The following is a 54,761-nucleotide window of genomic DNA, read 5'->3' as shown; positions in this document are numbered from 1 at the left end:
CCGCGGGCACACCGCACTTTCGCGACGTGCCAGCAACCCGCGTGGCGGTGAACGGCAGCGTGTTCGACATCCGTGTGCGTGGAGAACTGGCCGAGGCAGTGCGGATGAACTCTCAATACGCCCCAAGGCTCGGGCCAGTTCGCGACCGGGCGGTATTGGCGATGGCTCAGGTGTCGGGCTGTCCGATACTGGATGTGCTGGGCGACGCGGCGGTGACCATTGGGGTGTTGGGGTGTGATCGTAAGGCAGGTGAACGGTTATTGCTGACGGCCGTGTCGATACCAAATTACGAATGTATCGACTTTGGCATTTACGAAGGCGACGGCAAGAATGACGGGTACCAGGTGTTCGAATGCGCACCTTACTGAAATGCGTAATCCTGCTCAGACAGCCAAGATGTTGTGGATAACTCGGCTCAATAGCCCATATCCTGCGCATCTCCGTTGACTCGCCCCAATCCCTTGCGCAGACTTCTTTGACGTAGGAATCATGGGACCCGCCACCTTTGCGTTTTAGCAAACTCAAACTGACCGGCTTCAAAAGCTTTGTTGATCCGACCGATCTGATTATCGCGGACGGGTTGACCGGTGTTGTGGGGCCAAATGGTTGCGGCAAGTCCAATCTTCTGGAAGCTCTGCGCTGGGTGATGGGCGAAAACCGCCCCAAATCCATGCGTGGTGGCGCAATGGAAGATGTGATCTTTGCCGGTGCCGCCACGCGTCCTGCCCGTAACTTTGCTGAGGTTGTCCTGACCATGGACAACTCGGAACGATTGGCTCCCTCAGGCTTTAACGATAGTGACCAGCTTGAGATTGTGCGTCGCATCACCCGCGATGTGGGCAGCGCCTACAAGACCAATGGCAAAGACGTCCGAGCCCGCGACGTTCAGATGCTGTTTGCCGACGCCTCAACTGGCGCGCACTCGCCCGCATTGGTGGGGCAGAACCGCATTGCCGAGTTGATCAATGCCAAACCCCGCTCTCGTCGTCGTATCCTTGAAGAAGCCGCAGGAATTTCAGGTCTGTATCAGCGACGCCACGAGGCGGAACTGAAACTGAAGGGAACGGAATCCAATCTGACCCGCGTGGATGACGTGTTGGAACAGTTGGGGACGCAGCTGGCACAGCTCGCCCGCCAGGCGCGTCAGGCCGCCCGCTACCGTGAGATCGGTGAGCAACTGCGTCAGGCCGAGGGTATGTTGCTATACCGTCGCTGGAAAGAGGCCGACATGGCCCGCCAGCAGGCCGAGGACAAGCTGCGCGAACGGATCACCGAAGCCTCGCGGGCCGAGGCCGAGGCACGCGCCGCCGGTGCCAAACGGGTTGAGATCGAAGAAACCCTGCCGCCCCTGCGCGAAGAAGAGGCTATCGCCGCCGCCGTGCTGCAACGCCAGCAGGTGCAGCGTGACGCATTGACCGATCAGGAAACCCGGGCGCGCCAGACGATTGAGACCCTGACCAACCGTATTCAGCAGCTGGGTAATGATATCGAGCGCGAAACCGGTTTGAACCGGGATGCGGGCCAGATGATCGAACGACTGGAATGGGAATCGCGCGAATTGGCCAAAGCGGCCGACGGGCACGAGGAAAAAGTGACCGAGGCTGCAGAAATCGCCCGCGAGGCCGCATCGGTTTTGCAGGATTGTGAAGACCACCTGTCACAACAAACCGAAGACATGGCCCGCCTTGTCGCCCGCCACCAGTCGGCACAGCGTTTGGTCGAAGACAGCCGCAAGACGTTGTCCCGATCCGAAGGTGAAGAGGAAAAGGCCCGCGTTGCGGTGGATGAGGCCAAGACATCCCTGACCCGCGCCAGCGCCGCCTTCGAGGCCGCGCAGGAGGGTGAAGAAGAAGCCCGCGAAGCCGCCGAAGCTGCTGATGAAGCGCTTGCCGCTGCCGATGAATTGCGCAACGAGACCCAGGCCCGCGAGGCCGAAGCCCGCGCGCAACGGTCTGAGGCCGAAGGCGAGTTGGGCGCGATCCGGGCCGAGACCACGGCGCTGGCGAAATTGGTGGAACGCGATACCGCTGAGGGCGGGCAGGTGCTTGATATGCTGCGTGTTGCACCCGGCTATGAAAAGGCGCTGGGTGCAGCACTGGCCGATGATCTGCGCGCGCCGTTGGTCGAAGGAGACGGCCCATCCGGTTGGGTTCAGATGGCAGGTTATGACGCCGACCAATCACTGCCAGACGGGGCGGAGCCACTGGCCTTGCATGTCTCGGGGCCTGATCGCCTCAGCCGCCGGATCGCGCAGATCGGGCTGGTTGACGCGGATCAGGGCGCGCGGCTGCAGGCCGCGTTGAAACCCGGTCAGCGTCTGGTGTCGCGTTCGGGCGATCTATGGCGCTGGGACGGATTCCGCGCCTGGGCCGAGGATGCGCCAAGCGCCGCCGCATTGCGATTAGAACAGCTCAACAAGCTGGAAGCCCTGAAGCAGGAGCTGACTAGGACAGAGGCGCAGGCTGATGGGGCCCGTGCCGCACATGAGGCGCTCTCGCAGCAGCTGGCCGACGTGACCGAAGCTGACCGTCGTGCGCGCGAAGCCCGCCGCGCCGCCGATCAACGCGTGGCGGAAACTGCCCGTGCGCTAAGCCGGGCCGAGGCGGATCGCAATCTTGCGCAGGGCAAGCTGGAAACGCTGGCGCTCGCCGTAGACCGCCACAAAGAAGACGCCATGGCCGCCCGCGCACAACTGCGCGAGGCTGAGGGGTCTCTGACGGGTCTGGGCGATCTCGACAGCGCCCGCGCTCAGGTTGAAGACATCAAACAAACGGTCGAGGCGGCGCGGATCACCATGCTGACCCATCGTTCGTCCCATGACGAACTGCGTCGAGAGGGCGAGGCCCGGACCCGCCGTACCCAGGAAGTCACCAAAGATCTCAGCGGTTGGAAACATCGTCTCGAAACTGCCGAAAAGCGCATCTCGGAACTGGCTGAACGCAAGGAAGGTTCCGAAGAGGAACTGGCTGAGGCCACGGCAACTCCTGGCGAAATCGCCGAGGCGCGCGAAGAACTGAACGAATTGATCGAAGACGCGGAAGCCCGCCGCGCCGAGGCTGCTGACAAGCTTTCTTTGGCCGAAACACAACAGCGCGAAGTTGTGCTGGCCGAGCGTGAGGCTGAACGCCTAGCCTCGGAAGCGCGCGAAGCGCGCGCTGCGGCTGAAGCACGCTGTGACGCTGCCAAGGAAGGCGTCGTGGCCGCTGCAGAGCGCATTGCCGAAGATCAGCAACTGACGCCGAACCAGTTGCTGAACCAGCTCGACGTGAATCCCGATCAGATGCCTGCCGCCGATGCGCTGGAATCCGAGGTGAATCGCCACAAGCGCCAACGCGACGCGATGGGTGCGGTGAACCTGCGCGCTGAAGAAGACGCCAAAGAAGTTCAGGAAGAATTCGACACGCTGAATGGCGAAAAGGCCGATCTGGAAGAGGCGATCAAGGCCCTGCGCAGCGGCATCGCAAGCCTCAACCGCGAGGGACGCGAGCGTCTGCTAACCGCGTTTGAACAGGTGAATTCGAACTTCGCCATGCTGTTCAAGCACCTGTTCGGTGGGGGTGAGGCCAATCTGGTCATGGTCGAAAGCGACGATCCGCTAGATGCGGGGCTTGAGATCATGTGCCAGCCACCGGGCAAGAAGCTTTCGACCCTCAGCCTGCTTTCGGGTGGAGAACAGACACTGACAGCGACGGCGCTGATCTTCGGCGTCTTCCTCGCCAACCCGGCACCGATCTGTGTGCTGGACGAGGTCGACGCGCCGCTGGATGACGCCAACGTCACCCGCTTTTGTGACCTGCTGGATGAGATGTGCCGCCAGACTGACACGCGCTTTCTGATCATCACCCACCATGCGGTGACAATGGCGCGGATGGATCGTTTGTTCGGGGTGACAATGCAGGAACAGGGCGTCAGCCAGTTGGTCTCGGTCGACCTGAAGAAAGCGGAACAGATGGTCGCCTGATTGATCACTGCAACGTTATGCCCGTTTTGCCGTTGACCGGGTTAGGGTAGCGGTATGATCCGATTGCTCATCCTCGCTATGTTTGCTGCAACGCCGCTTTGGGCGGCCGAGTGGCTGACCAAACCCGGCGATGTGCCGTTGAACCCACAAGAGTTGGACGGATTGGCAGGCCGTACGCTGACGTTCTACGACGATGGTCAATCCAAGTTTTCGGCCGGTGGGGCCTATTCCTACACCTATGCCAGTGGGGAATCGGCATTTGGAACCTATAGCATTGCCGAGGATGGCAGCGTCTGCATCCAATACCGCAATGGCTTCGGCCGTTGTGACCTCTTTGTACGCAGCAGCGACCGTTTGATCCTTATCAACGCAAAGGGTGAACGGTATCCGGTGCGACCCGAGTAATCGGACGAAGAAGTGACCAATCGCTCTATCAAGCGATAGAATTCTGCGAATTTTCTGACAAAAATTGGTGACTATTTCGCCCGTTTGCCTGGCATATTGCTGAAAACCTGAAACAACATGTGAGGTAAGGCTGATGTGCCGATTTCTGGCTTGGGTTGGCGCAAAACGCTATCTGGACGAACTTGTACTGAACCAGGAGCAATCGCTTGTCATTCAAAGCCGGAATGCCCTGATCGGAAAAACTCCGATCAACGCGGATGGGTTCGGCCTTGCCTGGTATTCCGACCGCAAGACGCCGTGTTTCTATAAAGACACAAACCCGGCCTGGTCAGATGCTAATCTCAAACAGCTGACCCATCACACTCAATCGCATCTGTTTCTGGCGCATGTCCGGGCATCAACGGGTACGGCCACGTCGCGCAACAACTGCCATCCCTTTGGCGTCGGAAAATGGAGTTTCATGCATAATGGGCAAGCTGGTGGCCATGACCGTATCCGGCAGGAACTGGACGGGATGATCCCGGCCGATCTGTACGGGCATCGGCTTGGGGCAACCGAAAGCGAAGCGATTTTCCTGATTGCCCACGGTGAAGGGCTGGATGCAGAACCGATCGCAGCGATGGAACGCGCAGTCGAACGTGTGGAAGCGTTGGCCAGACGACGGGGCACGCTTCCCTATCTTCGGTTTGCGGCTTGCTGGTCAGATGGGGGTCGGCTGTTTGCAGCCCGATACGCCTCGGACCGTTTCGCGCCGAGCCTGCATTACAAAACTTGCGATGACGGCATCATCATTTCGTCCGAACCGCTGGATGCAAACAGCGGCGAATGGACTGAGGTTCCGGCCAATACGGCGATTGAAACGCGCGGCAATTCCCTGAACACGCACGCGTTTGAACCAAACGTGCAATACCGCCGCGCGGACGTCGCCTAGCCGCTACAGCTGGTTCAACAAATCAGCGGTTGGCCACGCATCAGCGGGCAGGCCCAGCCGGGCTTGCTCGGCCTGTACCGCCGCTCGCGTGCCCGCGCCTAGAATACCGTCGATCTTGCCCACATCATACCCACGCGCCTGCAGCTTGGACTGCAACTGCTTCATCTGCGCCCCGGACAATCCCTGTGCCGGGTTGCCCGCATCATAGACCTGCGCACCTGCCAGCCGGGTCCCGAAGTACGCCGCGGTCAAAACATAGACAAAGCTCTGGTTCCATTCGAAATAGACATTGAAATTCGGGTAGGCCAGAAAGGCCGGTCCCTTGTGCCCCTGCGGCAGGATCAGCGAAGCTGGCAGATCGGGCAGAGATCCGCTGCGCGCCGAAACACCCAGTGCCTGCCAGTCGGATACCGAACGCGGTTTGCCGGGGCCGGACAAGGACCAATCCATCTTGGCGGGTACCGTCACTTCCTGCAGCCAAGGCTGACCGGGTTGCCACCCCAGATGTGACAGCATCTTGGCCCCCGACATCAGCGCATCCGGAGCTGAGGTTTTCAACGACACCTTGCCGTCACCATCGCCATCGACGCCATTTTCCAGAATGTCGCGCGGCAGCATCTGCACCATGCCGATCTCTCCGGCCCAGGCGCCGGTTGTGCGATTGGGATCAAAATCGCCCTGCTCAAACAGCTGTACGGCGGCAAAGATCTGCGGGCGGAACAACTCGGGGCGGCGGCAATCATGCGCCAAGGTCACCAGCGCATTGCGCGTGTTGAAATCGCCCTGAAACGCGCCGTAATCCGTTTCAAACGCCCAAAAAGCCAGCAGAACGCCGCGCGAAATTCCATATTGCGATTCGATCTGATCAAAAACCGCGTCGTATTTGCGGGACATGGACTGCCCCCGGTCGATCCGGTTTTGTGAGATCAGTCGACGCGAGAAATCGATAAAGGGTTTCTGGAAAACTCCTTGCGCCCGATCTGCCTGCAACACTTTGCCATCCTGCTGAACCCCTTTAAAAAAGGCATTCACGCTGGATTTGTCGAACCCCTGTTGCACCGCCTCAGATTTCAGTCCTTTGACAAACTGATTAAAGCCACCGCCGCATTGGGACAGAGCAGGTGAGGCAAACAGGGCGGCGGCAATAAAGCCAGAGACAAGGCGCATGGGCGGCGGGTCCTTCAGAAAACCAGGTTGATCACAACCCACACCGACAAGAGCGCAAGTGCAAGCCCCCAGACCTTCCATAGCATGTCACATGCGCGAAAAACCTCGTATGCGCCGATGTTGCGCGGGGCGTCACCATTAACCCAGGCGAGATCGCGCATTTGCCCGTCATAGCTGCGGGGGCCAGCCAAGGCTACGTTCAGGGCGCGGGCCATCGCCGCCTCGGGCCATCCCGCATTGGGCGAGATATGCCTGCGCGCGTCGCCCAGAATTTCCGGCCAGCGTCCCCACTGACCGGACAGGGCCACGATCATCACGCAGGTCAGTCGCGCCGGTATCAGGTTCAGCAGATCGTCTACCCTAGCCGAGGCCCAGCCGAATTCCTGATATCGCTTAGTACGATAGCCGATCATGCTGTCGGCGGTGTTCACTGCCTTGTACACCAGCAACCCTGGCAGCCCGGCAATCAGAAACCAGAAGGCAGGCGCAACAACACCGTCGCTTAGGTTTTCGGCGGCGCTTTCGATGGCCGACCGGGCGACCTGCGCCTCGGACATATCGGTTGTGTCGCGGGACACGATGCGGGCAACCATAACGCGCCCTTCAGGCAGCGAGGTACGCAGCCCGTCGCCCACATCCCGAACATGTGTGACCAGTGATTTCTGCGCCAGCAGAATTGCACAGACAATGATCTCGACCAGCAATCCGAAAAACGTCAGAAACTGGCCAAGCGTGTACGCCGTCAGAACCAGCAAGATCAGGACGGCAACACCTTTGGTCCGTCGATGCCCTGATTGATTAAGAAGCTTTTCCAGCCACCCGATCCCTTGGCCGATCAGAACAGCGGGGTGACGTAAGCGTGACCAGAGCCAATCAGGCTCTCCTAAAGCGGCGTCCAGACACATGGCGCAGACCAGCAGCAGAGCCACACTCAAAGCGCGGCCTCCAGCCGCTGCCACCCGTCAGTCGGAGGCAGACCAAGGCGCAGGTAGGTTGCAGAGTAGGGGAAAACCCGGCTCCAAATATGGGCGTGGGCCAGCCGAGCCTGCCAATCTGCGGCGCTGTCGACCTGATACAGACGGAAAAGCGATGTGCCGCCAACCACGGCCGCGCCTTTGCGCGTCAGCAAGGCGTCCAGCCGTTCCGCTTCGTGTGCCAACTGCGTTCGGGTTTTCTCAGCCCAACTCGTGTCCAGCAGGGCTTCGGTTCCGATCCGCAAAGCTGGCCCCGAAACGCCCCAGGGCCCGGTCAAATCGTTAAGCCGCGCAATCAACTTGGGCCGGCCAATAGCAAACCCCAGCCGCATCCCGGCAAGGCCCCAGAACTTGCCAAAGCTTTTCAGCACAACCACACCCGGGTTCTCGGTCAGGGCAATCAATGATGCTTCGGGTGTGACGTCGCAGAAGCTTTCATCAATGATCGTCAAAGGTGCGTTTGCATCGGTCTGCTGCCAGAGCCGGCCATCGGGGTTGTTGGGATGCACAACGACACGCGCCTCGGCAGGGCCAGTATCCTGAACAACCCAGCCTTGGGCGGCAAAAGCGGCAGCATGTTCGTTATAGGTCGGCGTATTGATTTGGACGCTACCTGCCCTGGCAAGGGCTGGAACGCGCGCGATGAGTGCTGACGCGCCGGGCGCGGGTAAAATCGCAGCGTCCGCCGGGACTGACCAGAAACGACGCGCAGCGTCGGTCAGCCGTTCAAAGGCACCGTGATCAGGCAATTCCATCCAATCAGAGGCTTGCAGCCGCGCGACATCATAGGGGTGGGGATTGATCCCGGTGGACAGATCGATCCAATCCACCCGTGTTCCGCCAAAATGTTTGATTGCCCTGTCCAGGCCGCCGCCATGATCGCGCCGTGTGCGGGGGTTCAAGTCGTCATTATTCATTTGCACAATCTGACCAAAACGCTGGTTTTGGACTGCTTCAAGCGGAATTCTGCCGTTTTGACAAGCAAATCTACGTGATCGGGGGGGTCTGCGACCATCGTTAACACTTTGTTAAGGAAATCACGGGATCACGGTTCACAGGGGTCGGCACCATTCACCATATCAAGTGCCGAGGTTGTTGCAAATGAAAGTTCTGATTGTTGAGAGTAACCCCGACCTAGGTCAGGTCTGGAAAAGACATCTGGAAAGGCAAGGTGCCGACGTCGAATTGGTGCCGGGCCAAGAAGCTGCGATCCTTGCACTCTATGGCACAGCCTTTGACATCATCGTGCTGGATCTGGTTCTGGAAACCGGCAGCGCTTTGGCTGTTGCCGATTTTGCCAGCTATCGGCGCCCCGAGGCGCGGGTGATCTTTGTCACCAACACCACGTTCTTCTCGGACGGCTCGATCTTTGCCCACAGCCCCAATGCGTGTGCCTATGTGCAAAGTGGTACGCCGCCAGAGGATCTGGCGGCGATGGTTGAACATTATGCGGCAGGCCTCTGACCGCGCCCGTGTGGCTCCAAATAATCCAGTACCGGATTGACCGGGATGATCCGGTTCGGATTGATGCTGTCATGGCTGTAGTGATAATGTCGCACGATATGATTTAGATTTAACGTCTCTGCGACGCCCGGCCATTGATACAGCTCTCGTGTATAGGCCCAGAGGTTTGGATAATCGATCAAACGCCGCAGGTTGCATTTGAAATGCAGATGATAGACCGGGTCAAAACGGATCAGAGTGGTGAACAGCCGCCAATCGGCCTCGGTGAGGCGATCTCCCATCAGATAGCGGTTTGCGCTCAGGCGATCTTCCAACCAGTCCAGAGTGTCGAACAATGGATGCACGGCCGCGTCGTATGCCTCTTGCGAGGTGGCAAAGCCGGATTTGTAGACCCCATTGTTGACGTCGGAATAGATGCGGGCATTAACCTCTTCAATCTCCTCGCGCATCGTTTCGGGCCAGTAGTCATCAGTATTGCCTGTGATACCGTTAAAGGCCGAATTGAACATGCGGATGATTTCCGAGCTTTCGTTCGACACGACGGTGCCCTGATCTTTGTCCCAAAGGATCGGTACGGTGACGCGGCCCGAATAGGTCGGATCGGCCTTGGTATAGACCTGGTGCGCAAAGTCCAGACCGTACAACGTATCACCTGTGGCGCCATGGGCGTCTGTCTCGAACGTCCATCCTTTGTCTAGCATATCGGGATGCACGACCGAGACCGAGATCAGGCCGCTGAGGCCCTTCAACTCGCGAAAGATCAAAGTGCGATGCGCCCAAGGGCAGGCATGGCTTACGTAGAGATGATAACGCCCAGGTTCCGCCTTGAACCCGCCCTTGCCCGAGGGGCCGGAGCTGCCATCGGCGGTCAGCCAGTTGCGAAACTGCGCAGCGCTGCGTTTGAACGCCCCGCCAGTGGATTTGGTGTCATACCAGGTGTCGTGCCATTTTCCGTCGACCAGCAGGCCCATATCAATTCCTCCGCTCAGCGATTTCGGCCAAGATAGGCGTTTGCGTGAAGGCTTCCTATGCCAGCGCCCGCGCATCACGCCTGCATACGCGCACATTCACGCCCGGGATTTCTGTGCAACAAACCGCCAGTGGCGCGGAAGTTTGTGAAACAGTTCACTGGATTTTTACATCTTAAACCCCACAATAGAGAGGATTAGGGGGAATTGTTTTATGAGTACTTATGTTTCCAAGGAAATACGCGCGGAACTGGATGCTGCGCGAATCGCCACACTGAAGAAATCCAGCCGTTTGCGGGTGGAGATGGGCGACAATACCTTCAAGATCCTGAAATTGTGGAAAGACGGTTTCACAGTCGAGTCTGAGACCACGCCGCGCCTGCGCGGGCTTGTCGATGTGTATGACGGGGCAAATCATCTGTACCAGTGTCTGATCATCGCGGATGAGGAAGAGGGCGGCGAGATGCGCTATGAATTCAAGCGCAGTACGGCCGCCCACGACAAAGCTCCGCTGGATTTCTACCGCGCCCCCGACGCGCCCATCGCCTTGCTGGGCCACGAGGACTAAGGGCGAATCTCAACCGTCGTACCAGTGGCCGTAAGCCTCCAAAGCTGGGCCATCTCGGTATTTGAAATGGCGATGCAGCCTGCTGTCCAATCCCCGGGTAGGGTCAGGCCGACGACACCGTTGGGCTGGCCATGGATGAAGATGTCACCGCCGGGATCTATCCCTTGTTGCTGCGCACGTGTCACATCATCTGGTTGAGGGTAGTCGAGCCCCAGCGACAGGTGATACGCGCTTTGGGGATTGCGACGGTCCACTTTGAACACCCCCACCGGCGTTTTGCCATCGCCTTCTACCTGCTTGTCGCCTTCTGGCGCGAAGCCCAACGCGATATCGACCTGCATTACAACCGCTCCGTCTAGCGACGCGGTCAGACGTCGCGCGGACTTTTCGATCAGTATATGATCAACGCGCGCCGCCTCTGGGGCCATCACAGGTGCCGAAGGGCGCGGACCATAGCGGTGCCAGCCGAACCAAGCGGCACCGGCCGCCACCGCAATCAAAGTTATCAGACCCAGCCAGCGCATGACCTACTGAAGGTCAGAAAACGCACTTTTGAGGCGGGTGCAGGCCTCTTCGACCCGGGCGCGTTGCGTGGCGAGGTTGAAGCGTTCGAAGGTCTCGCCACCTGCGCCAAAGCCCGGTCCAGGTGAGGTTGCAATCCGGGCGTCTTCGCGCAGGCGGTGCCTGAACTCAGTATGGTCCATTCCGGTGCCAGAGAAATCGACCCAAGCCAGATAGGTCGCCTGCAGCGGCATCGACCACAGGCCGGGAATTTCGGCGATAGTGGCGTCAAAGAGTTTCCTATTGGCGTCCAGGTGTGCGATCTGCGCATCGACCCATTGGGCACCTTCGGGCGAATAGGCCGCGGTGATCATTGCCACACCCAATGCGCTGGGATCATAGTCCAGTGTTTGTATGCGATGTCGCATTTCGGCACGCAGTTTGGCGTCCGGTATGATCATGTTCCCGGTGCGTTGACCGGCAATGTTAAATGTCTTCGACGCCGCCGTCAGTGTGACGGTCCATGGGCGCGCATCTGGCGCGGCCGCATCCATCGGCACGAAGGTGTGGCCGGGGTAAACCAGATCATGGTGAATCTCATCCGAGACAAGGATCAACCCGTTGCGTTCGGCAAACGCTGCCACCTCGCGCAGTTCCTCTGGCGTCCAGACCCGGCCTGACGGGTTCTGTGGCGAACACCACAGCAACAGCTTTTCCGACCCGTCCAATCGCGATTGAGCATCGTCCAGATCAAGGCTATAGCTCTCGCCGTCGCGCACCAGTGGGCATTCCACCACGCGGCGGCCCGCCTTGTTCACCTTGTGGGCAAACTCGTGGTAGACCGGGGCGAAGATGACCACGCCGTCGCCAGGGTTGCTCCATACATCCAGACAGAGAGCAATTGCGTTGCCCAATCCTTGCGATGTCAGGACCCAATCGGTGTCGATCTTCCAGTTGTGGCGGTGTCCCATCCACCATTGAACTGATGCCAGATAGTCGGGATGTATCCATGAATATCCGAAAACTCCGTGTTCGGCCGCTTTGCGGACGGCATCGATGACACAGGGCGCTGTTTGATAGTCGGAATCCGCCGTCCACATCGCCAGCCCGTCTTTGGGTGACACGCCATATAGGCTTTCCAACTTATCCCATTTGGAACTGTTGGTTCCCCGGCGATCGATCAGGTCGTTGAATGTCATGTCTGCTCCATTTTCTCGGACGAAAGCTAACTGTAAATCGGTCAGGTGCAAGGGGGGCGTTGCGGCTAGGCGCGGGTTGTCCTAAATCAGCCTCATGAAACGCAATATCTTGATCCACCCCGACCCCCGCCTGAAAAAGGTCTGCGCACCTGTGGCTGACCTGTCGGACGAGCTGCGCACGCTGGCTGATGACATGCTGGAGACGATGTACGACGCACCGGGTATCGGGCTGGCCGCACCTCAGATCGGTGTATTGGAGCGGCTGATTGTTCTGGACTGCATCAAGGAAGAGGGCGAAACGCCCCGACCACTGATCATGTTCAACCCCGAAGTCATTGCCTCCTCGGACGAAACCAATGTCTACGAGGAGGGTTGCCTGTCGATTCCGGATCAATATGCGGAAGTGACCCGCCCCAAGGTCGTTGACGTGACGTGGATTGACCGCGACGGAAAACTGCAGCAGGAAACTTTTGATGGCCTCTGGTCGACCTGTGTGCAGCACGAGATTGATCACCTGGATGGCAAACTGTTCATCGATTATCTCAAGCCGCTGAAACGCCAGACGATCACGCGTAAGATGCAAAAGCTCAAACGTGAGCAGGCCCGTTCATGACCGTCCGAACCTGCCTGCCGTGGCCGGATAAGCGTTTGCGCAGCAAGGCTGAGGATGTGGCCGAAGTCACCGATGACATCAGGGCCATCTGGAACGATATGATCGATACAATGGAGGCGATGCCCGGTGTCGGTCTCGCTGCACCTCAGATAGGGGTGATGCTGCGTCTGGCGGTTGTTGATGGCTCGACCGAACGTGGCCGCGCCTTGCGTCTGGCAAACCCCGAAATCCTGCACAGCTCGATCGAACTGCGCGAACATGACGAGGCCAGCCCCAACTTGCCCGGTGTTTCGGCCAAGGTGAAACGTCCCCGCGCGGTGACAGTTAAATTCCTCAATGAACAAGGCGTTGTCGATCGCCGGGACTTTGTCGGTATCGAGGCCACAAGTGTGCAACACCAGATTGATCACCTGAATGGTCAGATGTATTTCGACCGGCTCAGCAAGGTGAAACGCGACATGCTGCTGCGCAAAGCCAAAAAGATGGGATAAACCCCCATCCTACGGAGAGATAGATGCGAGTAATTTTCATGGGAACGCCGGATTTCTCGGTGCCGGTGCTGGATGCGCTGGTCGAGGCCGGACACGAAATCGCGGCCGTCTATTGCCAGCCACCACGCCCCGCAGGGCGCGGCAAGAAAGACCGCCCGACCCCGGTCCATGCACGTGCCGATGCGCTCGGACTGACTGTCCGCCATCCCATCTCTCTCAAATCTGCTGAAGAACAGGCAAACTTTGCGGATCTCAAAGCGGATGTGGCCGTTGTGGTGGCCTATGGTCTGATCCTGCCCCAAGTTATTCTCGATGCGCCCGTAAAGGGATGTCTGAACATCCATGCCAGCCTGTTGCCGCGCTGGCGCGGGGCTGCACCGATCCATCGGGCAATCATGTCAGGGGACGCAGAAACCGGGATCTGCATCATGCAGATGGAGGCCGGATTGGACACCGGTCCGGTGCTGTTGCGCAAATCCACCAGCATCAGACCCGAAGAAACCACCGCCGAACTGCATGATCGCCTGTCAATTTTTGGCGCTGATCTGATCACCGAGGCGCTGACCCACCTGCCAGACCTGACACCGCAGCCGCAATCCGAAGATGGCGTGACCTACGCCGCCAAAATCGACAAAGCCGAGGCGCGGATCGATTGGACGAAGTCGGCTGTCCTGATCGACAGGCAAATTCGCGGTCTCTCACCTTTCCCCGGCGCATGGACCGAGGTTGAAGGCGAGCGGATCAAACTGCTCGCGTCGCGCCTTGCTGAGGGGCAGGGGGCACCGGGCGAAGTTCTGGATGACCAGCTTCGCGTTGCCTGCGGATCCGGTGCTCTGGACCTGCTGCGCTTGCAAAGGGCGGGCAAAGGCGCGCAGGATAAGGAAACCTTCCTGCGGGGCTGGCCAATTCCGGCGGGCACTCGCCTGTTTTCGGAGTAGAGCCGCATGTTCATGATCCTGATGGGCACCGTAGTGATCGCGGGGATCGTCGGGTACGTGTCCGAGAAAACGGGCTTTACCCACAATGGCTACCTTCAATCCATCATCATCTGTGTTGGTGGTGCGTTTCTGTTCTATTTCGTGCGGATCATGTTTGGCATCAGCTTTGGCCCGCCCGGTCTGGATGCAGTACTTTCATCTATCGGTGCGCTGATCATCGTGCCAACCCATTGGAGGAGGTAAGATGCCCGTTGTTGCCCTGATCATCATCGGCGCTGCCGCCGGATTTCTGGCCACCCGCCTGATGCGGATCGAAGCGGACATTCCAACCACCATGCTGATCGGTATCGTGGGTGCCTTGGTCGGTGGCTTCCTGTTGCGCACGCTGCTGGCGGTTATGGGCTGGCTGTCGGGATTTGTCGGCGCCATTCTGGGTGCGTTGCTGGTGATCTGGATCTGGCAGACCTACATCAAACGCTGATGACCCGTCTCTAGCGCGCGTCACAGTCTGGCGCAGCGCCCAACCGGGGCGATCCGTTGGTGGTCATACCAAATCTGTTCGCTTCCGAGGCGTTCATCCAGTAAATTCTATCTGCGGGCGCGGCGTCCAACGTGAACCAGTAGAAGTCGTCGTCAAAGCCGATATCCTCGAAATAGCTGATGTACCGGTCATGTTCGGGATCATCCTGCGGAAGCTCGGTCGCTACGATCCCAGAACCAGCCCAACTGTGGACGCCGACACATGCGCCAGGCTGCAAAATACGCCGGTTCCCGGCCAGAAACAAATCCGTTCCACCCGAGGCAATCAACCCATCGGACGGTACAACAGTGTCAAATCCCGCATCGTGTACCACGCGGCTGAAGACAACATTAGCATCATCGTCCAGCGACCCCTCTATATGCTGCAAGACCAGGGTTCGTATCTTTGGATTGTCTGACGTCACCTCCTGAAACGCCGTCAGCGTGGTGTCGTCGATTGTGCCGGTTGCAATAATCTCATCGCCCTGTGCGACGAAGCTGACTGGCGCATACTGTTCTGCGCAAGACACCAGCATTGCCAGACAGACTGCAATCTGTGGAAACCTGGACTTCATCTGAGACCTCGCACCTTGGTTTTTGGCGGTTCTGTCGCAATGCCCGCCGGCCTATTGCCGCGGAGGGCGACTTTTGTAGACCGGCAATTGCCATCCAAACAGCAGCGAGCCCGCCCTAAGGGCCCAGCATATCAATGCACAAACGCCCAGTGCGGGTAACGTTTCCAACCCCAGCTTTGTTGCGATGACCGCCGCCAAAGCCCCTGCCAACGCGCACGAGACATAAAGCTGACCTTGTTTCAGAACCAAAGGCACTTCGTTGCAGACAACGTCCCGCATCAACCCACCGAGACATCCTGTGGTGATCCCCATCAGAACCACGATGACGCCGGACTGACCCAGCGACATTGCCGCACCGGTGCCCGCGGCGACCGCAATCGACAAGGCGAAACTGTCCAGCCAGACCAGCCAGTTGTACCGGCTTTCCATCAGATGCGCAGTAAAGAACACCAGAACTGCAGCGCCTGCGGCAATCAGGATATAGTCGGGCTGGCCGACCCAGAACACCGGATGCCTATCCAACAGAACATCCCGAACCGTGCCTCCACCAACGGCCGTCAGACAGGCGACAAAGGCGAATCCAACCAAGTCCAGTTGTGCTCGGCTGGCCACCAACGCGCCAGTCAGCGCAAACACCAGAACCGATGCATAGTCCAGCAGTGCAAGACCGTTCACGCCTGCGCCTTCTTTGGCTTGAAGGGCGCCATGCCTGCACGGGCCAGTTCGTCGGCCTTTTCGTTCTCGGGGTGGCCCGCATGGCCCTTGACCCACTCCCAGATGACGTCATGGCGCGATTGCGCCTCGTCCAGTCTTTGCCACAGATCAACATTCTTGACCGGCTTTTTGTTCGATGTTTTCCAGCCGTTCCGCTTCCATCCGAAAATCCAGCCGGTGACGCCGTTTTTGACATAGGCGCTGTCCGTGACAATGGTGATCTTCGAGGCGCGCTCCAGTGCCTCCAACGCGCTGATTGCAGCCAGCAACTCCATCCGGTTGTTGGTGGTCTCCGCTTCGCCGCCGTTCAGTTCACGCTCTTTCAGGACGGTCTCACCGTCCTTCGCCTGCAGCAACACACCCCAGCCCCCAGGCCCGGGATTGCCGGAACAGGCCCCATCCGTATAGGCAAAAAGCTCAGGCATGGGCCGCCAGTCTGATCCACTCCGACTCTGATCCGTCCAACCCTGTTCCGCTGCCATGCCATTGGTTGGTTACCGTGAAACCGGCGTCTTGCAGATGCGTCTTCAATGCGTCCTCGCTGTAGTAGCTATAATATCGACCCAGCCGGTCGGGGCCTTCGCCTTCACCCAGTTTCAAGGCTATGAAGAACACGCCGCCGGGTTTGAGCGAGGTGTGAATAGCGGCCAGATGGTTCGGGAATTCACTGCGCGGCGCGTGCAACAGGCTAAAATTAGCCCACACGCCATCATATGCGTTGTCTGCATCCAGATCAGCAAAGGTAGCCTGCCGGGCCGAAACACCTTTATGAGCCGAGGCCAGCTTGACCATTTCTGCCGAGGCATCCGTCGCGTCGACCTGAAGCCCCGCTTCAGCCATGACCAAAGCCGAGGCGCCGGGACCGCAGCCAAGATCCAATACTGTTCCCCCAGACGGTATCGCTGCGATGAAGTCATCCATGCCCCGGTCAGATTTGTTCGAGTCATCTGTCAGTTCCGCGTACCGCGCGGCTTGCGCGTCATAGACGGAAATTGTGTCACGATCGCTCATAGATAAACTCCTACAGCAAGGCAAAGAACGACGATTGCAGTCAGCAGTATACGCAGTTTCATCCACCAGCGCGGCGCCAGACCCCAATACCAGAACATCGCATCCAGCAGCAGCAGCCCGGCAAACCCGACAATTAGGTTGAGGCCCGCAGTGACCGGCCCGCCGCTCGTCATGAAAAAGGCCCACAGTGCAGGCAGAACCGACAGCGCATAGCAGGTCGCCGCCTTGCTGCCAGATGTTTTGGTCGCAAAGCCCCATAGAACGCCGGACATAAAGCTGAGGATCACAGAGCCATAGAAAAGCTGGACGTAGGGCCCGACAAATCGGGACCCAAATGTACTTGAACCCCAGGCCTGCAAGTCCCCGTTCAAATAGGTCAGCGCACCCCAGATAAACGGGATCAGACCCGCCAGCCCCAGATACAGTGGCGCCTTTGGAACCCCGTTCACGCGGGTTGCCTCAAAACACGGGGGACTTTGAACTCGACATTTTCAACGGCGGTTTCGACCAGCTCTACCGTGACGTCGTAGTGATCGCTGAAAGCCTCGATGACTTCATTTACCAAAATTTCGGGGGCGGATGCGCCAGCTGTGATAGCAATGCTCGAAATCCCTTCCAGCGCGCGCCAGTCAATCTCTTTCGCACGTTGAACCAGTTGCGCGTAGGTGCACCCGGCGCGCGATGCGACCTCGACCAGTCGGCGCGAGTTGGATGAATTTGGGGCCCCGACCACGAGCAAAGCATCGGATTTTGGAGCGACCTCTTTGACAGCCTCCTGCCGGTTGGTCGTTGCATAGCAGATGTCTTCTTTGTGCGGTCCGACAATGGCCGGGAACCGCGCCTCAAGCGCGGCGATGATGTCCTTGGTGTCATCGATCGATAGCGTTGTCTGTGTAACAAAGGCGAGCTTCGCGGGGTTTCGAACCTGAACATGGGCCACGTCGTCCACAGTCTCGACCAGCAGCACTTCGCCATCCGGCAGCTGGCCCATCGTGCCAACCGTTTCCGGATGGCCTTTGTGACCGATCATGATCATCTGTAACCCGGCATCCGCGTGACGCTGTGCTTCGACATGGACTTTCGAGACCAATGGGCAGGTCGCATCCACGTAAATCATCTCGCGCTGAGTGGCTTCTGCGGGAACCGATTTAGGCACCCCGTGGGCGGAGAAGATCACCGGTCGGTCATTGGGGCATTCGTCCAGCTCTTCGACAAATACGGCGCCTTTGGCGCGCAACCCGTCAACGACGAATTTGTTGTGCACGATCTCATGGCGCACATAGACCGGCGCGCCCCATTTTTGCAGGGCCATCTCGACGATTTTGATGGCACGGTCCACACCTGCGCAGAACCCGCGCGGTGCGGCCAAGTAAAGTCTCAGTGGCGGCTTGCTCATGTCGCTGTCTCCTTAGGCCACAGGTAAGTCTTTTCCCAGCCTTGGTCCAGACAGGACCGCGTCATTGATCTGACATGAATCGATGGTAGCCCGACGATGTTTGAGCACCTGTTTATAGTTAAAGAAGCGCGGTCAGGATCAATTGTCCTGACCGCGCGAATTTCGTCCCCATCCCGTTTTGATCGTCAGATCAGCTGCCGCTGGCCACTGCGACGCTGCGCGGTTCAGCCGGCATCTCGCGCGGCGGGCGTCCTACGACGTCACGCAGGTCTTCCAGCTCGATGAAGTTGTCGGCTTGGCGGCGCAGCTCGTCCGAAATCATCGGCGGCTGGCTGCGGATGGTTGAAACGACCGATACACGCACGCCCTGACGCTGCAGGCTCGCAATCAACGGGCGGAAATCCCCATCACCCGAAAACAGCACGATATGATCGACGCGCGGCGCCAGTTCCATGGCATCGACAGTCAGTTCGATATCCATGTTTCCTTTGACCTTCCGACGCCCCATGCTGTCGGTGTATTCTTTGGCCGGTTTCGTCACCATGGTGAAGCCGTTGTAATGCAGCCAGTCAACCAGGGGGCGGATCGGAGAATACTCGTCGTTTTCCAGTAGCGCAGTATAGTAGAAGGCTCGCAGTAACTTGCCGCGGCGCATGAATTCCTGCCGCAGAAGTTTGTAGTCTATATCAAAACCGAGTGCTTTTGCCGCAGCGTAAAGATTCGAGCCATCAATGAACAGCGCTAGCCGTTCGTCCTTATAAAACATAAATAGTCCCTTCCGGTATAATCCAACGCGTCGCGACTTTGGTGAGTGAGTGAAATTCCGGACGCACTGGTAAGCCTATAATTAGGGCATTTGTTGTGTATCGCAAGTGTCCAATTTGGTTAACAAAGGAGGTTTAATGAGCGATTCGTTGCCCGAAGCCGTGCTCGCGCTGGGCGCAAATCTCAATCTGAGTGGAAACGGACCCAAAGTGACACTTCAGAGGGCTCTGGACGCTTTGTCTGCCAAGGGTGTGCTGATTCGTGCGGTCAGCCGGTTTTTTGCGACCCCGTGCTTTCCGGCTGGTGCCGGTCCGGACTATGTAAATGCGGCCGCCCTGCTCAGTTCGGACAAAGCACCCGCTGACCTGCTGCAGATTCTGCACGAGATCGAGCTCCAATTTGGGCGCGAGCGGATACAGCGATGGGGCATGCGCACGCTTGATTTGGACTTGGTCGCTTGGGGTGACACGGTGTTGCCCGATCGTAACGAATTTGACCATTGGCTGACCCTTTCACAGCAGGATCAGCGGCAGCAAGCGCCAGATCAGTTGATCTTGCCGCATCCGCGTCTTCAGGACCGGGCGTTTGTGCTGGTTCCGATGTCGGATGTGGCACCCGATTGGCGACATCCTGTGCTAGGTCGCACAGTGACCGAGATGATCGCTAACCTGCCTGCCGAAGATGTTGTTTCAGTCACGCCTCTGTGATCCGCGCATTTGCAGCATTTCTTGCTTGTCAAGGCGTGCAATCGGCCTTAGATAAACCTCTTCCTGACATGGATTCAGTAACGGAGAGCGCCCGATGGCCCGCGTAACGGTTGAAGATTGCGTAGACAAGGTTCCAAACCGGTTCGAACTGGTGATGCTTGCCGCCCATCGTGCGCGCGAGATTTCCGCCGGTGGTCCGATCACCGTTGACCGTGACAACGATAAAAATCCCGTCGTGTCGCTGCGTGAGATCGCCGACGAGACGCAAAGCGCGGATGATCTGCGCGAACGCTTGATTGAGGCCAACCAGACCCAGATCGAGGTTGACGAGCCTGAAGAAGATCAGATGGCGCTGCTTATGGGTGCGGAATCGGACAAGCCCGCCGATGACGACATGTCCGAAGAAAAGCTCCTGCGCGCACTGATGGAGGCTCAGGGCCAGGGGTAAGCCCCAAGACGAAGGTGCGGACCGGATGATTTCTGCTGAAGATCTGATTGCGCTGGTCCGCAACTACAACCCCAAGACCAATGCTGATCGTATCGCAAAGGCCTATGAGTTTGGCCGGCAGATGCATGACGGGCAGTTCCGCCACTCAGGCGAGCCCTATTTTACCCATCCCGTTGCCGTTGCCGCCATCCTGACCGAACAGCGTCTGGATGATGCTACGATTATTACCGCGCTGCTTCACGACACAATCGAAGACACCAAAGCCAATTATGGCAAAGTGTCAGAACTGTTCGGCGAAGAGGTCGCCAAACTGGTCGATGGCGTTACCAAACTGACCAACCTGCAGCTGTCCAGTCGCGAGACCAAGCAGGCCGAGAACTTCCGCAAATTGTTCATGGCCATGTCCAAGGATTTGCGGGTCATCCTGGTCAAGCTGGCCGACCGTTTGCACAACATGCGCACCATCAAGGCCATGCGACCGGAAAAGCAGGTGATCAAAGCGCGTGAAACCATGGATATCTATGCGCCGCTTGCTGGCCGTATGGGTATGCAATGGATGCGGGAAGAGCTTGAAGACCTCGCGTTCCGCGTTCTCAACCCAGAAGGGCGCCAGTCGATCATCCGCCGTTTCATCACGCTGCAACGAGAAACCGGCGATGTGATCCATCGCATCACCGGCGACATGCGGCATGAACTTGAAAAGGTCGGGATCGAAGCCGAGGTATTTGGGCGTGCTAAAAAGCCATATTCAATCTGGCGCAAGATGCAGGAAAAAGATCAGGGCTTCTCGCGCCTGTCTGACATCTACGGGTTCCGCATCATCACCCAGACCGAGGAAGACTGTTATCGTACCCTCGGCGCAATCCATCAGCGCTGGCGCGCCGTGCCCGGGCGGTTCAAGGACTATATAAGCCAGCCGAAATCGAACGGCTATCGCTCGATTCACACCACAGTGTCGGGGCGTGACGGCAAACGGGTTGAAGTTCAGATCCGCACCCGTCAGATGCATGACGTGGCCGAAACAGGGGTCGCGGCGCATTGGTCGTACCGCGATGGTGTACGCTCAGAAAACCCGTTTGCCGTGGATCCGGCAAAGTGGATTTCCAACCTGACTGAGCAGTTTGACAACGAAGAAGACCACGAAGATTTCCTCGAAGCCGTCAAGCTTGAGATGTATTCGGATCAGGTGTTTTGCTTCACTCCGAAAGGGGATGTGGTCAAGCAACCGCGTGGTGCCACACCCATTGACTTTGCATATGCCATTCACACACGCATCGGCCATGCCTGTGTTGGCGCCAAAGTGGATGGCATCCGCGTGCCCTTGTGGACACGGCTCAAGAACGGTCAGTCGGTCGATATCATTACCGCAGACGGGCAAACGCCTCAGGTCAGCTGGCTTGAGATCGCCGTGACCGGCAAGGCCCGCACTGCCATTCGCCGTGCCCTGCGCGAAGTTGATCGGGAACGTTTTATCAAACTGGGCAAGGAACTGGCCCGCGCTGGGTTCGAGAACGTTGGGCGCAAAGCAACCGACAAGGCGCTGGATACTGCAGCAAAACATCTGCGACTTACGGACCGTCAGGAACTGCTGGCCCGGTTGGGCAGTGCCGAACTGACCGCCCATGAGGTGGTCGAGGCGGTGTATCCAGAGCTCGCCAAGGATGAAGGCGATGCCATCCCGTTGCGCCGCGCCGTGATTGGTCTGGAACCAGGGCAGAGCTTTGATCGCGCGCCTTGTTGTCAACCGGTGCCGGGTGAACGCATAGTGGGGATTACCTACCGTGGCAAAGGTGTGGTTGTGCACGCCATCGATTGCGACCGCCTGTCTGAATTCGAGAACGAGCCCGAGCGGTGGGTCGATCTGCACTGGCACTCTGGAACGCACCCGGCAGTCTACGGCGCCACGCTGGACCTGACCATTGGCAACGATGCCGGTGTATTGGGGCGAATTTGTACATTGATAGGCGAGAAAAAGGCCAATATCTCCAACCTCGAATTCGTGGATCGGAAACCGGATTTTTACCGACTGATGATCAACGTCGAACTGCGCGATCTGGAACAGCTTCATTCTCTGATGCTGATGCTAGAGGCTGAAAGCGACGTTGCCGCGGTCGAAAGGTATCGGGACCGCGCAAAAACCGCAGTTGCGGCTGGCTGAGAAGGGGTGATCAGGAGTGGTTTTCAAGCGCCGAGATCGACGCTCACCCGTCCAGGTCGCATCTGAATTCGTCTATCCGCGCGGTGGTTGGACCCGCGCCTTTCACTATGTCAAACACCGCGTTCGCCGGCTGCCGGATTCACCTGACCGGATCGCACGTGGAATCGGGGCAGGGGTCTTTGCTGCGTTTACCCCGTTTTACGGGCTTCATTTCGTGGTCGCCGCCGTGTTGGCTCGTCTGTTGAACGGCAATATTCTGGCGGCGCTCAGCGGTACGTTCTTCGGCAATCCGCTGACCTATGTCCCGATCGGCGTCGTCAGCCTGCAGACCGGACATTTCCTTTTGGGCACCCGGTTCCGCAAGGGCGACACGCATGGGCTGATGGGCAAGTTTGCCGATGCGATGGGCGATCTCAAAGACAATTGCATCGCCGTGTTCACAGGGCGCGAAGCGGATTGGCATGGTCTCAGCCGGTTTTACGACGATGTATTTTTCCCCTATCTGGTGGGCGGGGTCATTCCGGGGATCGTAGCAGGTTTGATCTGCGGCTATCTCAGCCTGCCGTTGATCCGCACCTATCAGAATCGCCGCCGCGCCAAGATCAAGGCAAAGTTCGAACAAATCAAACGTTTGGCCGAAGCTAAGGCTGCCGTTCCCGACTCAAACGCTCTAGGTTCGGAACAAAATCGGAAAAAGGAATCGGGTGATGTCTGACAACCATCTGCGTCTGGGTGTGAACATCGATCATGTGGCGACGGTGCGCAATGCGCGTGGCGGGGCATACCCCGATCCGTTGCGCGCGGCGAAACTGGCCGAAGAAGCGGGGGCAGACGGGATCACAGCGCATCTGCGCGAAGACCGCCGCCATATCTCGGACGCCGATATCGACGGGCTGATGGAGGTTCTGTCGGTGCCTTTGAATTTTGAAATGGCCGCAACTGAAGAAATGCAGAAGATCGCCCTGCGCCACAAGCCGCACGCTGTCTGCATCGTTCCCGAAAAGCGAGAGGAACGCACGACCGAGGGCGGGCTGGAGGTCGCGCGCGAGGAAAACAAGCTAGCACATTTCATCGCGCCCCTGCGAGAGGTTGGTTGCCGCGTCTCAATCTTCATCGCCGCCGACAAGCGTCAGATCGAAGCCGCCCATCGCATCGGGGCCGAAGTGATTGAACTGCATACCGGCGCCTATTGCGACGCTCATGCCGAGGGCCGCATGGAAGATGCCGCGCGCGAGCTGGAGTCGCTGCGCGAGATGTCGACATTTGGTCATTCGCTGGGTCTTGAGGTGCACGCGGGCCATGGCCTGACCTATGATACGGTCAAGCCCGTTGCGGCCTTTCCCGAAGTGCGCGAGTTGAATATCGGCCACTTCCTGATTGGGGAGGCGATCTTTCTGGGCCTCACCCCGGCCATGGCCGAAATGCGTCGCCTGATGGATGAGGCGCGGGCATGATCACCTCTGGGTTTGTCGCGATCTGGATCGCCTGGCTCTTGGCTGGCGGCTCGCCGGGCCCTGCAACTATGGGCATCGCCGGAACAGCCATGAATGAAGGCCGCACCGCTGGTTTGGCCTTCGCGCTGGGCATCTGTGCCGGGTCCGCCGCGTGGGGCATTGCCGCCGCGCTGGGCCTGTCGGCGATCATGCTGGCCAATGTCTGGGTATTCGAAGTGATCCGCTACATCGGCGTTGCCTATCTGAGTTGGTTGGCCCTCAAGGCGCTGCTCCGCGCTCTGACCTCGGATGAGGTGGCATTGGGCAACCCGATCACCGGGTCGCTGCCAACCATCTTTGCCAAAGGGGCGGCCATCCACCTGACTAACCCCAAGGCAATCCTCAGCTGGGGCTCGATCTACGCCATCGTCGCCCCGAACGACGCTAGCCTAGCGATGTTGCTGGGCTATTTTGGCTTACTCTACGCAGGATCGTTGCTGATCTTCATCGGCTACGCTTTTCTGTTTTCGTCCGCGCGCATGGTCCAAACCTACCGCCGCACCCGCCGCTGGTTCGATTTCGCCTTTGCCGGGTTCTTTGGGTTGGCAAGTTACAAGATTCTGACGGTGCGGTTGTCTTAAGCGATCCTAACTGAGGGATTTTGGGTGAAGTATTTGTTTTCACAAGACAAGCAAGTTGGATTGCATCGCCCTCTGTTTCTGAGCATCGTTCTAATGACCTATGTCTTTCTGAACATGGCGAGAGCATTTCTGTGGTTTGAATGGCCCACGAGGTTATCCTCGCTGATCTTTTCGATTGCGGTGGCTGCTTTGGTGTATGGATTTGATATCGGTCGTAGGGGTTTCCAATGCGGCCCGCCAGAGAAGAGTTGGATTCTCGCGCGTAAGATGGTTTTGACCACTTTTTTTGCAGTAGTTGCCTGTGCTTTGTTCTATAATCTGACAGTCTCACGCCAACGTTGGCACTTGTCAGAACAAGTCGTTCTATGGTGCTTTGAGTTCTTGATCAGTTTGGGTATTTCCTTGTTTTTGTGTCGCTACGCTTTTGTCTTCGGTGTTGGTCGAGGATACAGCATGCACTTACGCAAAGTAGAGCAGGGAACATGATCCTCGGCATCGGCACGGACCTCGCAAATATTGAGCGCATCCAAGGCACGCTTGACCGCTTCGGCGATCGGTTTCGCAACCGTGTCTTCACCGATATTGAACAGAGCAAGGCCGAACGTCGTGCCGACACGGCCGGCACCTACGCCAAGCGCTGGGCCGCGAAAGAGGCGTGTTCCAAGGCGCTGGGCACAGGCCTTGCCATGGGGATCGCGTGGAAAGACATGTCTGTCACCAACCTCCGCACCGGCCAGCCGATCATGCATGTGACTGGCTGGGCTGCCGAGCGTTTGAAGGAAATGACCCCGGACGGGTACGAGGCGATCATCCATGTCACTCTGACCGATGATCACCCCTGGGCGCAGGCCTTTGTCGTGATCGAGGCGCGACCACTGCAAGATGGGGCCGCACGGCCTTGACTTGCCCCCACCCGACCCGCATGTAGCACCCCAACCAAGCAAAGACTGGAGAGAGCAGTATGGCCGAGGAAGCCAAATCCGGAAATGCCGTCTGGGAGACGATCAAGACCATCGTCTACGCCCTGCTGATCGCGGGAGTTTTCCGCACGCTGTTCTTCCAGCCATTCTGGATTCCCTCCGGATCGATGAAGCAAACGCTGTTGATCGGGGATTTCCTGTTCGTCAACAAAATGGCCTATGGCTACTCCTACGCATCTTGCCCCAGCATGGTCATGCCCAGCATCGGCCTGAACATTGATGCCGAAGGTATCTGCGGCTGGCTGCCGGGCGAGGACAACGGCCGGATATGGGGCGGCGATCCCGAACGTGGCGATGTGATCGTGTTCCGCCACCCGGTCACCGGGCGGGACTATATCAAACGGCTGATCGGCTTGCCAGGGGATCGCATTCAGGTGCGCGAGGGGCAGATCATTCTGAACGGAACACCGGTTCCACAGCAGCCCGATGGCGTCTTTACCGAGGTCGCCGCTCCGCAAGGTCCTCAGGGTCTGCGACCACGATGCGAAAACGGCCCGGTGGGGAACGGTGGCATCTGTGAGAAATCCCGCATGATCGAAACGCTGCCCAATGGCGTTTCATACGATGTTCTGAACATCCACAATCAGGGATCGGACAACACCGGCATCTATACCGTGCCGGAAGGCAACTACTTCTTCATGGGTGACAACCGTGATAACTCTGCCGACAGCCGCCTGCCGCAATCCGCCGGAGGGGTTGGCTATGTGCCATATGAAAACCTGATCGGTCGCGCCGATCGGATCATGTTCTCATCCGCCGGCCGTTCGATGCTGTTTTTCTGGACCTGGCGCGGAGATCGCTTCTTCAAGGCAGTCAATTGAAGCTATCGGCCGAGATAAAAGCGTTCCAGCAGCGGCTTGGGTATGAGTTCGCCAACCCCGAGTTGCTTCTGCGGGCATTGACCCACGGCTCAGTCTCTTCGTCCACCCGGCCCGACAATCAGCGGTTGGAGTTTCTGGGCGATCGAGTGTTGGGACTTGTGATGGCGACCGCCCTGCTTGAGGCGGACAAAAAGGCGTCCGAAGGCCAACTCGCCCCGCGCTTCAATGCGTTGGTCCGCAAGGAAGCCTGCGCCGATGTGGCTTTGCAGATTGATCTGGGGGCGGTGCTGAAACTGGGCCGGTCCGAGATGCTCTCGGGAGGACGCCGCAAACAGGCGCTGTTGGGCGATGCGATGGAGGCGGTGATTGCCGCCGTCTACCGCGACGCTGATTTCGAAGCCGCGCGCGACGTGATCCTCGCCCTTTGGGGCGACCGGGTCCACAGTGTCGAGGCCGACGCCCGCGACGCCAAAACCTCGTTGCAGGAATGGGCGCAGGCCCGCGGCCAGAAGCCACCCAGCTATGTTGAAGTCAAACGCAGCGGTCCCGACCACGCGCCTGTCTTCACCATCGCGGCCCGCCTGCAAGACGGCACCGAGGCACAGGCCACTGCCGGATCGAAACGGCAGGCAGAACAGGCGGCGGCGAAGGCTTTGCTAGAACGTCTTAGTTGACGCGCGATCGGCACTGCATTGTAAAACATGTAACACTTCATTGATAATTCTGGCAAAATCTGGCTGTCTTTTTATGTACTGCAGACTTGCTTTGACCCGGCCGCACTAAGCCCGATCAGAGTTTACGAATTGGGGTTATTGAGAGTGGTTCAATGGAAAAAAGCAGACTGAGTGTAACCTATATCGGACTTTTGTTTATCGCCGGGTTTTTCGCCACAATGGCATTTGATTTCTGGGGCCAGGTCCTCAGCCCTTCTATCGGCTGGGCAAATCTGTCGCCCGAAGGTCTGGCACAGAGTCTGCTGTCCAGCCTCGGGCTGCCAAGCAGTGCCTTTCTCGGGTTCTTTGTCCATTTCTACATCGTGGGTCTGATTGCCTACCCGATGGGATGGGCCTATGTCTTCAAACCTATCTGGACGCTCGTACTGGGTCCGGTGCATTGGTTCCTGGCCTCGGCGCTTTACGGGGCCGGATTATGGGTATTCGCAATCGGCGGCGTTACAGCCTTCTCGGGCCTGCCGCCGTTTTTGAACTTCACAGGGATTACTTGGGTCGCGCTGATTGGCCATGTGCTTTACGGCATCGTACTGGTTGCAATCCTGCGCCTGATCACCCGCCGGGAAACCTGACACTTGATGAGTTTGAGGGGCGCAATCCGCCCTTCAAACAACCCGAATAAACCCGGTCAGGCCGGTTTTCTGATGCTCGATCACATGGCAATGAAACGCCCAATCGCCCGGATTGTCGGCAACCAGGGCAATCTCGACCACCTCGTCTTTTAGCAGCAACATCGTATCCGTCATCAGGGGCGGCAATTGGCGTTGATTAGACTTCAGGGGCACAAAGGCCAGCCCGTGCAGGTGGATCGGATGCAAGTTTGGCGATTCATTCCGCAACCTCAGAACATAGGTTTTGCCCAGCTCCAGCGTCGCCAAAGGGCCCACGCCCTGTGCTGCATCCCCCGGCCACGGTTTGCGATTGATTGACCAGAAATTGTAACCGAGCGAGCCACAGAAGCCGTTGTTCGGAACGCCACCTTCGGGCGTCCAGCCAAAGACGAACTCATGCAGGTCCGCATTCGCGAGATCGGGTTTTGCAACCGGGTTGGCGGCTAGGGGCTTCAAGTCACGCAGATTTCGCGCAACGGTCGCGCCAACTGCGCGCAACCGCGCCATGGCGCGGGGCGGTTGACCCGGCAGTTTCGCCATCAGTGCGACGGTCTGACCTTCGCCTTCAGGCATCGCCACCGCAAAATCCACCCGTTGACCGGAGCCAACCAGCAGCGGTGTGTCAGCGCTGGGCAGGGGAATTTCTACGTCGGCCGGGTGCCCATCCCAGGCGATGATCCGGGCCTCCGCCCCCTCAAGATGCAGTTTGTAAATCCGGCTCGTGTCGGTGTTGACCACACGCAGCCGGACCAGTCCACCGGCAGCGTGGTCATAGACCGGCTTTTGCAACCAGTTGGCGGTGTGGACATTGCCAAATGTTCCCGCGCGGGCCGTACCCCGTTGCGTAAAGGCGGGCAGAAACGCGCCATCCTCATCCAGCCGGAAATCGCGCAGATTGATCACCTGTTCACTGTCAAAGCCGGGGTCTTCGGGTTCAGCAATCACCATCACGCCAGTCAACCCGTGGGCCATCTGCTCCATCGTCATGCAATGGGGGTGATACCAGTAGGTGCCTGCATCGGGTGGCGTGAATTCGTACTGAAAAACCTCGTTTTGACCCATCGGCACCTGGGTTAGATAAGGCACGCCGTCCATCTCATTGGCGATCCGCAGCCCGTGCCAATGCATCGCCGTATAATCGGTCAGCGTATTGCGCACAGACAACCGCATCACCTCACCCTGACGTCCATACAGAACCGGAGGAGGCGCGCCTGACGACAGGCTGACCATGCCATCCGTGACCTGATCCGTCAGCTCAAAACTGGCTGGCTGAATTACCAGTTCTTGCGTCCCGGCCGCCAGACCGAACCGGCTCAGACCCAGCGTTCCCGCAGCGGCACCGCTGCCCAAAAGAAACTCTCGACGTTTCATATCTCGCCTCACGGATTGGATGGTCGCCTGACTGGTTTTGGCGTGGCGCTTCGCTGTCCTGCCACCTTGTATGCATGGCCGCAATGCGACAAATCCCTCTGGCCCGCAGCCCCTTTCTGCTATAGGGGTGCGCACTTGCAAACAGGATCGCAACACCTATGACCACACGTGCCGGATTTATCGCCCTGATCGGAGAGCCCAACGCAGGCAAATCCACCCTTTTGAACCGCATGGTCGGGGCCAAGGTCTCGATCGTGACGCATAAGGTGCAAACCACTCGTACTCGCATCCGTGGTGTTGCGATGGAGGGCGACGCGCAGCTGGTCTTCGTCGATACACCCGGCCTGTTCAAACCCCGACGCCGTCTGGACCGTGCCATGGTCGCCGCCGCGTGGGGCGGGGCCGCCGATGCCGATGTCGTCGTGCTGATGGTCGAGGCCCATCGTGGCATCACTGAAGGGGTCGAGCGCATCCTCGAAGGTCTGGAAGAGATCGGGCAGGGCCGTAAAATCGCGCTGGCGATCAACAAGATCGACAAGGTTCAATCCGAAGTGTTGTTGGCCCTGACCAGCGACCTGAATACACGCTATCCCTTTGCTGAAACTTTCATGATCTCAGCCGAAAAGGGCCATGGCGTTGATGACCTGCGCAAATGGCTGGCCTTGGAACTGCCCCAAGGCCCATGGCTGTACCCCGAGGATCAGATCGCCGACCTGCCCTTGCGCATGATCGCCGCTGAGATGACGCGCGAGAAACTGACCCTGCGCCTGCATCAGGAACTGCCCTACCAGCTGACGGTCGAAACCGAGAGCTGGGAAGAGCGCAAGGACGGTTCCGCCAAAATCGACCAGATCATATATGTCATGCGCGACGGCCACAAAGGCATCGTGCTGGGCAAAAAGGGCGAGACGATCAAGGCGGTCAGCCAAGCGGCGCGGGCGGAACTGGAAGAGTTCCTCGACCGTAAAATCCACCTGTTCCTGCAGGTCAAAGTCCGGCCCAACTGGCTGGAGGAATCCGAGCGCTATTCGGAAATGGGTCTGGACTTCAAAGACGGTAACGCATGACGCGGCTGACAGCTGATTTCTGGGTCCACGCCTATTTGGCGCGCCTGCGATTTCAGGAAATCCCGGCCTTTGTCGTGACCCATGGCGACGACACAGCGGGCGCGGTGCTGGTCAAGCTTAACACGCTGGACGGTCAGGCGATGGCGTTCCAACGCAGTTTCGACCTGATGAGCGGTGACCGCAAATGGGTCGAACTGTCCAGCGGCCCAGAGGCGGATGTAGACGCGGCCATCCAACGGCAGCGCAGCTTTGACCCCGATCTGTGGGTTGTCGAGGTCGAGGATCGGCAGGGCCGACATCTGCTCGGCGAAGAGGGGTTGCAATAGCAGTTCCTTGAATGACTGCTTCGAGCCCCATTGTGACATTTTTAAATATGACTAAGCTGCCAAAATCTTGGGGAGAAACACCAATGCACTTGGCTGTGCGACAGTCTCAAATAGAAGTTTGCAAGGCAGTTGGTGCGGAAGTCTGCGAATGCCACCTTGGCGAAAAGGTTGGGGTTTCTCAATCTGCATTGGATGGTGAAATTCCACTTAATGGCCTGCGGCACCGAGAAGAAAACGGCACAACGGGTTGGTATATTTGGGGAAGCCAGCAATTTTCAGAGGACGAAGGTTTTTTCAAACCCCTTCACACGGCGCATTTAGAAACAAAATGCACTCTTGCGTTAAAGTTCCTGTCATTGCCTCCGGGCTGGCGTTTCTTGACCGATGGCATTTATGAGGATGTTTGGTTCGATGCTGAGTTGCTTGCGAGAGATCAATAGTAGTAAATTGTCCACTTAGATGTCTTTGTTCCGAACCATTGCGCTTGCCCGGAGGCACAACTCTTGTCGCTCACGATGCTTAACCATTGCAGAATGCGGTTCGTCACGATCTTCTGCTAGAGTACTGACCCAACCACCCACAGGATCCCAACTTGGACTGGCGCGATCACGGCATCCTTCTGACCTCTCGCCGCCACGGCGAAACAGCTGCGATTATTGAGGTCTTTACCGAAGGCCACGGTCGCCATGCCGGTGTTGTGCGCGGGGGGACCAGTCGCAAGATTGCACCGATCCTGCAGCCCGGTGCGCAGTTGGATGTGCTTTGGCGCGCGCGGCTTGAGGAACATATTGGCACGTTTCAGGTGGAGCCGCTCAGGTCTCGCGCTGCGGCGGCGTTTTCGGGACGGTTGGCGCTGGCGGGGCTGAATGCAGTGGTGGCGCTGTTGGCGTTTTGCCTACCCGAACGTGAACCGCACCCTGCGATCTACAAAAAGACCGAACAGCTGATGGACCTTCTGGGTCAGGATGAGATCTGGCCACTGGCCTACTTGCGTTGGGAGCTGGCGCTGCTGGAAGAGCTGGGGTTTGGTCTGGATCTGCAGACATGCGCAGTGACCGGAGTGACCGACGGGTTGATCTATGTCTCACCCAAATCCGGTCGCGCCGTTAGTATGCAGGGGGCCGGGGAATGGGCGGACAAGCTGCTTGCGCTGCCGCCGTGTCTGCGCGGCGAAGGCGACGCCCCGGATGCCGAGATTATCGAAGCGTTACAGACGACCGGCTATTTCCTGACACATCGCGTCGCAACCTCGCTGGGCAATAACCCATTGCCCGAGGCGCGCGCCCGCTTTGTGGATCAGCTTACTCGACGGCTCTGAACACCATTTCGTGCCCATCCTCATTGCGCAGGATCATCACGTCGCCTGACACTTCGGACTGGGTCATCGCCATCAACGCAGCAAAATAGAACCCTTCAGCCTCAAGCCCGGCACAGGCGGCGCGAGTGGCGGTTAGATCCTGCAGTTCGAACCAGGGATAAGGTGCGTTCAACGTCGCGCTGTACGTGTTGCATGGCGCGTTCCCTTTGATCCGGCCCTCTTCTGGAAACCGTATCAGCGCGGTTGCGTCATAAGGCACGCCATCGATTTCCTGCAGCGCCCATGTTTGATCTGCGGCCCCATACGCAGCGACGCTTTCATCCCGGTCGCATTGCGCGAATCCCAGAAAAGGCAGCAAAAAGGCAAAGCGCAGCATCGTGATAAACCTTGCGGATCAGACATAATGGGTGATTGCGTTTAGGCCTGCTTATCGCGCCAGGTCAAGGCATAGGTCGAAACAACGAACCGTGACGCGGCCCATAGTTGACGTAAGGTCGCAAATCGACATAGTGAACCGGCATTACAACCGGCTTTTTCTCTGAGTTGATTTACCCCAATTGGGGTAGCTTATATTTAGTATCTACGCAGAAATGCGTTTTTTATGAGTGGAGATTGTTTTGTCCCTAACGCAGAGTGATGACGTGAGCAAAACTGGCCAGACCCGACCTATCGTCAAGGCCCTCATGATCCTGATCTACGTGGTCTTTTTGGCCCTGCTGATCGAACTGTTGTCTTATGTCGCTGTTGTCCATGTCTTTGACAACGCGCTGGGCGGCCGGGCAGAACGGCATCTCTATTCCTCGATCCGGGGGCATGAACTGAACCCCGATTATCGCCGCGACTTTGACACGGGTGGAGAACGGATTCACTCGGATCAGGGGTTTCGACGGGATACTTCCGTCGCGCTGCCCAAGCCGCAGGACACTTACCGCATTTTCCTTATGGGCGGGTCGACCGCTTATGCGATTGGATCGCAGGGCAGCGTGTACCCTGAGCATCCAACCCTAACAAATCAGGAAACGGTTTCGCATTTCCTGGAACAGGATCTGCGCGCGCAGCTGCAAGATGAGATGCCCGGCGTAAACATCGAAGTGATCAACGCCGGCGTGGCGGCTTATCACAGTTTTCAACACGTTTTGTATTTCTATGAAACGCTGTACGAATACGAGCCGGACATGATCGTGTTTCTGGACGGGCACAATGACTTCTACAATGTCGGGGTTAAGAACCCAATCCAGAGCTATGGGTATTCATCGGCCCGCATGGTTGATGCCCTGAACGAACGAAAGCCGTTCTTTGCGACATATGCGTTCTTACGGGCACCAGCCGAGTACTCCTATACGTTCAAACTGGTCTCGAAACTGACGCAGGGCCTTTATGATCGTTACGAAGCGCCGCGCTATAACGTCTCAGGAGACGCTGCTGCTTTGGAACGGGATTTTCCGGCTGAAGTGGCCGAGGCCGCCCAGATCGGCTTTTTACGTAACTACAAGTTGATGGACGCCTTCAGCGACTACCATGGATTCTGTTACCACGTGTTTCTTCAGCCCGAAGTCGTGTTCGAAAATACCGATCACCTGAGCCCGGCGGATCGCGAGATTGCCCAGATTACGCGGGACAAATACGTGCCGGGCCGGGAAGAGATCATGATACGCTCCCGCCCGGAATTTCCGGCCCTGTTCGAACAAGCAGGTATCCCGTTCACAGATGTTGCGCAAATCGCGGGTCCCGCACATCAGGACAAGTCGCTATACGTAGACTACACCCATCTGACGCCCGAGGGGTCAAAACTGGTGGCCGATAGGATGCTGCCGGTGGTGGTCGAGGCGATCGCCGAATGTGGTAATGCGGTCGAGATCGGTCAGTAAGACACCGGAGTTTACCCGCGATTGTTGCGTTTACGGGCGGGTCGTTCACAGGCGGGTAGCGTCTTGTTTAGCCCTTCGCCTTTGAACGCCCACGTTTTGCATGCGCAGCATAACCTGAGTTGCGCAGCAGGCATTTCGGAACCGACCCGAAAAAAAGTTTTACAACACGAAAGATGCACAGTTCGGCGCATGTACAATTCAAGAAAAAGACCCGGCACGTGGCCGGGTCCAGTCGGGGAAACAAGGATACCGTTTCAGATCAGCTCAGCAAACGTCGTGCGATGACCTGAGCCTGAATTTCGGCAGCGCCTTCGAAAATGTTCAGGATGCGCGCGTCACATAAAACGCGGCTGATTTTGTATTCCAGTGCAAATCCATTGCCACCGTGAATCTGCAACCCATTGTCCGCTGCGGCCCATGCGACGCGTGCCCCCAGAAGTTTGGCCATCCCGGCCTCAAGGTCACAGCGGTGCCCGTTATCTTTTTCCCAGGCCGAGAAATAGGTCAACTGTCGTGCGATCATGATTTCCACCGCCATCATCGCCAGCTTGCCCGACACACGCGGGAAGTTGATCAGCGACTTACCAAACTGCTTGCGGTCTTCTGCGTATTGCATGGCGATATCCAACGCGCTTTGCGCCACGCCAATGGCGCGGGCGGCCGTTTGGATGCGGGCGGATTCAAAGGTTTCCATCAATTGCTTGAAACCTTTGCCCTCTTCGCCGCCCAGCAGGTTCTCGCCTTTGACTTTGAAGCCATCAAAACCCAGCTCGTATTCCTTCATGCCGCGATAGCCTAGTACTTCGATTTCACCGCCGGTCATGCCGGGGGTCGGGAAGGGGTCTTCGTTGCTTCCGGGTGTCTTTTCGGCAAGAAACATCGATAGTCCACGATGGTCCGCGCTGTCCGGATTGGTCCGCGCCAGCAGCGTCATTACATGGGTGCGGGCGGCATGGGTGATCCAGGTCTTGTTGCCGGTGATCTGGTAATCGCCATTCTCGTCCTTGACGGCGCGGGTGCGCAAGCTGCCAAGGTCAGATCCCGTATTGGGTTCGGTAAACACTGCTGTGGGCAGGATTTCCGCGCTGGCCAGTTTCGGAAGCCAGCTTTCCTTTTGTTCGTCTGTGCCGCCCGCAATGATCAGTTCCGCTGCGATCTCGGACCGGGTGCCCAGCGAACCTACGCCGATGTAGCCGCGCGACAATTCTTCGGACACAACACACATCGAGGCTTTGGACAGGCCAAAGCCGCCGAATTCTTCAGGGATGGTCAGACCGAACACACCCATCTCGGCCAGTTCTTCGATGACTTCAATTGGGATCAACTCGTCCTTCAGGTGCCAATCATGTGCATAGGGTTCAACCTTTTCAACGGCATAGCGTCGGAACTGATCCCGGATCATCTCAAGTTCTTCATCCAAACCGGACGCGCCGAACATGGTGGCACCGGATTGGTCCTGCATCAGTTCGACCAAACGGGTGCGTGCAGCCTGAGAGTTGGCCTGCGCCATCAAGCTCTGTACCTCGGTACACTGGAAGCCCGACAGGGCGTCCCAGCCAAGCCCCAGATCCTGTAGACGGACAACTTCGCCCTGGTTCATCGGAATGCCGCCGGCAACTTGGTGCAAATACTCACCAAACGCTATCTGATGAAGCAATTGCTCAGTCTCGCCGAACTTGCCGTCGGCTTCCAAAGCCTCGGCCCAGCGTTGCATCTGAGTTAGCGATTGAGCGTAGGTGGCCAGCCAGGCAAGCCCATGCGCGGCTGTCTGGTTGGCCTCAATCAACGCGCCAGACACACGGCCATCAGCGGTGACCATGTCACGCACAGAATTGCGAGCCTGTTCAAACACGGCTTCGACCGCAGGCGCGGCGGCCCGTGTCAAATCCAGCAGATTAGGCAAAATCGCTGCTGTCGTCATCTGGGTCATATCCTGTCCGTCATGGGCCATGAATCACGTCCTTTTCTGGGTCGTCTGGTCATATCATGCTGCACGTGCAGCGCAACAAAAATACGAATTACGCCGCGAAAAAGTTCAAAAGTTGCTTGGTCGTTTTTGCGCTGCAGAAATTCACCGGAATGCTATCTAGGGGCCATGACATTGTTTTCCATACTCTCTCCGCTGGACCTGGCGCTGTCTTTGGTGGTCGCTTTTGCCGCGGGTTGGATCAAAGGCATAGTAGGGTTCGCCATGCCAATGGTCATGATATCCGGGCTCAGCATGTTTCTGCCTCCGGAACTGGCTCTGGCAGGATTGATCCTACCAACACTGATCACCAACGGTTTTCAGGCGCTGCGCGAAGGCACGAAAGCTGCCTACGTGTCTATCCGGCGGTTCCGCGTCTTTCTGATCGTTGGACTGATTTTCCTACTGGGCGGAGCGCAACTGGTTGCACTGGTACCTGCGTCCACATTTCTGCTGATGATTGGCGTCCCGGTTTCGATCTTTGCGATGATTCAAGTCCTTGGCCTTAAGCTGACGCTGCGCGCAACTTCAGCAAGGATCGAAGCGATCATCGGCGCCGTGGCAGGTTTTGTCGGAGGCATGTCTGGCGTTTGGGGGCCTCCAACCGTTGCTTACCTGACGGCCCTGGGTACCCCCAAACTGGAACAAATGCGTACGCAGGGCGTTATCTATGGGTTGGGTTCTATCGCTTTGGCGATCGCGCATCTGGGATCTGGGGTGTTGCGTGTAGAAACAGCACCCTTCTCTGCCGTACTTGTTGCACCGGCATTGGTAGGTATGTGGGTGGGTCTGCGGCTGCAGGATCGGATCGATCAGGCCGTTTTTCGGAAGGCCACCTTGATTGTTTTGCTTGTCGCAGGCCTAAACCTATTGCGGCGGGGCCTGATGGGATAGCGCGCTAGGCGCGACGATCTGCAAAGCGGAATGCGAAATACACACCCAGCATCAGGAAGAACAGCCCCGAGATATCTCCGATCAGAAAGGCGACGTATTCGGCGGTCGCACTGCCAAACGCCAGATTGGTCAGTCCTGACATAAGTATCGACGTTATGACCCCGACACCCATAATGCAGGACCAACAAGGCTGCCGGTCCGAGCGTGGAAACAAGTCCCATCCGATCCATTTCAGCAGATAAAAGATGGTCGGAGCTGTTGTGACAGCAATAGCAATTGCCATCAGGCGACTTGGTAGAAAGACATCTGATCCGCCCAGATACGCAAACACCAAGAATACCCCGGGCAATAGCGCGAAGATTGCTCGCCATCCCAATAACCATGCCGTCAGAACCCTGACGCCGTGAGGCAGAAACAGCAGGCTGGCGCGACTTGGATACTCGGGAAAGAAGACGTTCTGAAGCGGCATCAGAACCTCGAACGTGAGGATCGACACGACAACATACGCCAACGACGCGAAAAAGGTTTCAGAGGCCCACTTGCGCACGGGGATCAGCCGCCGTTGCGCCGGGGCACAACATCACTGGGGGGCATTTACGACGTAGCGCCCCCGGTTCGCGCTGCCGCTTTGAGACAGATACCCCTGTTCGACCAGCGATTTCAAAGCGCGAAAGAAAGTCGGCCGTGAGACGCTTTGTACCAGCGTGTGTTCGATCAGACCAAACGTGCGCACTTCCTGGTCAGCTTTCGACAGTTCTTCCGCTGCGTAGTAAATATCACGCTCAACCGGAGAGAGTTTTTCCAGACCGAGCGTACGCTCCATGCTCTGCATCAGTTTACGTAGTTCTGTGAGTTTCGAGATTTCTGACATATACATAACCGTTGTTTTAGTGTCTTGAATCGCACCCCATGCGACCATGTGAAACGTGCTGAACCGGCAAATGCTCAGCTAATCTCATATTGACACTTATCCCCATCCTATTAGACTAGTCTTCTGATTAGGTTGCTCAAACCGCCGTTGTGAGTGAATGCGCATGAGCTGCCCAAAGGTATTTTCAGTTTTGGCCCGGTGCAATTGCGCCGGGCTTTTTAGTTGCAATGACTAAAAGAAATACCTGAAGGGATCGTTCACGACAACGAATTTGTACACGCAAATGCGATTAAACAACTTTAAGGAGATCGCATAAGCTCGGCGCGCGCAGCAGCGAAAAAGGGGCGTCAGCGCCCCTTTTTTTATTCTAACCGATTGCGACGGCTTTGATGTCCTCGTCAATAAACGGGACATATTGTTCGAAATTCTCCGCAAACATCTGAACCAGCTTCTCGGCTTGTTTGTCGAACGCGGCCTGATCATCCCAGGTGCGACGTGGGTCTAGCAGAACTTCGGGGACACCGGGAACCGAAACAGGAACGTCAAATCCAAAATTCGCATCCTTACGGAATTCGGCATCGCGTAGCGATCCCTCCAGCGCGGCAGTCAGCAAAGCGCGGGTCGCTTTGATGGGCATCCGGCTGCCAACACCATAGGCACCACCGGTCCAACCGGTATTGACCAGCCAACAGGTCGCGCCGTGCTGAGCGATTTTGTCGCGCAGCAGGTTACCGTAGGCCTCGGGGCGGCGCGGCATGAAGGGCGCGCCAAAGCAGGTTGAGAAGGTTGGCTGCGGTTCTGTCACACCACGCTCGGTGCCCGCGACCTTCGAGGTAAAGCCTGACAGGAAGTGATACATCGCCTGCGCCGGGGTCAGCCGCGCAATCGGAGGCAATACGCCAAAAGCGTCGCAGGTTAGCATGATGATGTTCTTGGGATGACCACCCAATGCACTGCTGGAGGCGTTCGAGATGTACTCCAGCGGATACGCACAGCGCATGTTCGCAGTCAGCGAGTCGTCATCGAAATCCAATTCCTTGGTTTCGGGATCGAACACCATGTTTTCGATTACCGTACCGAATTTGGATGTGGTCGCGTAGATCTCAGGCTCTGCCTCGGCATTCAGGTTGATGGTCTTGGCATAGCAGCCACCTTCAAAGTTGAACGTACCGCGATCCGACCAGCCATGTTCGTCATCCCCAATCAAAGTGCGTGCCGGGTCGGCAGACAGTGTGGTCTTGCCTGTGCCGGACAGGCCAAAGAACACGGCCGTATCGACCGGGTTGCCAACCGCGTGATTGGCTGAGCAATGCATCGGCATCACGCCCTTTTCGGGCAGCATGTAGTTCAGCAGGGTGAATACGGATTTCTTGTTCTCGCCCGCATATTCGGTTCCGCCAATCAGGATCAACTTGCGATCGAAGTTCATCGCAATCACCGTTTCGCTGCGGCAACCATGCTTTTTTGGGTCGGCCTGAAAGCTTGGGCAGTTGATGACGGTGAAATCTGCTGTGAAATCGTCCAGATCTTCGCGATCCGGGCGGCGTAGCAGGTGACGAATAAACAGATTGTGCCAGGCCAGTTCTGTGACCATCCGCACGTTTATTGAATAAGCCGGATCGGCCCCGCCAACGAGATCCTGCACAAAATAGTCACGACCCTTCATATGCTCGACCATGTCGGCATAGAGCGCGTCGAACCCTTCCGGGGTCATCGCGGCGTTGTTTTCCCACCAGATGCTGTCTGCAACGCTGTCGGTTTTGACCACATGCTTGTCTTTGGGGGATCGACCAGTGAATTTGCCGGTCGAAACCAGAAAAGCTCCGCCATTGCCGAGCGACCCCTCGCCGCGCTTCAGAGCTTGTTCGATTAGCGCCGGTTCCATGAAGTTGTAATAGACATTGCCCAGACCCTCGATGCCCTGATCCTCGAGGCGGAATTGCGGGTTAACCCGTCCAGATGTCATGCGTTTCTTCTCCTGTGGCGGCGCGGCGGCGATTTGGGCCGACCGCGCTCTTGGGGCAGTTTGCCGGGGAAAACCGGCGGATAGGCGCGTCTTATCACGGTCTTTTGGGGCATGAACAGGACGGTTTGGCGCAGTTAGCGCAACCAAGTACAGGTTTAGCGCCATCAAGAATTTCCTGCCGGAGAACCGGGCGTATTTTTGCGGGAAGCAAGGCAATTTTGCCGCATCCCTGCCGCAACAAAGGCACGATTCGCAGTTACGGATTGATTCGCTGGCGCAAAATCGCCAACAATACCTTACAAATAGTCGAATTATTGCGTGAGTGAGCAGGAATAGGGGCGAACCCGATGTCAAAGATTGCACTGGTGGACGACGATAGAAACATTCTGACGTCCGTTTCCATGACGCTTGAAGCCGAAGGTTTCGAGGTCGAAACGTATAATGACGGACAAGCGGCGTTGGATGCGTTCAACAAGAAGCTGCCGGACATGGCCGTTCTCGATATCAAAATGCCGCGCATGGATGGTATGGACCTGTTGCAGCGTCTGCGTCAGAAAACGCAGATGCCAGTGATCTTTCTGACCTCGAAAGATGATGAGATCGACGAGGTTCTGGGTCTGCGCATGGGCGCGGATGACTATGTCAAAAAGCCGTTCTCACAACGTCTGTTGGTCGAGCGCATTCGCGCCCTTCTGCGTCGGCAGGAAGCCACAAGCGGAGATGCCGCGGTGGCCACGACCGGCGATACCAAGGTGATGGAGCGCGGCGAACTGCGGATGGACCCACTGCGTCATGCGGTCAGTTGGAAAGGCGCAGATGTGTCTTTGACCGTCACCGAGTTCCTTTTGCTGCAAGCGCTTGCGCAGCGTCCGGGCTTTGTCAAAAGCCGTGACCAATTGATGGATGTCGCGTATGATGATCAGGTCTATGTGGATGACCGTACTATCGACAGCCACATCAAACGCCTGCGCAAGAAGATGCGCGCTGCTGACTCAGAGTTTTCGGCGATCGAAACTCTGTACGGCATCGGGTACAGATACAACGAAGAATAGGCGCGGCCGCCTGCAAGAGGTATTGGGGTCCCGTGCGCGACACCGAACAAGCCAGAGAACCACGCGACGGTGACGTCGTTCTGGGGGATGACTGGGTTATCCCGCAAGACCCCGAGTCGGCAGAGCTTCGTGAGAAACGATCTCGCAGGAACTTGTTTTCCCTGCGCGGCTCTCCCTTGGCTCGCAAAATTATCACCTTTAACCTGATTGCTCTCGTAATCCTGGTGACGGGGTTGCTGTATCTGGACGATTCCCGAAAGGAACAAGTCCAGCAAACGGCGCGCAACTTGATCGGTGATGCGCAGCTGGTCAGCAACGTTTTTGAAACTCAGATGCGCCAGGGCGCGCTTCAAAGTCAACAAAATGCCGGAGATTTGGATGTCAAAGACACCCTTGCTGGCCTGAGCTTGCCTGAAGGTGGCGAAGTCTTCGTCTATGATGCCGATGGTACCCTGATTGGCTGGACGCGTGGCGCGCCGCCGGCATCAGAAATGCCGGTTCTGCTGCGCTCAGATTCTGACGTGCAAACTGGTAGTACCGTAATCAGCGATGGGTTGAACGCTGTCTGGACTGGGATATCACAGATTTTCAACTGGTCTTCGACCGGAGAGGCACCAACCCTGGCACAACGTGTTCAGACCATAGTCCCTCAGGCATTGTTGGGCCAAAATCAGGTGCAGGCTGTGCAGGACGATGCGGGCGATACGGTGATCGTTGCCGCTGCCCCCATCCTGTACGAAGGTATTCCTGCGGGCGCCGTCGCCATTTCCGGCCCTGCTGGAGAGATCGATGCACTGGCCCGGCGGGAACAAGAACGCATTCTGCAGATGTTTGTTGTCGCCTTGCTTGTGTCCGTAGGCCTCAGCCTGGTTCTTGCCTCGACGATCGCCAACCCTTTGGCAGATCTGGCCTCTGCTGCCGAGATGGGCAAAGACCGGGGTACCGGTGTTAATCCGGGCCGTATCCGGATCCCGGATCTTAGTGGTAGGCCCGATGAAATTGGCCGCCTCAGCCGCGCTCTGCGTGGCATGGTGACCGCGCTTTACAATCGCATTGATGCAAATGAGCAGTTTGCAGCTGATGTGGCGCATGAAATCAAGAACCCGCTTGCGAGCTTGCAATCTGCCGTCGGCACGATGCGTATGGTCAAGCGCGACGATCAGCGTGAAAAGCTGCTGGGCGTGATTGAACATGATGTACGCCGGCTGGATCGACTGGTGAGTGATATCTCTAACGCGTCACGTCTGGATGCCGAGTTGGTCAAGGAAGAAGAACAACCCTTTGACCTACTCAAACTGCTTGGCAACATCGGTCAGTATCTGGGAGAGGATGCCCGGTCCCAGGGAATTGACTATATCACTGACCTGCCGTCCGAGCCGATTGTTGTTCAAGGGCTTGAAGCGCGTTTGGCTCAGGTCTTTGTCAATCTGATCACCAATGCGATTTCCTTCTGCGAGGAAAGCGATGCCATCCGGGTTTGGGTGCGCCAGCGCGACAACCGTGTTCTGGTCGTGGTTGAAGATACCGGCCCTGGTATCCCCGAACAGGCTTTGACCAAAGTGTTCAAGCGGTTCTACTCGGAACGGCCGGAAGAGCATTTCGGAAACAACTCGGGGCTGGGACTGGCGATTTCGAAACAGATTGTCGAGGCGCATGGAGGTGTGATCTGGGCCGAAAACATCCGACCGACCGAGGCTGATATCACTTCGGATCCGCTGGGTGCTCGCTTTGTGGTGGGGTTGCCAGTCTAAGCTCATGAAAACCAGTAGCTTGTCAGACGCGATGAACCAGGACAGTGCCCGCGTTCATGCAAGCTGTGTCGCTGTTGCAGGTCGGGGGCTTCTTATTGTCGGGGTCCCGGGGACAGGAAAATCCGCTTTGACGCTGCAAATGATGGCCTTTGGGGCAGAGTTTATTGCAGACGACCGGGTTGATCTGCGTTTGGAGCGGGGAAAGGTCACAGCAATGACCGTGCAGAACATCAGCGGTTTGGTTGAAGCGCGCGGAATCGGGCTTTTACACGCTAGCTCCGCCGGATCAGCTACGGTTCATTATGTCGTCGATCTGGATCAAACCGAAGATGCGCGCCTGCCAGAGCCGATCACCATCCAGTTACTGGGGCAAACTGTGCCATTGCTTCGCGGCGCTGGTGTCCCCAATTTGCCCGCAGCTCTGATCCAATTGTTGAAAATGGGACGCGTTGACCCGGAATGGCCGAGTAAATGATATCGCAAAGTCAGATCGTGTTGGTGACCGGCCCATCCGGAGCAGGCCGTTCAACTGCAATTCACGTGTTGGAAGACCTTGGGTTCGAGGCAATTGACAACCTGCCCATGGGCTTGTTGTCCCGCTTGTTGGATGGAGCAGAAAGCGACCGTCCCATGGCGCTGGGGATCGATGCGCGCAATCGTGATTTCTCGACAGTGGGGTTCATAGAACTCGCGGAAAAGCTGGGTCGCATGAAGCAATACGACCTGACGGTGCTGTATCTGGATTGCAGTGACGACGTCCTGCTGCGTCGCTTCTCGGAAACCCGCAGGCGGCACCCTGTGTCCAAAGACGCGGGTCCGGAAACCGGCGTGCGAACCGAAAAGGAGCTGCTGACGCCTATTCGCGAAATTGCGGATACGTTGATCGACACCACAGCCTTGAATGTCCACCAATTGCGGGACGAGGTCGAGCGATGGTTCGCCCCAAAGGGTGGCCGTCATTTGGCGATATCCGTTGAATCCTTTTCGTATAAACGCGGCCTTCCACGCAGTCTTGATATGGTTTTCGACTGCCGGTTCTTGGCAAATCCTTATTGGCGTCCCGAATTACGTGCGGCGGACGGTCGAAACCCGGATGTGGCGCACTATGTGCAGTCCGATACAAACTATGAACCGTTTTTTGACCGTGTCGTAGATTTGGTGACGCTCTTGTTGCCTGCCTTTCGTGCGGAAGGTAAGGCGCATCTGTCAGTGGCGTTCGGTTGTACTGGCGGTCAACACCGATCTGTTGCTATGGCCGAAGCGGTTGCGAAAGCTCTTGCAGAAGGGGGGCAGCAGGTGGCAGTTAGACACCGCGAGATGGAACGTCGATCGTTGAATGTGAGGCCGGGTTGATCGGGATTGTGATCGTAGCGCATGGGGGGCTGGCTCAGGAGTATTTGGCCGCCATGCAACATGTGGTCGGGCCTCAGCCAGGCCTTTTGGCAATTGCGATCGAAGCAGATCACGACCGCGATGAAAAACAGGCTGAAATCAGCCGCGCGGCCGATCAGGTGGATATAGGCGACGGTGTCGTCATCGTAACCGATCTTTTTGGTGGCAGCCCGTCGAACCTCAGCTTGCGGGCCTGTGCCCCACAGGATCGTCGGATCCTTTACGGTGCAAACCTGCCAATGTTGATCAAATTGGCCAAAAGCCGCCACCTTCCTGTCGCCGAAGCCGTTCGGCAGGCGATGGAGGCTGGACGGAAATACATCAATGCGCAAAATGTGACATTGGACTAGTACCGGATTCACTGAAATGACCAACCGAAGCTTGAAAATTGTAAACGAAAAAGGCCTGCACGCGCGTGCCTCGGCCAAGTTGGTCGAAGTGGTCGAGGGTTTTGACGCGCATGCTGAGGTGTCGAAAGGTGGACTTTCTGCATCCGGCGACAGCATCATGGGCCTTTTGATGTTGGCAGCATCGCGCGGAACCACTATTGACGTCGAGACGTCCGGACCGGATGCTGAGGCATTGGCGGAAGCTCTGGAGACCCTCGTGAGCGACAAGTTCGGAGAGGGGTTCTAAGCCGCCCCGTTGGGACAGGAAGAACGGGAAGACCAGGAATTGGCGGAAACAACGCACGAGACCAAGACAAGCCCGGTGGTGGATGGGACCGCAGATCAGGGTGAGATCTACGATCGTAGGACTCTGACCTATGCGAACTCGTTCGACGATGTCTGGACTTCAACAGCCATTCGGGCCATCGAGTGGTGCACCGGCAAGCTGACCATTCTGCGAATGGTCAATAAGTTCGAGAAGAAGAACGAATACTATCGGGGCCAAAGGTTCTGGGGCGGTGCGCTTAAGATCATGGGCATCGACCTGACCACGCCGCAGGAACAAATTGCCCGCATCCCGAAGGCAGGACCTGTTGTTGTTGTAGCCAATCACCCGCATGGGATGGTCGACGGAATGATCCTGGCGGAACTGATCGGACAGGTTCGCAACGATTACCGAATTTTGACCCGTTCGGTTCTGACCGGGCTGGACGAAGCCGCAACGTCATTCATGATCCCGGTCCCGTTTCCACATGACCCTGAAGCGCAGGCAAAGATGCTGGAAATGCGCAGCAAGGCGATGGAACACCTGAAACAGGGGGGCGTTGTGGCGCTGTTCCCGTCTGGGGTGGTGATGTCTTCGGAAGACTGGTTTGGCCCGGCGATCGAGCAGGAATGGAATGTCTTTACGGCCAAGATGATACGACGATCCGGCGCGCAGGTGGTTCCGATTTTCTTCCCCGGCAGAAACTCGCGCTGGTATCAGATCGCAAACCGCGTGTCCCCCATCCTGAGACAGGGCCTGTTGCTGCACGAAATCGTGCGCTCGTGCAACAAGCCGCAATCACCCGTCATCGGAGAGCCTGTTTCGGACAGCGACATGGAGTTGCTGGAGCGCGATCCTCGCGGCTTTATGACATGGCTCAGGCAGCACACTTTGTCTCTGGGCAAATCGCTTAAGCCCTAACCCCCACCTCAGTCTTGATGCAAATGCCGCGCTGACGGTGTTTCCTTTATGCTAGCGCGTCGGAACAGGATGCTCGCCGCGATAGTCGTAGAACCCTCGTTCGGTCTTGCGTCCAAGCCACCCTGCTTCGACATACTTGGTCAAAAGCGGGCACGGTCGATATTTGGTATCCGCCAGACCTTCGTGCAGGACGTTCATGATCGCCAGACAGGTGTCCAGGCCAATGAAGTCAGCCAGCTCCAGTGGCCCCATAGGATGATTTGCGCCGAGTTTCATCGACTGATCGATCGACTGCACGTTTCCGACGCCTTCATAAAGCGTGTAGACCGCTTCGTTGATCATCGGCATCAAGATACGGTTTACGATGAAGGCGGGAAAGTCTTCGGCACTTGCGGCCGTTTTGCCAAGTCGATCCACAACGGTTTTGCAGGCTTTAAACGTCTCTTCATCTGTCGCAATACCGCGGATCAGCTCGACCAGTTGCATGACGGGGACGGGGTTCATGAAATGAAATCCCATGAAACGCTCGGGTCGGTCTGTGCGGCTGGCAAGGCGTGTGATTGAAATAGACGAGGTATTCGACGTCAAAATCGTATGTGGCAGGAGATGCGGCTGGATATCTTCGAATATCGCCTGCTTGATTGCCTCACGTTCGGTGGCCGCCTCGATCACCAGATCGGTTTGACCCAGTTGTGGCAGCTCTAGCGTTGTGTTGATCCGCTTTAGGGCCGCTTGCATGGCGTCGTCAGAGATCTTGCCGCGCGACGCCTGACGCGCCAGATTGCCCTCGATCGTGGCAATGGCGCTGTCCAGCGCGTCCTGGCTGACATCGTTCAGCAGAACGTCGTATTCCGCCAGCGCCAAGACATGGGCGATCCCGTTGCCCATTTGGCCTGCGCCAATCACTCCGACCGATTTCACTTCCATGTTCAGCTGCCTTTGCCCTGCGCGTTACGGCGACACTATCGGCAGATCGGGGCAGGCGGCAAGGGCATCAGGCCTGCGGAATTTGCTTCAAATGCGCACATTAGGAATTTCTCAATACCTGAGACAGCAATATGGCAACCGGGTGAATATTTGGGTGAGCGATATGAGCTATCATCAGGCGGGTCCTTGCGGGCACGAAGATGCAGTGTGTCAATACGCTGGATCAAAGCGTTGGTTCCGGGGTCCGGCGTCTGCGCTGGCCAAGCCATATGTGGCATGCGTGGGCGGGGATGAAACCTTCGGGCGTTTTGTGGAAACCCCGTTCCCAGCCGTGCTGGAGGCGAGACTTGGCGAGACATGTGCGAACTTTGGCAGTCTGTTTTGCGGGGTCGAGGCGATGTCGCGGGATCAGGGGTTGTTGGATCTGATCAACCGGTCTCAGCTTTGTGTGCTGCAAGCGCCTTGCGTTTCTTATCAATCGAACCGGTTTTATCGTGTTCATTCCCGTCGAAACGATCGATTTCTTGAACCGATGCAGGATCTGGTAGACCTGTACCCTGAGGAGGACTTCACCGAAGTCCATTTTGTGCGCCACCTGTTAGGCAAGCTGCACGCGAAATCAGACGCTCGGTTTGATTTAATAGCACAGGAGTTGCGCGCGGGATGGGTTCGGAACCTTCAGTCGCTGCTGGGGCGCATCGTACCTCCCGTCGCGCTGCTGTGCCTGCGGGTCCAGCGTGATCACGCGCACGAACAAGAAATGATACCGGTGGAGGACGCAATGATAGATCAGCTCAGACCTAAATGTGCTGGTGTCGTCCAGCGATCTGTTTGCGTGTCAGGAGAGTCGGATGAGCTTGAAGATATGCTGTTCGGCACGTTGCAAGTGCCGATGGCAGCGCACATGATCGGTCCTTCTGCCCATAGGGCGATTGCCGATGCGGTGCTGCCAGTGTTGCTGGATCTGAATTGAAAAAGGCCCGCCAATTGGCGGGCCCTTCAAATTCAGTTTGACGCTTTGGCTTAGCCGAGCTTTTCTGTCAGCTCTGGCACGGCCTGGAACAGGTCTGCAACCAGTCCGAAATCGGCAACCTGGAAGATCGGTGCTTCTTCGTCTTTGTTGATCGCGACGATAACTTTCGAGTCCTTCATACCAGCAAGGTGCTGGATTGCGCCCGAGATGCCGACGGCGACATACAGGTCAGGGGCGACCACTTTACCGGTCTGACCCACCTGCCAGTCGTTCGGCGCATAGCCCGAGTCGACCGCCGCGCGTGAGGCACCAACAGCGGCGCCAAGCTTGTCGGCCAGCGTTTCGATCAGTTTGAAGTCATCTTCCGAGCCGACACCACGACCGCCCGAGACAACCACGCCAGCCGAGGTCAGTTCGGGGCGGTCGCTTTCAGCAACCTTATCCTCGACCCATTCGGAAAGTCCGGGGTTGTCGCCAACCGAGATGGTCTCAACCGCAGCCGAGCCACCTTCGCCAGCAGCGTCAAAGCTTGCGGTCCGGATGGTGATGACTTTCTTTGCGTCGTTTGACTTCACGGTCTGGATTGCGTTGCCCGCATAGATCGGACGCTCGAAAGTCGAGCCGTCAACCACGCCGGAGGCATCCGAGACGATCATCACGTCCAGCAACGCGGCAACGCGAGGCATGACGTTTTTGGCATCGGTGGTGGCAGGGGCGACGATGTGTTCATAACCGTCAGCCAGACCTACGATCAGCGCTGCGGTTGATTCCGCCAAGCGGTGGCCCAGCGACGCATCTTCGGCCACCAGAACCTTGGACACGCCATCGATCTTGGCAGCGGCCTCGCCGGCTGCGGACGCGGAACCGCCTGCGGCCAGTACAGTCACATCGCCCAATGCCTGTGCGGCGTTGACGGCCTTGGCGGTGGCGTCCATCGCCAGTTCGCCATTGTTAACCTCTGCGAGAAGAAGAACAGCCATTACACAGCCCCCGCTTCTTTGAGTTTCCCGACCAGCTCATCGACCGAGCCCACGATGATACCTGCGGCGCGTGCCGGCGGTTCTTCGGTCTTGACGACTTCCAGACGCGGCATGACATCGACGCCGTAATCGGCAGCGGTTTTCTCATCCAGCGGCTTTTTCTTCGCCTTCATGATGTTCGGCAGCGACGCATAGCGCGGCTCGTTCAGACGCAGGTCAACCGTTACGATGGTTGGCATCTTGACGCTGATGGTCTGCAGGCCGCCGTCAACTTCACGGGTGATCTTGGCGCTGTCGCCTTCGATGTCCAGCTCGGACGCGAAGGTGCCTTGCGACCAACCCAGCAGGGCCGACAGCATCTGACCGGTGGCGTTCATGTCGTTGTCGATCGCCTGCTTGCCCGCCAGAACGATGCCCGGCTGCTCTTCCTCGACCACTTTGGCGAGGATTTTGGCAACGGCCAACGGCTCGATATCCTGATGGACGTCGTCAGCGGCAATCACCAGAATGGCGCGGTCTGCGCCCATGGCCAGCGCCGTGCGCAGCGTTTCCTGCGATTGCTTTACGCCGATCGAAACAGCAACAACCTCGTCGGCCTTGCCCGCTTCTTTCAGTCGGATCGCTTCTTCAACTGCAATCTCGTCGAATGGGTTCATCGACATTTTGACATTGGCGAGATCAACACCGCTACCGTCCGCTTTGACGCGAACCTTCACATTATAGTCAATCACGCGTTTGACAGGCACGAGTACCTTCATTTTAGCGCTTTCTCCTCAAAAAACGGTAAGCCGCGGAGCGACTCCACCAATGCTCTCGCCGGTCTCAATAGCGTTTCTGCAGCGTTCACAACAGAGCAAAATCGTCACGTCATAGCTTTGAGACGTCGCGTTTTGTGGTTTTTGACACCGGGTCATTTCAATCGATTGGGCAATCATGTCCTTTGAGCGCAATACCTGCGTCAGCGGTTTGCTCCGGGCACCCACAAGACATCTGCGGTCCCGTTTTCATTGGCGCACCGTGCGGCCACAAAGAACCAGTCACTCAGGCGGTTGAGGTATTTGACCGCCACTGGATTGACCGGCTCCATATTAGACAATTCCACAACCAACCGTTCGGCCCGACGTGATACAGTTCGGCACACATGCAAATGGGCGGCTAGGCGCGAGCCGCCCGGCAAAATGAAGCTGCGGAGTGGTTCTAGCACTTCGTTCATGACGTCGATTTCAGATTCCAGCCGGTCGATCTGTGCCGGAGCGATGCGGAGCGGCGGATAGTCAGCCTCTGCATCCTTGTCCATGTCAGGACGGCACAGATCCGCGCCAAGGTCGAACAGGTCGTTTTGTATAAGTGAGAGCGCTGCTTCGACATCTCCGTCTGCTTCGGAACGCGCCACGCCGACAAAGGCGTTCAGCTCATCCACAGTGCCGTAACCGGCGACACGACCGGAATACTTTGCAACCCGCTCACCGTTACCCAGAGCTGTTTTGCCGTCATCGCCGGTTCGCGTGTAAATCTTGTTCAGAACGACCATTTGCTAGCCCCCTTGTCCGCGCAGATAGACGAAGAGCATGATCAGAACTACGGCAATGAATTGAAAGAGGATACGTAGCCGCATCATCTTGTTGCTTTTCTTTGCGGCTTCCATCCCGCTTTTGCCGAAATTCGCTATGCCCATGGTCAACACGACAACAACCGCTGCCATGGCCAGAAGCAAAACGACCATCAATAGGTCCATAACAAGTCACCGTCCGCGTTTTTTGTTACATTGCGCCTCATCTAGCGTCACGCCGTCAAAAAGCGAACCGGTAAAATCGTCTCAGACGTCCGAAAGGATACGGTCGATGGCTTTGGTGGGCAGGATTCGGCGTAAGTACCCGGCGATATAGGTCGGGGTTGTTACGTAGTAGCGGGATTTAGGATTTCGCGCTTCGACGGCATGGGCCAGCTTGTCGGTGACGGCCGCAGCAGGGAGTTCAAACCTGTCCGGACCCGAGTCTTTATACAAACGATTGAGCAACGAGGTTTCGTATTTTGCCTTCAGGGCCGAGTTTTCCCAATCGATGAACTTTTCGAACAGTGGAATTGCCTTTTCCCGAAGCTTCGACGTGATCGGACCAGGTTCGATTAGGACAACCTTGATGCCGGTGTCGCGCAGTTCCAGCCGCATGGTATCGGTCAGGCCTTCTATAGCGTATTTGGTGGCGACATAGGCACCTCGCCAGGGAAAGGCCACCAACCCCAGAACCGATGAGCACTGCACGATGCGCCCACATCCCTGTGCCCGCATGACGGGAATGACCTGACGTGTCAGTTCGTGCCAACCAAAGACATTGGATTCAAAAATATACCTTAGCCCCTCGGTCGGCACGTCCTCGACTGCGCCGGGCAATCCATGTGCTCCGTTGTTGAAGAGAGCGTCCAAAGATCCCCCCGTCGCAGCGAGAACTTCTGAAAAACCTGAGGAAATACTGTCGGCGTCCGTGTAGTCGATTCTGGGGCTTTCGAACCCTTGGGCCCGCAGCCGATCACAGTCGCGCTGCTGGCGACAGGACGCAAACACACGCCAACCTCGTGCACGCATGCCGTGTGCTGCGTCAAGACCGATACCAGACGAGCAGCCAGTAATTAGAATCGATTTCTGCATGTTTTCCCCGAGCGTCATCCTTGCCAAAAGCTATGGCGAGGTTTGGCGCAGGGCAATGACACCCAGACGTTAGTTCGCGGTTTTTCTGATGAGTGAGGCGGAAATCCATCCAACCTGTTGCCCGGGCAACACGCGAAGCCGCAACCAGCCAGTGCCCGATTCACCAAGAACCTCGACCTGCTGGCCGATTCTGGCTTTGCCGATGATTGGATAAATTGTTCCCGGCCCGTCGCGCATGTTCACGCGTGTCCCCGAAACCTCGCGGATGTCTTTTGTCACCTCGACCAGTTCCGGCAATGCAGGCGTTTGGGGGTCGGCATCCGTTGCGACCTGCTGCATTGCACTCACGCCCTCCTCCAAAGACGCCAGCGTCAGAGTGACATTCTCATCGTTGAACAAGGAAGGATTGGCTTTCAAACCTGCAGCGACCTGTGAGAGCAAAGCCTTGGTCTCGGTCTCGTTTAAAGCAGGTTCAGGTTCGAGAAGCGGAGGGATTATGTCGGTCGTTTTCAATGCGGTCCGTGTCACCAACTCATCAACAGGCGCTGCAACGACTTTTTTCGGAGCCGCTTTGGACACTGATGCAACCCGAGCAGGTTGGGCTGTGCGTATTCCGCGTGGTTCAAAATCGGGACCACCGCTCATCACGTAAAAGGTCCAGCCAAGCATGGCAAAGGTAACAAGTATAAGGCGCGTCATGTCGCTCCCCCAGAGGCAATCGTAACATCAAAAAAAAGCAGCAATTCAATTGATGAAATCTTACCATATTTTGATAGCCGAGTCGAAAAACCGGGGAAATCTGGAACTTGCCTCCCCCTGTTGCAAAAAGCGCGACTTGTCCCCAGCAAAATGTGCGCTGCTTGCTTTACCCAGGCGGCCTAGCGTCGTATCACATCATCTATGAATGACACGATCGACGACCCCAACATGGAGGCCCCCGACAATGGGGGTGAGGTGGCTGAACCGCTGCGCCGAGCAATTGGCGAACGGTATCTGACCTATGCGCTGTCCACGATTATGCACCGCGCGTTGCCCGATGCACGGGATGGCCTGAAACCGGTTCACCGGCGAATCCTCTATGCGATGCGCGAATTGCGACTCAGCGCGGCAGGTGGATTCCGCAAATCAGCCAAAATTTCGGGCGATGTGATGGGTAACTATCACCCGCACGGGGACGCGGCGATCTACGATGCCATGGCACGTCTTGCGCAGGATTTTAACGTTCGCTACCCACTGGTCGATGGGCAAGGGAACTTCGGCAATATCGACGGCGATAATCCGGCGGCCTCGCGCTATACCGAAGCACGGATGACCATCGTGGCCGAGGCCTTGCTTGAGGGTCTGAACGAGGATGCCGTCGATTTTCGCGATAACTATGACGGCACGCTGACCGAACCGGTTGTTTTGCCCGCGCAATTCCCGAACCTGCTGGCCAATGGCTCCAGCGGAATTGCGGTTGGCATGGCCACTAATATCCCGCCACACAATATTGCCGAACTGTGTGACGCTTGTCTGCATCTGATCAAAGTGCCCGATGCCCGTGACGATACTTTGCTGAACTATGTTCCCGGTCCGGATTTCCCGACTGGCGGTATCATCGTCGAACCACCCGAAAACATCGCACAAGCTTATCGCACCGGGCGCGGTTCGTTCCGCCTGCGTTGTAAGTATGAGGTCGAAGATCTTGGTCGTGGTCAGTGGCAGATCATCGTCACCGAGATCCCTTATCAGGTTCAGAAGTCCAAGCTGATCGAAAAGATCGCGGAACTGATCCAGACCAAGAAAATTCCGATCCTCGCCGACGTCCGCGACGAATCCGCTGATGACATTCGTCTGATCATTGAACCGCGTTCCAAGAACGTCGATCCCGAGGTGCTGATGGGCATGCTCTATCGCAACTCGGATCTAGAGGTGCGGTTCAGCCTGAACATGAACGTGTTGATCGACGGCGTAACGCCGAAGGTCTGCTCGATGAAAGAGGTGCTGCGCGCCTTCCTTGATCACCGGCAAGAAGTATTGCTGCGTCGGTCCCGTCACCGGATGGCCAAGATCGATCATCGGCTGGAAGTGTTGGAAGGCTTTATCGTCGCCTTCCTGAATCTGGACCGTGTGATCGATATCATCCGTTACGACGACGACCCCAAAGACGCGTTGATGCGTGAGAACTGGGGTATCGACCACGTCCGTGCCACCAACGAGGCCGACTATGTTTCTCCCGCGCTGGGCGAGGGGGAGTTGTCCGAGGTTCAGGTCGACGCGATTCTCAACATGCGCCTGCGCAGCCTGCGTCGTCTGGAAGAGATGGAGTTGATCCGCGAGCGCGACGCGTTGATGGAAGAACGGGCCAATCTCGAAGATCTGTTGGCCGATGACACCCTGCAATGGGCCAAGATCGCCGAGCAATTGAAAGAAACCAAAAAGACCTTCGGCAAAGACTACGAAGGCGGTGCCCGCCGCACCCGATTTGCCGAAGCGGGCGAGGTTGAAGAGGTGCCGCTTGAGGCGATGATCGATCGGGAGCCGATCACAGTTGTCTGTTCTCAGATGGGCTGGATTCGTGCCATGACGGGCCACATAGACCTGACCCGCGAGCTGAAATTCAAAGATGGCGACGGCCCGCGGTTCATATTCCACGCCGAAACGACGGACCGCCTGCTTGTGTTCGCCTCGAACGGGCGGTTCTACACTATCAGCGCCGCCAACCTGCCCGGCGGTCGGGGTATGGGCGAACCACTGCGCCTGATGGTCGATCTGCCGAATGAAGCGCAGATCATTGACATCATGATCCACAAGCCCGGGCGCAAGCTGCTGGTTGCCTCGGATGCGGGCAACGGGTTTATGGTGCCCGAGGATGACGTCCTCGCCCAGACCCGCAACGGCAAGCAGGTGCTGAATGTCAAAGACAGTGAAACAGCCATGATCTGCAAGCCCGTCGATGGTGACCATGTGGCGGTCGTTTCGGAGAACGGAAAGTTTCTGGTCTTCCCGATCGAGGATCTGCCCGAGATGACCCGCGGCAAAGGCGTACGCTTGCAAAAGTACAATATGGCACGCGGACGTCAGGGCACTCTGGAATTGGATGGCGGCCTGTCTGACCTGACAACCTTTAGCTGGGAAGATGGCCTGAAATGGTTCATGGGCGGAGACAAAACGCGGCACGAAGCGGACTTGAGCCCATGGCTGGCCAAACGTGCAAGTGTCGGGAAAAAGGCACCGTATGGGTTCCCGCGAGACTATAAATTCACCTGATCGTGTTTCAGAAGACGTGTATTTCCGCCGATACGGCTTGGCACAAACCGTATCAGTGGGCTACACCCAATAAAAACAGGCCTATCGAGAAGAGAAAATGTTACGCATTCTGACTCTGATTACCGGATTGGCCCTGATGGGCGCATGTACCCAGACGCAGGTTTATGAAGAACCTGAATCGCTGGGTGAATTCAAACTCCGCGTGAACTACGCCTTCGCCGAGAAAGCAAAACAGGGACCTGTGTCTCGCGATGCGACACCCAAAGAGTGGGAAAACGCCATCCAAAATGCGGTGGATATTCGCATGGGCCGCTATGAAGGGGCGCAGGATTATGACATCGGTATCAGCCTTGAAGGATACATGCTGGCGCCGCCTGGAATACCGATAATTTACAATCCCAAAAGCACCGCCATCGTTCTGGTGAACGTCTACGATGTGAACAAGAAAGAGTTTTTGGCTAAGGGTAAACAATTTCAGGTTCTGGAAGACACCACTGGCGGCAGCGCCTTAAAAGGGTCCGGGAATGAACGGACCAAAGAAGAACAGATGAGTGGTCTGGCGCTGAAGGTTGCAGACCGGGTCGAAGAGTGGTTGGCCGAAGAACATCTGGAAAATGGCTGGTTTGACAAGCGCCCGGACCCGATCCAGCCGCTGGATTCTGCCGAGGTCGCGCAAAATCCGGCATGAGCTGCGGCTTTTCACTCAGATGTGCTTGATTTTCCCCTGTGAACCAAATATCTCGCGCGCGCAGATGTAACTTACGGGACCACGGGTCCCCCAAATCGCAAAAGGGCGCCTGAGGAATGGCAAAGGAAAAGTTTGAGCGTAATAAGCCGCACGTCAACATTGGAACGATTGGCCACGTTGACCACGGCAAGAC

The 54,761-nt window shown here is 57.3% G+C and carries 64 protein-coding genes (1 of these 64 running past the window's edge); 38 read left to right on the top strand and 26 right to left on the bottom strand.

All coding sequences use genetic code 11. The features are described 5' to 3' along the window. The 4 genes from Q1B21_RS19315 to Q1B21_RS19300 form a co-directional block, all read left to right on the top strand. Positions 1–368: the 3' portion of a hypothetical protein gene (locus Q1B21_RS19315; protein ID WP_299892272.1), read on the top strand. It extends 40 nt beyond the left edge of the window; the window shows 368 of its 408 coding nt (coding positions 41–408); its start codon lies beyond the left edge, outside the window; the stop codon is at positions 366–368. Positions 369–505: 137 nt separating this feature from the next. Continuing rightward, the gene (locus Q1B21_RS19310; RefSeq protein WP_299892269.1) at positions 506–3,961 is read left to right on the top strand and encodes an AAA family ATPase; all 3,456 of its coding nucleotides are present in this window, start codon (positions 506–508) and stop codon (positions 3,959–3,961) included. A 54-nt stretch (positions 3,962–4,015) separates the two neighbouring features. Beyond that, positions 4,016–4,366, top strand: coding sequence for a hypothetical protein (locus tag Q1B21_RS19305; RefSeq protein ID WP_299892266.1), 351 nt, complete (start codon positions 4,016–4,018; stop codon positions 4,364–4,366). Positions 4,367–4,499: 133 nt separating this feature from the next. Then, positions 4,500–5,297 carry a class II glutamine amidotransferase gene (locus Q1B21_RS19300; RefSeq protein ID WP_299892262.1) on the top strand — a complete coding sequence of 266 codons (798 nt, stop codon included), beginning with the start codon at positions 4,500–4,502 and terminating at the stop codon, positions 5,295–5,297. A gap of 3 nt (positions 5,298–5,300) precedes the next feature. Here Q1B21_RS19300 and Q1B21_RS19295 read toward each other — a convergent pair whose 3' ends face one another. The 3 genes from Q1B21_RS19295 to Q1B21_RS19285 are packed head-to-tail and all read right to left on the bottom strand — an operon-like array spanning position 5,301 to position 8,355. Next, positions 5,301–6,464 (bottom strand): lytic murein transglycosylase, encoded by a 1,164-nt coding sequence (locus Q1B21_RS19295; protein ID WP_299892259.1) that lies wholly within the window; start codon positions 6,462–6,464, stop codon positions 5,301–5,303. 14 nt (positions 6,465–6,478) lie between these two features. Then, positions 6,479–7,399 (bottom strand): adenosylcobinamide-phosphate synthase CbiB, encoded by a 921-nt coding sequence (gene cbiB / locus Q1B21_RS19290; protein ID WP_299892257.1) that lies wholly within the window; start codon positions 7,397–7,399, stop codon positions 6,479–6,481. Then, complete coding sequence (locus Q1B21_RS19285; protein ID WP_299892255.1) at positions 7,396–8,355, bottom strand: threonine-phosphate decarboxylase; 960 nt, start codon at positions 8,353–8,355, stop codon at positions 7,396–7,398. The genes cbiB and Q1B21_RS19285 overlap by 4 nt, the downstream gene beginning before the upstream one ends. A gap of 184 nt (positions 8,356–8,539) precedes the next feature. Between Q1B21_RS19285 and Q1B21_RS19280 the strand changes: the two genes are divergently transcribed. Further along, positions 8,540–8,902: a hypothetical protein gene (locus Q1B21_RS19280; RefSeq protein ID WP_298937113.1), complete on the top strand. Its 363-nt coding sequence runs from the start codon at positions 8,540–8,542 to the stop codon at positions 8,900–8,902. Here Q1B21_RS19280 and Q1B21_RS19275 read toward each other — a convergent pair. Continuing rightward, the gene (locus Q1B21_RS19275; protein WP_298937112.1) at positions 8,884–9,873 is read right to left on the bottom strand and encodes a glutathione S-transferase family protein; all 990 of its coding nucleotides are present in this window, start codon (positions 9,871–9,873) and stop codon (positions 8,884–8,886) included. The two genes, Q1B21_RS19280 and Q1B21_RS19275, sit on opposite strands and share 19 nt — an antisense overlap. A gap of 211 nt (positions 9,874–10,084) precedes the next feature. On the opposite strand from Q1B21_RS19275, the gene Q1B21_RS19270 reads away from it, so the two are divergent. Then, positions 10,085–10,438, top strand: coding sequence for a hypothetical protein (locus Q1B21_RS19270; RefSeq protein ID WP_298937111.1), 354 nt, complete (start codon positions 10,085–10,087; stop codon positions 10,436–10,438). Here the strand turns inward: Q1B21_RS19270 and Q1B21_RS19265 are convergent. Both Q1B21_RS19265 and Q1B21_RS19260 read right to left on the bottom strand, forming a co-directional pair. Then, on the bottom strand, positions 10,435–10,962 hold the full coding sequence (locus Q1B21_RS19265; protein ID WP_299083543.1) for a L,D-transpeptidase family protein: 528 nt from the start codon (positions 10,960–10,962) through the stop codon (positions 10,435–10,437). The genes Q1B21_RS19270 and Q1B21_RS19265 overlap by 4 nt on opposite strands. Before the next feature lie 3 nt (positions 10,963–10,965). Next, entirely contained in the window at positions 10,966–12,138 is a 1,173-nt protein-coding gene (locus Q1B21_RS19260) for a MalY/PatB family protein (RefSeq protein ID WP_299892251.1), read from the bottom strand. Between the two features lie 94 nt (positions 12,139–12,232). Here Q1B21_RS19260 and def (Q1B21_RS19255) point away from each other — a divergent pair, with 94 nt between their 5' ends. From def (Q1B21_RS19255) to Q1B21_RS19235, 5 genes are read left to right on the top strand one after another with little or no spacing between them, the layout of a single operon-like run. Then, positions 12,233–12,751: a peptide deformylase gene (def, locus tag Q1B21_RS19255; RefSeq protein WP_299892248.1), complete on the top strand. Its 519-nt coding sequence runs from the start codon at positions 12,233–12,235 to the stop codon at positions 12,749–12,751. Continuing rightward, complete coding sequence (def, locus tag Q1B21_RS19250) at positions 12,748–13,242, top strand: peptide deformylase (RefSeq protein ID WP_299892245.1); 495 nt, start codon at positions 12,748–12,750, stop codon at positions 13,240–13,242. Before def (Q1B21_RS19255) ends, def (Q1B21_RS19250) begins: the two co-directional genes overlap by 4 nt. Before the next feature lie 23 nt (positions 13,243–13,265). Beyond that, a complete protein-coding gene (gene fmt / locus Q1B21_RS19245; protein ID WP_298937106.1) occupies positions 13,266–14,180 on the top strand; it encodes a methionyl-tRNA formyltransferase in 915 nt (304 codons plus the stop codon). A 6-nt stretch (positions 14,181–14,186) separates the two neighbouring features. Beyond that, the gene (locus tag Q1B21_RS19240) at positions 14,187–14,423 is read left to right on the top strand and encodes a hypothetical protein (protein ID WP_298937105.1); all 237 of its coding nucleotides are present in this window, start codon (positions 14,187–14,189) and stop codon (positions 14,421–14,423) included. Between the two features lies 1 nt (position 14,424). Beyond that, positions 14,425–14,661, top strand: coding sequence for a GlsB/YeaQ/YmgE family stress response membrane protein (locus tag Q1B21_RS19235; protein ID WP_120634432.1), 237 nt, complete (start codon positions 14,425–14,427; stop codon positions 14,659–14,661). A 10-nt stretch (positions 14,662–14,671) separates the two neighbouring features. Here the strand turns inward: Q1B21_RS19235 and Q1B21_RS19230 are convergent, their stop codons facing one another. The 7 genes from Q1B21_RS19230 to Q1B21_RS19200 all read right to left on the bottom strand — a co-directional run bounded on the left by Q1B21_RS19230 (position 14,672) and on the right by Q1B21_RS19200 (position 19,161). After that, complete coding sequence (locus tag Q1B21_RS19230; RefSeq protein ID WP_299892241.1) at positions 14,672–15,274, bottom strand: alpha/beta hydrolase; 603 nt, start codon at positions 15,272–15,274, stop codon at positions 14,672–14,674. 51 nt (positions 15,275–15,325) lie between these two features. Continuing rightward, complete coding sequence (locus Q1B21_RS19225; RefSeq protein WP_298937101.1) at positions 15,326–15,949, bottom strand: trimeric intracellular cation channel family protein; 624 nt, start codon at positions 15,947–15,949, stop codon at positions 15,326–15,328. Beyond that, entirely contained in the window at positions 15,946–16,413 is a 468-nt protein-coding gene (rnhA, locus tag Q1B21_RS19220; protein ID WP_120634429.1) for a ribonuclease HI, read from the bottom strand. Before rnhA ends, Q1B21_RS19225 begins: the two co-directional genes overlap by 4 nt. Continuing rightward, positions 16,406–16,999, bottom strand: coding sequence for a class I SAM-dependent methyltransferase (locus tag Q1B21_RS19215; RefSeq protein ID WP_299892237.1), 594 nt, complete (start codon positions 16,997–16,999; stop codon positions 16,406–16,408). The genes rnhA and Q1B21_RS19215 overlap by 8 nt, the downstream gene beginning before the upstream one ends. Continuing rightward, complete coding sequence (locus tag Q1B21_RS19210; RefSeq protein ID WP_299083518.1) at positions 16,996–17,448, bottom strand: DUF3429 domain-containing protein; 453 nt, start codon at positions 17,446–17,448, stop codon at positions 16,996–16,998. The genes Q1B21_RS19215 and Q1B21_RS19210 overlap by 4 nt, the downstream gene beginning before the upstream one ends. Beyond that, positions 17,445–18,395, bottom strand: a complete 951-nt coding sequence (gene ispH / locus Q1B21_RS19205; RefSeq protein WP_299892233.1) for a 4-hydroxy-3-methylbut-2-enyl diphosphate reductase — start codon at positions 18,393–18,395, stop codon at positions 17,445–17,447. Before ispH ends, Q1B21_RS19210 begins: the two co-directional genes overlap by 4 nt. Positions 18,396–18,585: 190 nt before the next feature. After that, positions 18,586–19,161, bottom strand: coding sequence for an NYN domain-containing protein (locus Q1B21_RS19200; RefSeq protein ID WP_120634425.1), 576 nt, complete (start codon positions 19,159–19,161; stop codon positions 18,586–18,588). 136 nt (positions 19,162–19,297) lie between these two features. On the opposite strand from Q1B21_RS19200, the gene folK reads away from it, so the two are divergent. From folK to Q1B21_RS19150, 10 genes are all read left to right on the top strand, one after another. Beyond that, positions 19,298–19,867: a 2-amino-4-hydroxy-6-hydroxymethyldihydropteridine diphosphokinase gene (gene folK / locus Q1B21_RS19195; protein ID WP_299892231.1), complete on the top strand. Its 570-nt coding sequence runs from the start codon at positions 19,298–19,300 to the stop codon at positions 19,865–19,867. 94 nt (positions 19,868–19,961) lie between these two features. Beyond that, positions 19,962–20,315, top strand: coding sequence for a DNA-directed RNA polymerase subunit omega (gene rpoZ / locus Q1B21_RS19190; protein WP_085824454.1), 354 nt, complete (start codon positions 19,962–19,964; stop codon positions 20,313–20,315). A gap of 25 nt (positions 20,316–20,340) precedes the next feature. After that, complete coding sequence (locus tag Q1B21_RS19185; protein WP_298937093.1) at positions 20,341–22,473, top strand: bifunctional (p)ppGpp synthetase/guanosine-3',5'-bis(diphosphate) 3'-pyrophosphohydrolase; 2,133 nt, start codon at positions 20,341–20,343, stop codon at positions 22,471–22,473. Positions 22,474–22,489: 16 nt separating this feature from the next. Then, a complete protein-coding gene (locus tag Q1B21_RS19180) occupies positions 22,490–23,188 on the top strand; it encodes a DUF2062 domain-containing protein (protein ID WP_299083509.1) in 699 nt (232 codons plus the stop codon). Next, the gene (locus tag Q1B21_RS19175) at positions 23,181–23,927 is read left to right on the top strand and encodes a pyridoxine 5'-phosphate synthase (protein WP_298937091.1); all 747 of its coding nucleotides are present in this window, start codon (positions 23,181–23,183) and stop codon (positions 23,925–23,927) included. Before Q1B21_RS19180 ends, Q1B21_RS19175 begins: the two co-directional genes overlap by 8 nt. Further along, complete coding sequence (locus tag Q1B21_RS19170; protein ID WP_299892227.1) at positions 23,924–24,547, top strand: LysE family translocator; 624 nt, start codon at positions 23,924–23,926, stop codon at positions 24,545–24,547. Before Q1B21_RS19175 ends, Q1B21_RS19170 begins: the two co-directional genes overlap by 4 nt. A 482-nt stretch (positions 24,548–25,029) precedes the next feature. Beyond that, positions 25,030–25,449, top strand: coding sequence for a holo-ACP synthase (gene acpS / locus Q1B21_RS19165; protein WP_298937089.1), 420 nt, complete (start codon positions 25,030–25,032; stop codon positions 25,447–25,449). A 59-nt stretch (positions 25,450–25,508) separates the two neighbouring features. Continuing rightward, positions 25,509–26,348, top strand: coding sequence for a signal peptidase I (gene lepB / locus Q1B21_RS19160; protein WP_299892225.1), 840 nt, complete (start codon positions 25,509–25,511; stop codon positions 26,346–26,348). Then, positions 26,345–27,022: a ribonuclease III gene (rnc, locus tag Q1B21_RS19155; protein WP_299892221.1), complete on the top strand. Its 678-nt coding sequence runs from the start codon at positions 26,345–26,347 to the stop codon at positions 27,020–27,022. The genes lepB and rnc overlap by 4 nt, the downstream gene beginning before the upstream one ends. Before the next feature lie 152 nt (positions 27,023–27,174). After that, positions 27,175–27,651, top strand: coding sequence for a hypothetical protein (locus Q1B21_RS19150; RefSeq protein ID WP_299892218.1), 477 nt, complete (start codon positions 27,175–27,177; stop codon positions 27,649–27,651). A 33-nt stretch (positions 27,652–27,684) separates the two neighbouring features. On the opposite strand, the gene Q1B21_RS19145 is transcribed toward Q1B21_RS19150, so the two are convergent. Further along, entirely contained in the window at positions 27,685–29,061 is a 1,377-nt protein-coding gene (locus tag Q1B21_RS19145; RefSeq protein WP_299892216.1) for a multicopper oxidase family protein, read from the bottom strand. 158 nt (positions 29,062–29,219) lie between these two features. Here Q1B21_RS19145 and era point away from each other — a divergent pair, with 158 nt between their 5' ends. From era to recO, 4 genes are all read left to right on the top strand, one after another. Then, positions 29,220–30,128, top strand: coding sequence for a GTPase Era (gene era, locus Q1B21_RS19140; RefSeq protein WP_299892215.1), 909 nt, complete (start codon positions 29,220–29,222; stop codon positions 30,126–30,128). Beyond that, positions 30,125–30,454, top strand: a complete 330-nt coding sequence (locus Q1B21_RS19135; RefSeq protein WP_299892212.1) for a DUF1491 family protein — start codon at positions 30,125–30,127, stop codon at positions 30,452–30,454. The genes era and Q1B21_RS19135 overlap by 4 nt, the downstream gene beginning before the upstream one ends. 11 nt (positions 30,455–30,465) lie before the next feature. Then, a complete protein-coding gene (locus Q1B21_RS19130; RefSeq protein WP_299892209.1) occupies positions 30,466–30,894 on the top strand; it encodes a hypothetical protein in 429 nt (142 codons plus the stop codon). A gap of 152 nt (positions 30,895–31,046) precedes the next feature. After that, entirely contained in the window at positions 31,047–31,772 is a 726-nt protein-coding gene (gene recO / locus Q1B21_RS19125; protein ID WP_298937081.1) for a DNA repair protein RecO, read from the top strand. On the opposite strand, the gene Q1B21_RS19120 is transcribed toward recO, so the two are convergent. After that, on the bottom strand, positions 31,756–32,148 hold the full coding sequence (locus tag Q1B21_RS19120) for an META domain-containing protein (protein ID WP_299892206.1): 393 nt from the start codon (positions 32,146–32,148) through the stop codon (positions 31,756–31,758). The genes recO and Q1B21_RS19120 overlap by 17 nt on opposite strands. Before the next feature lie 265 nt (positions 32,149–32,413). Between Q1B21_RS19120 and Q1B21_RS19115 the strand changes: the two genes are divergently transcribed. Continuing rightward, positions 32,414–33,640 (top strand): hypothetical protein, encoded by a 1,227-nt coding sequence (locus Q1B21_RS19115; RefSeq protein WP_298937079.1) that lies wholly within the window; start codon positions 32,414–32,416, stop codon positions 33,638–33,640. Between the two features lie 259 nt (positions 33,641–33,899). On the opposite strand, the gene Q1B21_RS19110 is transcribed toward Q1B21_RS19115, so the two are convergent. Then, positions 33,900–35,591: an acyl-CoA dehydrogenase family protein gene (locus tag Q1B21_RS19110; RefSeq protein ID WP_299892203.1), complete on the bottom strand. Its 1,692-nt coding sequence runs from the start codon at positions 35,589–35,591 to the stop codon at positions 33,900–33,902. Positions 35,592–35,735: 144 nt separating this feature from the next. Here Q1B21_RS19110 and Q1B21_RS19105 point away from each other — a divergent pair, with 144 nt between their 5' ends. Then, on the top strand, positions 35,736–36,500 hold the full coding sequence (locus tag Q1B21_RS19105; RefSeq protein WP_299892201.1) for a sulfite exporter TauE/SafE family protein: 765 nt from the start codon (positions 35,736–35,738) through the stop codon (positions 36,498–36,500). A 4-nt stretch (positions 36,501–36,504) separates the two neighbouring features. On the opposite strand, the gene Q1B21_RS19100 is transcribed toward Q1B21_RS19105, so the two are convergent. The 3 genes from Q1B21_RS19100 to Q1B21_RS19090 all read right to left on the bottom strand — a co-directional run bounded on the left by Q1B21_RS19100 (position 36,505) and on the right by Q1B21_RS19090 (position 39,337). Continuing rightward, the gene (locus Q1B21_RS19100; RefSeq protein ID WP_299083477.1) at positions 36,505–37,047 is read right to left on the bottom strand and encodes a hypothetical protein; all 543 of its coding nucleotides are present in this window, start codon (positions 37,045–37,047) and stop codon (positions 36,505–36,507) included. A gap of 33 nt (positions 37,048–37,080) precedes the next feature. Beyond that, on the bottom strand, positions 37,081–37,323 hold the full coding sequence (locus Q1B21_RS19095) for a hypothetical protein (RefSeq protein ID WP_298937075.1): 243 nt from the start codon (positions 37,321–37,323) through the stop codon (positions 37,081–37,083). Positions 37,324–37,738: 415 nt separating this feature from the next. Next, positions 37,739–39,337: a phosphoenolpyruvate carboxykinase gene (locus Q1B21_RS19090; RefSeq protein ID WP_299892196.1), complete on the bottom strand. Its 1,599-nt coding sequence runs from the start codon at positions 39,335–39,337 to the stop codon at positions 37,739–37,741. A 50-nt stretch (positions 39,338–39,387) separates the two neighbouring features. Here Q1B21_RS19090 and Q1B21_RS19085 point away from each other — a divergent pair, with 50 nt between their 5' ends. Genes Q1B21_RS19085 through Q1B21_RS19050 form a run of 8 tightly spaced genes read left to right on the top strand, consistent with a single transcriptional unit; the run spans position 39,388 to position 45,107 of the window. Next, positions 39,388–39,663 carry a hypothetical protein gene (locus Q1B21_RS19085; protein WP_299083471.1) on the top strand — a complete coding sequence of 92 codons (276 nt, stop codon included), beginning with the start codon at positions 39,388–39,390 and terminating at the stop codon, positions 39,661–39,663. A 21-nt stretch (positions 39,664–39,684) separates the two neighbouring features. After that, entirely contained in the window at positions 39,685–40,389 is a 705-nt protein-coding gene (locus Q1B21_RS19080) for a response regulator transcription factor (protein WP_298937072.1), read from the top strand. Positions 40,390–40,421: 32 nt separating this feature from the next. Further along, positions 40,422–42,140, top strand: a complete 1,719-nt coding sequence (locus Q1B21_RS19075) for a sensor histidine kinase (protein WP_299083468.1) — start codon at positions 40,422–40,424, stop codon at positions 42,138–42,140. Between the two features lie 4 nt (positions 42,141–42,144). After that, positions 42,145–42,615, top strand: coding sequence for a serine kinase (locus Q1B21_RS19070; protein WP_299892191.1), 471 nt, complete (start codon positions 42,145–42,147; stop codon positions 42,613–42,615). Then, a complete protein-coding gene (gene rapZ / locus Q1B21_RS19065) occupies positions 42,612–43,493 on the top strand; it encodes an RNase adapter RapZ (RefSeq protein WP_298937069.1) in 882 nt (293 codons plus the stop codon). Before Q1B21_RS19070 ends, rapZ begins: the two co-directional genes overlap by 4 nt. After that, positions 43,490–43,882, top strand: a complete 393-nt coding sequence (locus tag Q1B21_RS19060) for a PTS fructose transporter subunit IIA (protein ID WP_298937068.1) — start codon at positions 43,490–43,492, stop codon at positions 43,880–43,882. Before rapZ ends, Q1B21_RS19060 begins: the two co-directional genes overlap by 4 nt. Positions 43,883–43,898: 16 nt before the next feature. Further along, positions 43,899–44,168 carry an HPr family phosphocarrier protein gene (locus Q1B21_RS19055; RefSeq protein ID WP_298937067.1) on the top strand — a complete coding sequence of 90 codons (270 nt, stop codon included), beginning with the start codon at positions 43,899–43,901 and terminating at the stop codon, positions 44,166–44,168. A gap of 39 nt (positions 44,169–44,207) precedes the next feature. Further along, positions 44,208–45,107, top strand: coding sequence for a lysophospholipid acyltransferase family protein (locus tag Q1B21_RS19050; protein WP_299083462.1), 900 nt, complete (start codon positions 44,208–44,210; stop codon positions 45,105–45,107). 51 nt (positions 45,108–45,158) lie between these two features. Here Q1B21_RS19050 and Q1B21_RS19045 read toward each other — a convergent pair whose 3' ends face one another. After that, complete coding sequence (locus Q1B21_RS19045) at positions 45,159–46,034, bottom strand: 3-hydroxybutyryl-CoA dehydrogenase (protein ID WP_298937065.1); 876 nt, start codon at positions 46,032–46,034, stop codon at positions 45,159–45,161. Positions 46,035–46,197: 163 nt separating this feature from the next. On the opposite strand from Q1B21_RS19045, the gene Q1B21_RS19040 reads away from it, so the two are divergent. Further along, on the top strand, positions 46,198–47,007 hold the full coding sequence (locus Q1B21_RS19040; protein WP_299083459.1) for a DUF6473 family protein: 810 nt from the start codon (positions 46,198–46,200) through the stop codon (positions 47,005–47,007). Between the two features lie 50 nt (positions 47,008–47,057). On the opposite strand, the gene Q1B21_RS19035 is transcribed toward Q1B21_RS19040, so the two are convergent. The 6 genes from Q1B21_RS19035 to Q1B21_RS19010 all read right to left on the bottom strand — a co-directional run bounded on the left by Q1B21_RS19035 (position 47,058) and on the right by Q1B21_RS19010 (position 51,330). Then, on the bottom strand, positions 47,058–47,987 hold the full coding sequence (locus Q1B21_RS19035; RefSeq protein WP_298937063.1) for an electron transfer flavoprotein subunit alpha/FixB family protein: 930 nt from the start codon (positions 47,985–47,987) through the stop codon (positions 47,058–47,060). After that, positions 47,987–48,745, bottom strand: coding sequence for an electron transfer flavoprotein subunit beta/FixA family protein (locus tag Q1B21_RS19030; protein WP_299892184.1), 759 nt, complete (start codon positions 48,743–48,745; stop codon positions 47,987–47,989). Before Q1B21_RS19030 ends, Q1B21_RS19035 begins: the two co-directional genes overlap by 1 nt. Before the next feature lie 200 nt (positions 48,746–48,945). Then, on the bottom strand, positions 48,946–49,518 hold the full coding sequence (locus tag Q1B21_RS19025) for a cob(I)yrinic acid a,c-diamide adenosyltransferase (RefSeq protein WP_298937061.1): 573 nt from the start codon (positions 49,516–49,518) through the stop codon (positions 48,946–48,948). A 3-nt stretch (positions 49,519–49,521) separates the two neighbouring features. After that, positions 49,522–49,722: a twin transmembrane helix small protein gene (locus Q1B21_RS19020; protein ID WP_298937060.1), complete on the bottom strand. Its 201-nt coding sequence runs from the start codon at positions 49,720–49,722 to the stop codon at positions 49,522–49,524. 81 nt (positions 49,723–49,803) lie between these two features. After that, positions 49,804–50,631: an SDR family NAD(P)-dependent oxidoreductase gene (locus Q1B21_RS19015; protein ID WP_299892181.1), complete on the bottom strand. Its 828-nt coding sequence runs from the start codon at positions 50,629–50,631 to the stop codon at positions 49,804–49,806. Between the two features lie 69 nt (positions 50,632–50,700). Next, complete coding sequence (locus Q1B21_RS19010) at positions 50,701–51,330, bottom strand: SH3 domain-containing protein (protein ID WP_299892178.1); 630 nt, start codon at positions 51,328–51,330, stop codon at positions 50,701–50,703. A gap of 201 nt (positions 51,331–51,531) precedes the next feature. On the opposite strand from Q1B21_RS19010, the gene parC reads away from it, so the two are divergent. Together parC and Q1B21_RS19000 are read left to right on the top strand one after the other, a co-directional pair. Next, entirely contained in the window at positions 51,532–53,880 is a 2,349-nt protein-coding gene (gene parC / locus Q1B21_RS19005) for a DNA topoisomerase IV subunit A (RefSeq protein ID WP_299892175.1), read from the top strand. 97 nt (positions 53,881–53,977) lie between these two features. Then, a complete protein-coding gene (locus tag Q1B21_RS19000; protein ID WP_299892172.1) occupies positions 53,978–54,568 on the top strand; it encodes a hypothetical protein in 591 nt (196 codons plus the stop codon). Positions 54,569–54,761 lie beyond the last annotated feature (193 nt).

Origin of the sequence: uncultured Ruegeria sp., from assembly GCF_947504215.1 — a bacterium.
Taxonomy (GTDB): domain Bacteria; phylum Pseudomonadota; class Alphaproteobacteria; order Rhodobacterales; family Rhodobacteraceae; genus Ruegeria.
This window is presented reverse-complemented; position numbering and strand designations above follow the sequence as displayed.

Excerpts from the sequence above, each read along its gene's own strand:
- Q1B21_RS19305 (WP_299892266.1), top strand. The coding sequence starts at position 4,016 with ATGATCCGATTGCTCATCCTCGCTATGTTTGCTGCAACGCCGCTTTGG.
- Q1B21_RS19300 (WP_299892262.1), top strand. The coding sequence starts at position 4,500 with ATGTGCCGATTTCTGGCTTGGGTTGGCGCAAAACGCTATCTGGACGAA.
- Q1B21_RS19295 (WP_299892259.1), bottom strand. The coding sequence starts at position 6,464 with ATGCGCCTTGTCTCTGGCTTTATTGCCGCCGCCCTGTTTGCCTCACCT.
- Q1B21_RS19285 (WP_299892255.1), bottom strand. The coding sequence starts at position 8,355 with ATGAATAATGACGACTTGAACCCCCGCACACGGCGCGATCATGGCGGC.
- Q1B21_RS19280 (WP_298937113.1), top strand. The coding sequence starts at position 8,540 with ATGAAAGTTCTGATTGTTGAGAGTAACCCCGACCTAGGTCAGGTCTGG.
- Q1B21_RS19275 (WP_298937112.1), bottom strand. The coding sequence starts at position 9,873 with ATGGGCCTGCTGGTCGACGGAAAATGGCACGACACCTGGTATGACACC.
- Q1B21_RS19270 (WP_298937111.1), top strand. The coding sequence starts at position 10,085 with ATGAGTACTTATGTTTCCAAGGAAATACGCGCGGAACTGGATGCTGCG.
- Q1B21_RS19265 (WP_299083543.1), bottom strand. The coding sequence starts at position 10,962 with ATGCGCTGGCTGGGTCTGATAACTTTGATTGCGGTGGCGGCCGGTGCC.
- Q1B21_RS19260 (WP_299892251.1), bottom strand. The coding sequence starts at position 12,138 with ATGACATTCAACGACCTGATCGATCGCCGGGGAACCAACAGTTCCAAA.
- def (WP_299892248.1), top strand. The coding sequence starts at position 12,233 with ATGAAACGCAATATCTTGATCCACCCCGACCCCCGCCTGAAAAAGGTC.
- def (WP_299892245.1), top strand. The coding sequence starts at position 12,748 with ATGACCGTCCGAACCTGCCTGCCGTGGCCGGATAAGCGTTTGCGCAGC.
- fmt (WP_298937106.1), top strand. The coding sequence starts at position 13,266 with ATGCGAGTAATTTTCATGGGAACGCCGGATTTCTCGGTGCCGGTGCTG.
- Q1B21_RS19240 (WP_298937105.1), top strand. The coding sequence starts at position 14,187 with ATGTTCATGATCCTGATGGGCACCGTAGTGATCGCGGGGATCGTCGGG.
- Q1B21_RS19235 (WP_120634432.1), top strand. The coding sequence starts at position 14,425 with ATGCCCGTTGTTGCCCTGATCATCATCGGCGCTGCCGCCGGATTTCTG.
- Q1B21_RS19230 (WP_299892241.1), bottom strand. The coding sequence starts at position 15,274 with ATGAAGTCCAGGTTTCCACAGATTGCAGTCTGTCTGGCAATGCTGGTG.
- rnhA (WP_120634429.1), bottom strand. The coding sequence starts at position 16,413 with ATGCCTGAGCTTTTTGCCTATACGGATGGGGCCTGTTCCGGCAATCCC.
- Q1B21_RS19215 (WP_299892237.1), bottom strand. The coding sequence starts at position 16,999 with ATGAGCGATCGTGACACAATTTCCGTCTATGACGCGCAAGCCGCGCGG.
- ispH (WP_299892233.1), bottom strand. The coding sequence starts at position 18,395 with ATGAGCAAGCCGCCACTGAGACTTTACTTGGCCGCACCGCGCGGGTTC.
- Q1B21_RS19200 (WP_120634425.1), bottom strand. The coding sequence starts at position 19,161 with ATGTTTTATAAGGACGAACGGCTAGCGCTGTTCATTGATGGCTCGAAT.
- folK (WP_299892231.1), top strand. The coding sequence starts at position 19,298 with ATGAGCGATTCGTTGCCCGAAGCCGTGCTCGCGCTGGGCGCAAATCTC.
- rpoZ (WP_085824454.1), top strand. The coding sequence starts at position 19,962 with ATGGCCCGCGTAACGGTTGAAGATTGCGTAGACAAGGTTCCAAACCGG.
- Q1B21_RS19185 (WP_298937093.1), top strand. The coding sequence starts at position 20,341 with ATGATTTCTGCTGAAGATCTGATTGCGCTGGTCCGCAACTACAACCCC.
- Q1B21_RS19175 (WP_298937091.1), top strand. The coding sequence starts at position 23,181 with ATGTCTGACAACCATCTGCGTCTGGGTGTGAACATCGATCATGTGGCG.
- Q1B21_RS19170 (WP_299892227.1), top strand. The coding sequence starts at position 23,924 with ATGATCACCTCTGGGTTTGTCGCGATCTGGATCGCCTGGCTCTTGGCT.
- acpS (WP_298937089.1), top strand. The coding sequence starts at position 25,030 with ATGATCCTCGGCATCGGCACGGACCTCGCAAATATTGAGCGCATCCAA.
- lepB (WP_299892225.1), top strand. The coding sequence starts at position 25,509 with ATGGCCGAGGAAGCCAAATCCGGAAATGCCGTCTGGGAGACGATCAAG.
- Q1B21_RS19150 (WP_299892218.1), top strand. The coding sequence starts at position 27,175 with ATGGAAAAAAGCAGACTGAGTGTAACCTATATCGGACTTTTGTTTATC.
- Q1B21_RS19145 (WP_299892216.1), bottom strand. The coding sequence starts at position 29,061 with ATGAAACGTCGAGAGTTTCTTTTGGGCAGCGGTGCCGCTGCGGGAACG.
- era (WP_299892215.1), top strand. The coding sequence starts at position 29,220 with ATGACCACACGTGCCGGATTTATCGCCCTGATCGGAGAGCCCAACGCA.
- Q1B21_RS19135 (WP_299892212.1), top strand. The coding sequence starts at position 30,125 with ATGACGCGGCTGACAGCTGATTTCTGGGTCCACGCCTATTTGGCGCGC.
- Q1B21_RS19130 (WP_299892209.1), top strand. The coding sequence starts at position 30,466 with ATGACTGCTTCGAGCCCCATTGTGACATTTTTAAATATGACTAAGCTG.
- Q1B21_RS19120 (WP_299892206.1), bottom strand. The coding sequence starts at position 32,148 with ATGCTGCGCTTTGCCTTTTTGCTGCCTTTTCTGGGATTCGCGCAATGC.
- Q1B21_RS19110 (WP_299892203.1), bottom strand. The coding sequence starts at position 35,591 with ATGGCCCATGACGGACAGGATATGACCCAGATGACGACAGCAGCGATT.
- Q1B21_RS19105 (WP_299892201.1), top strand. The coding sequence starts at position 35,736 with ATGACATTGTTTTCCATACTCTCTCCGCTGGACCTGGCGCTGTCTTTG.
- Q1B21_RS19095 (WP_298937075.1), bottom strand. The coding sequence starts at position 37,323 with ATGGAGCGTACGCTCGGTCTGGAAAAACTCTCTCCGGTTGAGCGTGAT.
- Q1B21_RS19090 (WP_299892196.1), bottom strand. The coding sequence starts at position 39,337 with ATGACATCTGGACGGGTTAACCCGCAATTCCGCCTCGAGGATCAGGGC.
- Q1B21_RS19080 (WP_298937072.1), top strand. The coding sequence starts at position 39,685 with ATGTCAAAGATTGCACTGGTGGACGACGATAGAAACATTCTGACGTCC.
- Q1B21_RS19070 (WP_299892191.1), top strand. The coding sequence starts at position 42,145 with ATGAAAACCAGTAGCTTGTCAGACGCGATGAACCAGGACAGTGCCCGC.
- rapZ (WP_298937069.1), top strand. The coding sequence starts at position 42,612 with ATGATATCGCAAAGTCAGATCGTGTTGGTGACCGGCCCATCCGGAGCA.
- Q1B21_RS19055 (WP_298937067.1), top strand. The coding sequence starts at position 43,899 with ATGACCAACCGAAGCTTGAAAATTGTAAACGAAAAAGGCCTGCACGCG.
- Q1B21_RS19045 (WP_298937065.1), bottom strand. The coding sequence starts at position 46,034 with ATGGAAGTGAAATCGGTCGGAGTGATTGGCGCAGGCCAAATGGGCAAC.
- Q1B21_RS19040 (WP_299083459.1), top strand. The coding sequence starts at position 46,198 with ATGAGCTATCATCAGGCGGGTCCTTGCGGGCACGAAGATGCAGTGTGT.
- Q1B21_RS19035 (WP_298937063.1), bottom strand. The coding sequence starts at position 47,987 with ATGGCTGTTCTTCTTCTCGCAGAGGTTAACAATGGCGAACTGGCGATG.
- Q1B21_RS19030 (WP_299892184.1), bottom strand. The coding sequence starts at position 48,745 with ATGAAGGTACTCGTGCCTGTCAAACGCGTGATTGACTATAATGTGAAG.
- Q1B21_RS19025 (WP_298937061.1), bottom strand. The coding sequence starts at position 49,518 with ATGGTCGTTCTGAACAAGATTTACACGCGAACCGGCGATGACGGCAAA.
- Q1B21_RS19020 (WP_298937060.1), bottom strand. The coding sequence starts at position 49,722 with ATGGACCTATTGATGGTCGTTTTGCTTCTGGCCATGGCAGCGGTTGTT.
- Q1B21_RS19015 (WP_299892181.1), bottom strand. The coding sequence starts at position 50,631 with ATGCAGAAATCGATTCTAATTACTGGCTGCTCGTCTGGTATCGGTCTT.
- Q1B21_RS19010 (WP_299892178.1), bottom strand. The coding sequence starts at position 51,330 with ATGACGCGCCTTATACTTGTTACCTTTGCCATGCTTGGCTGGACCTTT.
- parC (WP_299892175.1), top strand. The coding sequence starts at position 51,532 with ATGAATGACACGATCGACGACCCCAACATGGAGGCCCCCGACAATGGG.
- Q1B21_RS19000 (WP_299892172.1), top strand. The coding sequence starts at position 53,978 with ATGTTACGCATTCTGACTCTGATTACCGGATTGGCCCTGATGGGCGCA.